The 46584-nt window shown below is 61.6% G+C and carries 31 protein-coding genes and 1 pseudogene; 5 read left to right on the top strand and 27 right to left on the bottom strand.

What is annotated here, in order from left to right; all coding sequences use genetic code 11:
* Positions 1 to 483: 483 nt before the first annotated feature.
* From AWB66_RS27865 to AWB66_RS27905, 9 genes are all read right to left on the bottom strand, one after another.
* Positions 484 to 1830, bottom strand: a complete 1347-nt coding sequence (locus tag AWB66_RS27865) for a glycosyltransferase WbuB (protein WP_087633319.1) — start codon at positions 1828 to 1830, stop codon at positions 484 to 486.
* A 138-nt stretch (positions 1831 to 1968) separates the two neighbouring features.
* A complete protein-coding gene (locus AWB66_RS27870; protein WP_087633320.1) occupies positions 1969 to 3111 on the bottom strand; it encodes a glycosyltransferase family 4 protein in 1143 nt (380 codons plus the stop codon).
* A gap of 53 nt (positions 3112 to 3164) precedes the next feature.
* The gene (locus AWB66_RS27875; RefSeq protein WP_087633298.1) at positions 3165 to 4121 is read right to left on the bottom strand and encodes a GDP-L-fucose synthase family protein; all 957 of its coding nucleotides are present in this window, start codon (positions 4119 to 4121) and stop codon (positions 3165 to 3167) included.
* Between the two features lie 6 nt (positions 4122 to 4127).
* Positions 4128 to 5246: a GDP-mannose 4,6-dehydratase gene (gene gmd, locus AWB66_RS27880; RefSeq protein ID WP_087633299.1), complete on the bottom strand. Its 1119-nt coding sequence runs from the start codon at positions 5244 to 5246 to the stop codon at positions 4128 to 4130.
* A gap of 75 nt (positions 5247 to 5321) precedes the next feature.
* The gene (locus tag AWB66_RS27885; protein ID WP_087633300.1) at positions 5322 to 7550 is read right to left on the bottom strand and encodes a polysaccharide biosynthesis tyrosine autokinase; all 2229 of its coding nucleotides are present in this window, start codon (positions 7548 to 7550) and stop codon (positions 5322 to 5324) included.
* Between the two features lie 72 nt (positions 7551 to 7622).
* Complete coding sequence (locus AWB66_RS27890) at positions 7623 to 8810, bottom strand: polysaccharide biosynthesis/export family protein (protein ID WP_200819084.1); 1188 nt, start codon at positions 8808 to 8810, stop codon at positions 7623 to 7625.
* A gap of 17 nt (positions 8811 to 8827) precedes the next feature.
* On the bottom strand, positions 8828 to 10207 hold the full coding sequence (locus AWB66_RS27895; protein WP_087633301.1) for an undecaprenyl-phosphate glucose phosphotransferase: 1380 nt from the start codon (positions 10205 to 10207) through the stop codon (positions 8828 to 8830).
* A 114-nt stretch (positions 10208 to 10321) separates the two neighbouring features.
* On the bottom strand, positions 10322 to 11857 hold the full coding sequence (locus AWB66_RS27900; protein WP_087633302.1) for a mannose-1-phosphate guanylyltransferase/mannose-6-phosphate isomerase: 1536 nt from the start codon (positions 11855 to 11857) through the stop codon (positions 10322 to 10324).
* A gap of 98 nt (positions 11858 to 11955) precedes the next feature.
* Entirely contained in the window at positions 11956 to 12957 is a 1002-nt protein-coding gene (locus AWB66_RS27905; protein WP_087633322.1) for a GlxA family transcriptional regulator, read from the bottom strand.
* A 1472-nt stretch (positions 12958 to 14429) separates the two neighbouring features.
* Here AWB66_RS27905 and AWB66_RS27910 point away from each other — a divergent pair.
* Both AWB66_RS27910 and AWB66_RS27915 read left to right on the top strand, forming a co-directional pair.
* Positions 14430 to 16589, top strand: a complete 2160-nt coding sequence (locus AWB66_RS27910; protein WP_200819085.1) for a hypothetical protein — start codon at positions 14430 to 14432, stop codon at positions 16587 to 16589.
* 268 nt (positions 16590 to 16857) lie between these two features.
* The gene (locus tag AWB66_RS27915; protein ID WP_087633303.1) at positions 16858 to 17310 is read left to right on the top strand and encodes a GDP-mannose mannosyl hydrolase; all 453 of its coding nucleotides are present in this window, start codon (positions 16858 to 16860) and stop codon (positions 17308 to 17310) included.
* Positions 17311 to 17354: 44 nt separating this feature from the next.
* On the opposite strand, the gene galU is transcribed toward AWB66_RS27915, so the two are convergent.
* Entirely contained in the window at positions 17355 to 18341 is a 987-nt protein-coding gene (gene galU / locus AWB66_RS27920; protein WP_087633304.1) for a UTP--glucose-1-phosphate uridylyltransferase GalU, read from the bottom strand.
* Between the two features lie 256 nt (positions 18342 to 18597).
* Between galU and AWB66_RS27925 the strand changes: the two genes are divergently transcribed.
* On the top strand, positions 18598 to 19638 hold the full coding sequence (locus AWB66_RS27925; RefSeq protein ID WP_235021270.1) for a GlxA family transcriptional regulator: 1041 nt from the start codon (positions 18598 to 18600) through the stop codon (positions 19636 to 19638).
* Between the two features lie 22 nt (positions 19639 to 19660).
* Positions 19661 to 20242: a phosphatase PAP2 family protein gene (locus tag AWB66_RS27930; protein WP_087633306.1), complete on the top strand. Its 582-nt coding sequence runs from the start codon at positions 19661 to 19663 to the stop codon at positions 20240 to 20242.
* A gap of 10 nt (positions 20243 to 20252) precedes the next feature.
* Here the strand turns inward: AWB66_RS27930 and AWB66_RS27935 are convergent, their stop codons facing one another.
* From AWB66_RS27935 to AWB66_RS27985, 12 genes are all read right to left on the bottom strand, one after another.
* A complete protein-coding gene (locus tag AWB66_RS27935; protein ID WP_087633307.1) occupies positions 20253 to 21179 on the bottom strand; it encodes a LysR family transcriptional regulator in 927 nt (308 codons plus the stop codon).
* Positions 21180 to 21268: 89 nt separating this feature from the next.
* Complete coding sequence (locus tag AWB66_RS27940; RefSeq protein ID WP_087633308.1) at positions 21269 to 22360, bottom strand: glycosyltransferase family 9 protein; 1092 nt, start codon at positions 22358 to 22360, stop codon at positions 21269 to 21271.
* Positions 22361 to 22414: 54 nt separating this feature from the next.
* Positions 22415 to 24307 carry a polysaccharide biosynthesis protein gene (locus AWB66_RS27945; RefSeq protein WP_087633309.1) on the bottom strand — a complete coding sequence of 631 codons (1893 nt, stop codon included), beginning with the start codon at positions 24305 to 24307 and terminating at the stop codon, positions 22415 to 22417.
* Positions 24308 to 24318: 11 nt separating this feature from the next.
* Positions 24319 to 25353, bottom strand: a complete 1035-nt coding sequence (locus tag AWB66_RS27950; protein ID WP_087633310.1) for an MraY family glycosyltransferase — start codon at positions 25351 to 25353, stop codon at positions 24319 to 24321.
* A gap of 98 nt (positions 25354 to 25451) precedes the next feature.
* Entirely contained in the window at positions 25452 to 26423 is a 972-nt protein-coding gene (locus tag AWB66_RS27955; protein ID WP_087633311.1) for a UDP-glucose 4-epimerase family protein, read from the bottom strand.
* On the bottom strand, positions 26420 to 27268 hold the full coding sequence (locus AWB66_RS27960) for a glycosyltransferase family 2 protein (RefSeq protein ID WP_087633312.1): 849 nt from the start codon (positions 27266 to 27268) through the stop codon (positions 26420 to 26422). Before AWB66_RS27960 ends, AWB66_RS27955 begins: the two co-directional genes overlap by 4 nt.
* Before the next feature lie 1355 nt (positions 27269 to 28623).
* Entirely contained in the window at positions 28624 to 29364 is a 741-nt protein-coding gene (locus AWB66_RS33180; protein ID WP_125469803.1) for a hypothetical protein, read from the bottom strand.
* Positions 29365 to 30435: 1071 nt separating this feature from the next.
* Positions 30436 to 30909: a hypothetical protein gene (locus tag AWB66_RS27965; protein ID WP_087633313.1), complete on the bottom strand. Its 474-nt coding sequence runs from the start codon at positions 30907 to 30909 to the stop codon at positions 30436 to 30438.
* A gap of 691 nt (positions 30910 to 31600) precedes the next feature.
* Entirely contained in the window at positions 31601 to 32260 is a 660-nt protein-coding gene (locus AWB66_RS27970) for a nuclease-related domain-containing protein (RefSeq protein ID WP_087633314.1), read from the bottom strand.
* Between the two features lie 1429 nt (positions 32261 to 33689).
* Entirely contained in the window at positions 33690 to 34691 is a 1002-nt protein-coding gene (locus tag AWB66_RS27975; protein WP_125469804.1) for a hypothetical protein, read from the bottom strand.
* 871 nt (positions 34692 to 35562) lie between these two features.
* Positions 35563 to 36219 (bottom strand): hypothetical protein, encoded by a 657-nt coding sequence (locus AWB66_RS27980; RefSeq protein WP_087633316.1) that lies wholly within the window; start codon positions 36217 to 36219, stop codon positions 35563 to 35565.
* Between the two features lie 2472 nt (positions 36220 to 38691).
* Entirely contained in the window at positions 38692 to 39972 is a 1281-nt protein-coding gene (locus tag AWB66_RS27985; RefSeq protein WP_087633323.1) for an integrase domain-containing protein, read from the bottom strand.
* Positions 39973 to 40722: 750 nt separating this feature from the next.
* Here AWB66_RS27985 and AWB66_RS27990 point away from each other — a divergent pair.
* Positions 40723 to 41706 (top strand): IS630 family transposase, encoded by a 984-nt coding sequence (locus tag AWB66_RS27990; RefSeq protein ID WP_200819086.1) that lies wholly within the window; start codon positions 40723 to 40725, stop codon positions 41704 to 41706.
* A 306-nt stretch (positions 41707 to 42012) separates the two neighbouring features.
* Here AWB66_RS27990 and AWB66_RS27995 read toward each other — a convergent pair whose 3' ends face one another.
* From AWB66_RS27995 to AWB66_RS33820, 5 genes and pseudogenes are all read right to left on the bottom strand, one after another.
* The gene (locus AWB66_RS27995) at positions 42013 to 42234 is read right to left on the bottom strand and encodes a hypothetical protein (protein WP_087633317.1); all 222 of its coding nucleotides are present in this window, start codon (positions 42232 to 42234) and stop codon (positions 42013 to 42015) included.
* Positions 42231 to 42998: an IS21-like element helper ATPase IstB gene (istB, locus tag AWB66_RS28000; protein WP_063500987.1), complete on the bottom strand. Its 768-nt coding sequence runs from the start codon at positions 42996 to 42998 to the stop codon at positions 42231 to 42233. The genes AWB66_RS27995 and istB overlap by 4 nt, the downstream gene beginning before the upstream one ends.
* On the bottom strand, positions 42985 to 44487 hold the full coding sequence (gene istA / locus AWB66_RS28005; protein WP_087633318.1) for an IS21 family transposase: 1503 nt from the start codon (positions 44485 to 44487) through the stop codon (positions 42985 to 42987). Before istA ends, istB begins: the two co-directional genes overlap by 14 nt.
* A gap of 1198 nt (positions 44488 to 45685) precedes the next feature.
* Positions 45686 to 46092 (bottom strand): annotated as a pseudogene (locus tag AWB66_RS28010) (transposase); the annotation flags it as partial.
* The gene (locus AWB66_RS33820; RefSeq protein WP_159462959.1) at positions 46093 to 46245 is read right to left on the bottom strand and encodes a hypothetical protein; all 153 of its coding nucleotides are present in this window, start codon (positions 46243 to 46245) and stop codon (positions 46093 to 46095) included.
* Positions 46246 to 46584: the final 339 nt, after the last annotated feature.

The raw sequence follows: 46584 nt of genomic DNA on the forward strand, positions 1-46584 counted from the left end.
CTCGCACAGCCAACTACTTGGTAAGGCATTCATCCATCCGTCCGCGCTTCGCGGACGACAGGCATAAACGAAAACCACCGGTCCGCAATCTCAACCGCAACCGCAACCGCGAACATCAATCACGCGACCAATGCACCTGACGTCTGAGCGAAGCGAAGACGGATGAATGACTGCTGTACCGTTTCGTTCGCTATGCGAAGACACAGTGGTTAATCGCACCAAAGCCCTTGGTCCTTTGAGGGCGACACTTAGGCGGTATGTCCACTCAGTACTTTTAGTGCGTTGCCGTGCTGTGACTGCTGCCTGAAAAAGCTGCTTTCTTTGCTTACTTTCTTTGCAGCAGCAAAGAAAGTAAGTCCCGCCCCGGACAGGGGCAGAGCCAATAGACCGACGCGAAAGCAAGTTCCACAACAGAGAAGCGCAGAAGCATCAGCCGGCAGGCGGAAAGCCAAACCCAAAACCCCAAGCGCCAGCGCCCCTGTCCTATTCAATCTTCTCGACCGAATGCAACATCACCGGCGAAGCCTCACTAACCCGTGCAAACGGCATTTCCGCTGCATCGACGCCGATCGCGTCGCCGACTTCGACATGCCGCCCGTCCAGAGGCCGGCCCCCGACGAGTGAAGCGAGCTTGTCCTCGAGACGCCCGAACACCGCAACCGGCGACAGCCGTTCCTGAGCAAACCGACGCCCCTGCGCGCCGAGATACGCGCGCAACGCGGGATCGTCGACGAGCATGTCGATCGCTTCGGCGAGCTTCGCGACATTCTCCGGCGGCACCACCACGCCGCGCGTGTTCACCGCCTCGAACAGCTCCATGCCGGGCTGCGCCATCGCAATGACCGCGCGCGCGCTCGCGAACATGCCAGTGAGCTTCGACGGCATCACGAGATCGGCAACGTCGCCTCGCTGCGGCAGCACGTGAATGTCCGCGAGATTCAGCAATTCGTTCAGGCGCTCGACCGGCTGCAGGCACATGAAGCGGCAGTTCGGCAGATCCGCGCAGCGTGCCTGCAACTTCGCCTTGGTCGCGCCGTTGCCGCAGAACACGAACACGATGTCCTCGCGATCGGCCATCGCGGCAGCCGTCTCGGCCAGCACTTCGAGACCCTGCTTCGCGCCCATGTTGCCCGAATAGAGCACGACCTTCGTATGTTCGGCGATGTTCAGCTCGCGACGGAATTCACTCGGACGATCGAGCGGAAAGATCGCTGTCGTATCGACCCAGTTCGGCAGCAGGAATGCGTTCGTATCGGTGACGCCCTTGCGCTTGGCGCGCTCCACCATCTTGTCGGAGATCGACGAGACGACCTTGAAGCGCTGCATGAGCCATCGCTCGATCGCAAGCGCCGCACGTCCCGCCCGTTCGCTCTTCAGCAAGCCGAGCTCGAACGCGGCATCGACTTCGAAGTCCTGGATATGCAGCCACGAATTCGCTCGCGTGACGAACGAGAGCGCGAGCGCGGCCGGTGCATTGAGAAGGCTCGGCGCGATCGTCATCACGACCTGCGGCCGCCAGCGCGCATGCGAGACGAGGGCGGGAAGCGAAGCCGCCGCGAACGATGCGAGATGCATCAGCCGCTTCACGCCACTCGGACGCTTAGGCACCCAGAGCGGCGCCCGCGCAACCTCAACGCCGCGCAACGTCTCACGGCGGCCGCGCCACCACGAGAAGCCGTCGGCGACTTTCCACTCCGGATAGTAAGGCGGCGCGCACACCACGCGCACGTCATGGCCGCGCGCTGCCAGCGCCTCGGCCATCTCCGCCGTGTACTTGCCCGCACCCGTCAACTCGGGCGCATAGTTGAGCCCGTAGATCAGAATTTTCATTTGGTCCCTCGCCCGACGGCCGCACCGTCGCCACGCATCGTGATGCGCGGCGATCGGCACCGGCCTGCGATCCGGCATCCCGTCTCGCAGGCCCTTTCTCGTTCTGTAATGCGGTGACGCTCGCTCTCCGTTATAAAATCAATCCATCAGCATCATTGCGCAGCCACGCGCGATGTTCGCCGCGGCCGACGGGGGATCGAACCGCTGAATCACGTCGACGCAACGCGTTGCAACGCCGGCCGTATCCGAGAACGCTTCGAGCGCCTTCAACAGCGTGCGTTGCAAGGCCGGAACGTCGCCCGCGGGAAACGAGTAGCCGGTCACGCCATCGATCACGAGTTCGGGCACGCAGCCGCAGCTCTCGCTGACGATCACAGGACAGCCGTGGCTCAGTGCTTCGTTGGTGACGAGGCCCCACGGTTCGCTCCGGCTCGGCAGCACCATGCTGGTGGCGCCAAAGTATTCGCGCGAGAGCGGCTCGTCCTGCAGGCTGCCGAGAAAATGCACCGAGCCGGTCAGGCCGATGTCGACGACCTTCTGCTTCAGCTGATCGCCCATCGGACCCGTGCCGACGATACGCAGCGAAGCGTCCGGAATCCGCTGCTTGATTCCGGCGAACGCATCGAGCAGCGTGCCGATGCCCTTCTCTTCCGACAGGCGCCCGACAAACAGGAACACCGGCGCATTGCCCTGGCGATAGTGAACGCGATCGGACACCGCCGTCTCTGGCGAGAACGAGCGCGGCAGCGCCGCGGCCTGACACGGAATGAAGATCTTTTCCTGCTTCGCGCCAAGCGACATCAGATACTCGCGGCTGCGCTGGCCGAAACCGAAGTAGCCGTCGCACAGCGAGAAGAACACGCGCTTCGGGATCGACGTCAGCATCCGGCGCGGCCGGTCGTTGCCCGTCGAATCGCAGAACACGGCGCGGCGCTTGCCGGTCAGGATGCAGGCGAGCATCATCGCCCAGTACTCGGGACGGTGATAGCCGGGCAGCACGACGAGATCGGATTTCGCCTTCAGCACTTCCCACGTGAGGCGCATCGTCAGGCGCCAGGTGGGCACGTCTTCGTAGCAGCCGCTGTAGAGCTTCTTCATCGGATAACGATGGAACGAATAGTCCACGTCCGAGAAGCCGATCCGGTCGTGCTCCGTGTCGGCGATCTGCACCATCGAGTAACGGATCGAACCGCTGCCCGAGATGTTGTGCAGCGCGGAGAGCACCGCCCCCTTGTGCCGCGACCACACCACGTTATGAAAGATCGTGACCGAGCCTGTCATTTTCTTTTCTTCCCTGGAAGTGGAACCGCGAATGCCCGCGTTCAGGTGAGTGCTCATTCCGCTACCGCCATCGGTGTCGATGCCGCGTGATGTTCCAGGAAGTCCGCATACGTCGCGCGGATGCCGTCCTCGAGGGCGATCGTCGCCTTCCAGCCCATTCGTTCGAGCTTCGACACATCGAGCAGCTTGCGCGGCGTGCCATCGGGCTTCGTCGCATCGAAGACGAGCTCGCCCTCGAAGCCGACCACGCGGCACACGGTGCGTGCGAGATCGCGGATCGTCAGATCGTCGCCCATGCCGACGTTGAACACGCCATCGGCGACATCGCCTTCCATCAGGAAAGTAGCGGCATCGGCGAGGTCGTCGACGTGCAGGAATTCGCGCCGCGGCGTGCCCGAGCCCCAGACTTCGAGAGAACTCGCGCCACGCACCTTCGCTTCATGCGCCTTCCTGATCAGCGCGGGCAGCACGTGGCTGCTCTTCAGGTCGTAGTTGTCATTCGGACCGTACAGGTTGGTCGGCATCAGCGAGACAAACTTCGTGCCGTACTGCGCGTTGTAGGCCTCGCACATCTTCAGGCCCGCGATCTTCGCGATCGCGTAGGCCTCGTTGGTCGGCTCGAGCGCGGAGGTCAGCAGATACTCCTCCTTGATCGGCTGCGGGCAGGCCTTCGGATAGATACACGAAGAACCGAAGAACACGAGCTTCGACACGTTCCAGCGGCATGCCGCGTGGATCACGTTGGTCTCGATCGCCAGGTTCTCGTAGATGAACGAGGCCGGCATCGTCGAATTCGCGTAGATGCCGCCGACGCGCGCCGCCGCCAGCAACACCACGTCGATCTGCTGCTCCTCGAAGAAAAGGTTGACGCCGCCCTGGTCGGTCAGATCGAGATGCGCACGCGTGCGCGTCACGATGTTGCGGTAGCCTGCCTTCGCAAGCCGGCGCACGAGCGCCGACCCGACCATCCCACGATGCCCCGCCACGAAGATGCGTGCGTTCTTGTCCATGGTTCTTTACTCGTGATGTTCGAGAGCCTTGAAACCCGCCAGCGTGACGAGCGCGTCGCGACGCGCGATCTGGAAGTCCGAGCGCACCATTTCCTTCACGAGCGACGAGAACGAGGTCTGCGGCTTCCAGCCGAGCTTCGTATGCGCCTTCGTCGGATCGCCGAGCAGCGTCTCGACTTCGGTCGGGCGGAAGTAGCGCGGGTCGACGCGCACGATCACCTGTCCCGGCGCGAGCTTCGTTTCGCGGCTCTCGACGCGATCGACGATGCCCACTTCGTTCACGCCCTCGCCCTCGAAGCGCACATGCACGCCGAGTTCGGCGGCCGCCTGCTGCACGAAGTCGCGCACGCTGTATTGCACGCCCGTCGCGATCACGAAGTCTTCCGGCTGTTCCTGCTGCAACATCATCCACTGCATCTCGACGTAGTCGCGCGCATGACCCCAGTCGCGCAACGCGGAGAGGTTGCCGAGGTACAGGTCGTCCTGCAGGCCGACCGCGATGCGGGCGATGGCGCGCGTGATCTTGCGCGTGACGAAGGTCTCGCCGCGCACCGGCGACTCGTGGTTGAACAGGATGCCGTTGCACGCGTACATGCCATACGCTTCGCGATAGTTCACCGTGATCCAGTAGGCATAGAGCTTCGCGACCGCATAGGGGCTACGCGGATAGAACGGCGTGGTTTCCTTCTGCGGAATCTCTTGCACGAGGCCGTACAGTTCGGACGTCGAAGCCTGGTAGAAGCGCGTCTTCTTTTCGAGCCCGAGAATGCGGATCGCTTCCAGGATGCGCAGCGTGCCGATGCCGTCGGCATTGGCCGTGTATTCCGGCTCTTCGAACGAGACCGCGACGTGGCTTTGCGCCGCGAGATTGTAGATTTCGTCGGGCATCACGCGCTGCACGATGCGCAGGAGGCTCGTCGAATCGGTCAGGTCGCCGTGATGCAGGAAGAGACGCTGGTCCGGATCGTGCGGATCGCGATACAGGTGGTCGATGCGGTCCGTGTTGAAGAGCGAGCTGCGGCGCTTCACGCCGTGCACCTCGTAGCCCTTCTCGAGCAGCAACTCCGCCAGATACGAACCATCCTGCCCCGTGATGCCCGTGATCAATGCGACTTTACGATTCATTCTCAACCTCGCCTATTAGCCTGTTCGATTCGGCGCGCTCGGTGGCGCGCCGTGTGTTTGTGTCCACGATCTTTTTTATTCGGAGATGCTCTCGTAGCCGTAATAGCCTGCGTAGGTGCTGCCCATCAGCATCTTCGACTGCGGTACGTCCGTCAGCAAAACGCCCTTCATGTTCACGCCGCCGTGGTGCAGGCGCTTCATCGTTTCGCCGATCTCCTGCACCTGGTTCTTGCCGTGGCGCACGACGAGCAGGCTCGTGCCCGCATGCTTGCCGATGACGGTGGCATCGGTGACCGCGAGAACCGGCGGCGTGTCGACGATGACGAGGTCGTAGCGGTGCTTCAGCTCTTCGAGCACTTCGCCGAGGCGATCGCTCATCAGCAGCTCGGACGGATGCGACGGCAGCGATCCCTTCGTGATCAGGTCGACGCCCGGCAGCACGTCGTGCAGGATCGCGCCCGACACGTCGGCACCCATCAGCACATCGGACAGACCCGGCGAATGACGCACGCCGAAGTGCGAGTGGATGTCGCCGCGGCGCATGTCGCCGTCGATCAGCAGGACGCGCTTTCTCGTCGATGCGACGAGCGTCGCGAGGTTGACCGAGAGGAACGACTTGCCGGCTTCCGGACGCGAGCCCGTCAGCATCACGACGTTGTTGCGTGCTTCGGCCATCTGCAGTTGCAGCGACGTGCGCAGCCCGCGGATGCCTTCCACCGCGGCGTCTTCCGGCGCTTGCGCGGCGAGCACGTGCAGTCCTTCGTGACGCTGGCCGACCTTGCGTTGCAGACGCAGTTGCGTGTTGCTGCGCGGGACGATGGCGAACACACGCACGCCCAGTTGACGCTCGATGTCTTCCGGACGCTCCACGCCGCCATACAGCGCCTTGCGAACGAACGCGACGATGATGCCGAGCAGGAGGCCCACGCCCGCGCTGATCAGGATCACGATCAGGCGCTTCGGACGAACGGGATCGTCGGCGGCTTGCGCGAAGTCCACGACCCGCACGTTGCCGATCTGGCCGGCCTTCGCGACGCGCAGTTGCTGCGCCGTGTTCAGGAGGTTCGTGTACAGCTCGGTGTTCACCCGCACGTCACGCAACAGGCGCAGCGCGGTCTGCTCGGTATCCGGCAGCACGGACACGCTCTTGCCGAGTCGGGTCTGTGCGCTCGACAGCGCGCCGATCTGCGCGTCGAGTGCCTGCACCGACGGATGGTTCGCCGTGAAGCGTTGCGACATCTCGGCACGTTGCTGTTGCAGATCGGTGAGCTTGGTCTTGTTGTCGACGATCTGTTGCAGCAGCAGGCGGCTTTCCTCGGAGAGGTCGACCGTGCCCTGACGATTGCGGAACGTGTTGTAGCGCTGTTCCGCTGCGTCGAGCTGCTTGCGCAGTTCGGGCAGTTGTTCATCGAGGAACGCGAGCGTGTGCTCGGCTTCGAGCGAACGCTTCTCGACATCCTGCTGCACGAAGCGGCGGGCGATGTTGTTGACGATCATCGAGGCCTGCTTGCTGTCGCCGCCTTCCAGGCTCACGCCGATGATGCCGGATTGCAGCGCGGTCTCGGCCACCGTCAGGCGCTTTTGCAGCAGGTCGATGGTGCCGAGCGTCGAGGCGCGTTGCAGTTCGAACTGCGATCCCGCCGGGCCGACCAGCTTGTCGACCTTCAGCTTGACCGGACCGAGCGTGCTCGAACCCGCCACGACTTCGCCGACACGGCCGGTGAGGATCGCGACGCCGTCCGGATCGTTCAGCACGTAGCTGCCGTTTTCGCCTGCGACGAGCGTGAAGGTCTTCTCGTACTGCTCCTTCGGCGTGTCGAAGAGCGGCACTTCGATCTGCTCGTTGCCCCATGCGAAGCGCTGCATGTAGCCCTTCGGCATCGGGATGTTGAACGTCGACAGCGCGCTCGAGATGAGTCCGCCGACGAACGGGAAGTAGCGCGGCGCCGCCGTGATGTCGAGATGCATGCGATGGACCGCGTCTTCCACCACGAGGCGCGAGCGCAGCAACTCGATTTGCGCGGCAGTCGTCGACTTGGAGTCGAACATCTGCGACACGGTCTGCATCGCGTTCTGGTTGTTGTTATTGTTGTTCGCGTTGTTGCTTTCTTCTACCTGGATCAGCGCATCCGCCCGGTACGTGGGCGGTGCGAGGAACGCGTACGCCGCCCCCAATGCGATCACCGCGATCATGACGGAGGTAACTAACTTCCAGTTGCCGAGAACGGCCGCCAGATAGTCCGATAATCGCAGCTCGTCCCCCGTCGAAACGTCCGAGTATCGTGTGTCAAAGTTCATCGCCATGGTCTCGCTCACTCTTTCTGACTTGCGCATTGGGCGGCGCGCGACCCCCGCGCGCCTACTCGCTTACTTCGCTTACTTGGTTACGATTGCTGCGGTCAAGCCTGCGTTGATGGCCGGCAGCAGCAGGTTCAGCACGCGGCTAAAGCGTACGAGACCGCTGTTGTCGATGTACACGACGTCCTTCGGTTGCAGCTCGAAGTTGTTCGCGAGCAGCATCGATACCGGCGAACGCGCATCCAGCTTGTAGATCTCCGGCTTGTCGCTCTGTCCGTTGCGGATCACGTACGTCTCTTTCGGATTCGACGTTTCCTGGTTCAGGCTGCCTGCTTGCGAAATCGCGTCGGACAGCGTGAGCTTGCCGTTCTTCATCGGCAGCACGGTGGCGGGCTTGTTCACTTCACCCATCACGTAGATGCCGTTCTCGTCGCGCGAGTCGACGCGCAGCGAATCGCCCGGCTTGAGCACGATGTCCGAAGGCGTGCGGCCCTTCTTCGTCATGCCGGCCATGTTGATGTGATAAGTCGTACCGTCACGCATCAGTGTGACGCGGCTTTGATCCGCGCTCGGTGCGAAACCGCCCGCACGACCGATGGCTTCCGTCAGCGTCATCGGAATGTCGTTGAAGGTCTGCGTGCCAGGTGCGCGCACTTCGCCGTCGATATACACCTGCGACGAACGGAACGACGACACGCGCACCGTGAGCTGCGGCTTCACGAACACCTTCGAGAGTTCCTTGTACAGCTCGCGCTGAACCTGCTCGGCCGTCTTGCCCGCGACGTGCAGCGGCTTCGTCACATACGGGAACTGCAGGTTGCCGTCCGCATCGACGACGAAACCGGGCGCCGCATCCGACGGACGCGTGTTCGGATTCGGCTGGCCGAGCGCCGCGACGAGTTCCGGGTGATCCCAGACCGTGATCTGCAGCACGTCGCCCACGCCGAGCGTGTAGGCGCTCGTCGTGCCGAAGAGGCCGGCGAGCGGATCGGGTCCCGTCGAGGCCGGCTGCTCGGCGCGCATCTTGCGCACGAGCGACAGGTCGATCGGGGTGATCGGGATGTTCACTTCGGATGCCGGATCGCCGGCATCGTTGCTCGTTTCGACGAGCGTCGCGGGCGTCTGCATGCGCATGCCCGGAGCCAGACCGCAACCGGCAAAGAGTGCGCACAGCGTGGCAGCCGCGGCGAGCGTGCCGAGCCGGAAACCCGACACGCCGCGTTTGGCGGCCAGCGACGTGGTGCTTGTTTGTTGTTGGATGAGCATATTGGTCGTCCCCTGCGTCAGTAAGCGTTGGTGTGCCGTAGTCCTTTGAAGATCGTTGCGGCGATGATTCTCATGTCGAGGCCGAACGACCAGTTTCCGAGGTAATACAAATCGTGTGCGACGCGTCCCTCCATTTTTTCGATGCGGTCCGTTTCGCCGCGAAAACCATTGATCTGCGCCCAGCCCGTGATGCCAGGCTTGATGCGATAGCGATGGATGTATCCAGAGACGACCTTCTGGTAGAGGTCGTCGTGCTCCAGCGCGTGCGGGCGCGGACCGACGACGGACATGTCGCCACGCAGCACGTTGAAGAATTGCGGCAGTTCGTCGAGGCTCGTGCGGCGCAGGAACGCGCCCACGCGTGTCACTCGCGGATCGTTGCGGGTCGCCTGGCGGACCACGCCTGCCTGCTCGGTATGCACGCGCATCGAGCGGAACTTGTAGATCAGGAAGACGCGGCCGTCCGCGCCCTTTCTGCGCTGCTTGAAGAAGACCGGGCCGCGCGAGGTGAGCTTGATCGCGAGCGCGATCATGATCAGAAGCGGCGACACCGCGAAGAGCGCCGCAGCCGCGAACGCGCGATCGAAGAGTTCCTTCTGGAGCATCGCGCTCGGCGAGAGCGGCGACGCCACGAGGTTGATCGCCGTCTCGCCCAGGAGGTCCGTCACGCCGGATTCGAAGAGCGCGAGGCTCCTCACGTCGGGAATGAAGCGCACGTTCACCAGGTCATCGCGGAACTCGTTGACGAACTTGAGGATCGTGCGTTCATGCGTGAGCGGCAGCGCGAGCCACACTTCCTGGACGCCCTGCGTGCGCACGTAGTTGACGAACGCGACGTGGTCCTCGAACACCGGCACGCGGGTGTTGATGCGCCCGCTTTCGGGCGTCGCGTTACAGACCGCCGTCGCACGGAAACCGGACGCCGGCAGACGGTCGATCTTGCGCACGATCGATTCGCAATGCCTGCCGCACCCGACCACCGCCACCGTGTGCAGGTTCATGCCGGCGTTGCGCATCCGCCCGAGCACCGCATGCGTGACGAGCCGCCCGGCGATCAGCAGGCCGCCGGACATCGCGGTCCAGTAGGCGAACCACAGGCGCGACACGTAGTCGAGCCGGTGCAGCGAGAACATCAGCACGAGCGCGCACGCCTGCACGATCAGCCACGCGAGCGACACCTGGCTCGCGAGGACGATCTTCGAGCGGCCGCGCCACGACTGATACACGCCGAAGCCCGGAAAGAGGGCCAGCGAAAACGCTGCCGCGAACGCCACGAAGGCGACGTAGAAGCGATGTGCTTCGATGTTGTCGAAACGAATCTGCGAGGCCACGGCAGCGCCGCAGACAATCATTGCGACGTCGAACAACCGCGCCAGTAATCCCTGTAAATCGCGCATCCTCTTTCTCCCCGTACTTCAAACCGATGACGTGCTGCTACCCGCCGCTCCTCCTCTTCGTCAGCCCTGACGCCATGCCGTGTCCCGTCGTTCTTGTAGGCTGCCTGTGCTGCTTCAGCTGCGGCCGTAGGTATCGTCGAAGCGAACGATGTCGTCTTCGCCGAGGTACGAGCCCGACTGCACTTCGATGATTTCGAGCGGCACCTTGCCCGGGTTCTCGAGCCGGTGCGTCACCCCGAGCGGGATGTACGTCGACTCGTTCTCCGAGAGCAGGAACTGCTCTTCGCCGCGCGTGACGAGCGCCGTGCCGCAGACGACCGTCCAGTGTTCGGCGCGGTGGTGATGCATCTGCAGCGAAAGGCGCGCGCCCGGGCTCACGACGATGCGCTTCACCTGGAAGCGGTCGCCGTGGTCGATCGAGTCGTAAAAGCCCCACGGGCGGCGCACCTTGCGATGCGCTTCTGCTTCAGGCGCATGCTCCTCGCGGATGCGCGAGACGAGCCCCTTGATGTCCTGCACGCGCGAGCGGTCGCACACGAGCACGGCGTCGTCCGTCTCCACCACGATGATGTTGGTCGTGCCGACACACGCGACGAGCCGTCCGCCTTCCGAGCGCGCGTAGCTCGACGTCGCGCCTTCGAACACCACGCGGCCGCTCGCAACGTTGCCCGATTCGTCCTTCTCCATCGCGTCCCAGACGGCGTCCCACGAACCGAGGTCCGACCAGCCTGCGACGAGCGGCACGACCACGCCCGCACACGGCGCGCTCGGCGTGCCGACGTGCTCCATCACCGCGTAGTCGATCGAATCGGACGGGGTGCGGCCGAATGCGGCGGCGTCGGGGCGCAGGTACGCGCCGTCGATGTGTCCTTCCTTCACTGCCGCGACGCATGCCGCGTGCATCTCCGGCTGCAGCTTTTCGAGCGCCGCGAGCCACACGCTCGCGCGCACCACGAAAATGCCGCTGTTCCACCAGTACGTGCCGGCCGCGACGTATTGCGCCGCGAGTTCGGCTGCCGGCTTCTCGACGAAGCGGTCGATCTGGTGTGCGCCATCGTTGAGCGCGCCGCCGAGGCGGATATAGCCGAAGCCGGTGTCGGGCCGCGTCGGCGGAATGCCGAGCGTCGCGATCGAGCCGGCCTGTGCGTGTTTCGCGGCGATGTCGATCGCACGATGCAGCGCGGGGATGTCGGCGATCGAGTGATCGGCCGGCATCGCGACGATGATCGCGTCTTCGCCGTCCGCGCACGCCAGCGCCGCGGCGAGCGTCAGCGCGGGCGCCGTGTCGCGCCGCGCGGGCTCGACGACGATCCTCGCCGCCACGCCGCTCGCGCGGACCTGCTCTTCGGTCGTGAAGCGATGTTCCTCGCCGCACACGATGATCGGCTCGGCCGCGACGTTCCAGTCGCCGGAAAAGCCCTTCATGCGTGCGACCGTCGCCTGAAGCAGCGAGTCGGGACCGACCACGCCGATCAGCTGTTTCGGAAATTGCTCGCGGGACATCGGCCACAGGCGCGTGCCGGACCCTCCGGCGAGAATGACCGGGACGAGCGAGCGGCACGGCCCGGCGACTTTCGCCGGGCCTGCCTCCGCCCCCACCCCACTCTCGTAACCTGCCTGATCCGTTGCCTGCGTTTCGCTTCTCGTCATCGTGGACTCCTGCTCCCAAATAGTGCGTTCCGCTTTAAACAATGCCTTCGCGCACCGGGCACCTGACCGGCGCGTGTCGTGTCGATGTGCCGTGCGGCTCAGCCGCTCGGGTCGCGCCTGCTCTGCATCCGGTATTCGGTCGGAGAGATCAGCAGGCGCTTTCTGAAAATCTTGGCGAGACGGTCGCCGTTGCCCATGCCGCTCCTGCGCGCGATCTTGTCGACGGGCAGCTCCGAATCCGTCAGCAACGCACAGGTCACGGCGAGCCGTGCCTGGAGCAGATAGTCGGACGGCGTGATGCCCATCTCGATCTTGAAGCGGCGCAGGAAGTTGCGTTCGCTCATGGCCGCGACCTGCGCGGCGTCGACGACCGAAATCGGCCGTTCGCAGTTGTCCTGCAGCCAGCGCGCCGCCGCGCGGATCTTGTCGCCGGCGGTCGCGGCGCCGCTGTCGCCGAGCAGCGACACGAGCTTCGCGGCCGAACCCGGCATCAGTCGTTCGGCGACGCCGCGCGAAACGTCGAGTCCCAGGTCGCGCTTGACGATCAGGAGCGCGCCCTTCATTGATTCGTAGCGGTCGCCCGCTTCGCTGCCGTCCGAGTCGCGCACCGCGTGGATCATCGACGAGCCGTAGCGCGCATGCGTTTCGTGCGCGTTGCCGATACCGGCGGCGTCGAGCACCTTGCGGCCCTCGGAGATCGACTTGACCACCGTCGTCTTCGAATGGACGCGGCGCACCCATTCGATGATGCGTTCGTCGCCTGCGGCGTCGTCGGCGCCACGGCCGCCCGCGACGAAGAGCGCGTCGAAGCCGCCGTAGTGGCGCGCATCGAGTCCGTCGGTCCAGACGCGAACCGAGGACGAGCACGCCACGTTGCCGCCTTCGACGGAGAGAAAGCGCACGTCATAGGTGCACTCGGTCCGTCCCTTCGCCGACGACAGCTCGTTCGCCATATGGAAGACCTCGGCGACGATGCCGGCGCCTAGGAGCGAAAAGCCGTCGAATAACAGGATTGCGATGCGTCTCACCTCGGACTGCGAGCTTCTGGTCGAGGTGGGAATCCACCCCATGACCGCGGGTTCGAGATTGGCGTAAGGCATGGTCATCCTCTGCAACATGCGTAATCCACAACTCTGTGGAAGCTCGCCGCCATTGCGGTGCATCATGGCGATCGCCGAATTGGCTCAGGCTCTTCGTGACCGATGGAAGCGAGATGTTGGCGGAATTGGTCCGCTGGCTTGAATCATAAACAGCCAAACTTTTTTATGCTCGCGATTTTCGCGCTGAAAGCCGGAAACTTGTTCTGATATGAGGCGGAACGCACATTGATATCCGTCTTCAGATTCAGTCCGAGCGTTAGTTCAGACTTTCGTCAAACTGACGCGGCATTCGGAGCACGAGCCTATAGAGCAGTTTCCGGTCCGGTTCGATTCGCAGCCGCCAGATCGGACAGCCAGCCTTGCTGCACAAGGCTGCGCGAGCACAGTCGAGGATTCGGGCAGACGCCGGCGCGACCCTCAGACGTTTGAAACTGATTCATCCGTGAAACATTGAAATATCCAATCAATTCGGCTGCACTCTTTCGAGTCAACAGTTTTGCTACCTTTGTTACCGATTTGAATCAACTTTTAAGAAATAATGAATATTCTCAGATATGCCGCCGTTACATTAATTATTAATGCGCAGGCATTTTAAAATTCACCCGTAATATGCGAGCATTTTAATCATCCGGTAAAAGCGGCCGGTTTTATCGAAGCGGTTATTGAAGCGCATTGGTATGAGTAGTGATATTGCACTGCAACAGAAGGCTCGCCCTTCCGCTTTCCCCGTGTACGCTGCGATCCACCGCCCAGCCGTATCCGCCAGGTTTTCGTCGATTGCGGCGCCGCATTCAAGGCGCATGCTGTTTGTCTGGTAATTGCAAGTTGGGGAACGTCGGAAAAATGAACCGACGAATCCGTGATTAATCCCCCGACGAAACACAGCGCCCGGCATGCGACGAGCGCCGCTTTCCAGTAGCGATGACCGGGTTCGCAGGCGTCATGCCGGAGCACGCCTGCGCTGTTCCGGGCGTGTTTCACTCCTGATACTCAGCCCGTTGGAGGCGTTCGCTGCGCAGCGTGCGCCCCCGCACGCATCGCGCGCCGTGCGGCGCGATGCTGTCCCTGTCCGCCAACCTTCAGCGCAATGGCTATCCCGTTCGATAGGGCTGACTTATGCTGGATTTGCCTTGTCGCGCGGGTCGCACGGGTTTCGCGCAGGCGCGGGGCCGGGCTTCCGGCGTGGTGGTCCGTCCCGCCGGTCCGAACCGGAACCGATTGTGTTCGATCGGCCACACGCAAATGCGGGCTGGGGCGCTATCCGGCGACCGGGCCCCAAAAACGTTTCATTTTCGTAGCATGACGCCGGCGGCGAGCAGTTCGAGTCGTCGCCGGCCGCGATCGATCGTGCGGAAACCCACACTTCGGAACCCATGAACCCAGACGCCGTTCCGCCCCGCTCCAGCGATTGCCGGCGACATCCTCGCGTCGCACGGAAACAACAGCGTCGCGCGCTGCTGCTTGGCATCGCCGTGTTTCTGTTGCAGGCCTGCGACCGGGCCGCGCCGGTGGAAACCGGCACGGCCGCGCCGCAACCCGCGTCGGGGGCGCTCGTGATCGACGGCACGGCGTGGCTGCCATGTGCCGCAGAAAACGCCACCTGTGCCTTTCCGGGCACGGCCCGCGTGCTGTACGGCACGCCGGCCCAGCATGTGATCAAGGAATTCACAGACCACACGCCCTGCGACAACACCGCTTTCGACGACCCCGCACCCGGCGCCGACAAGCGCTGCTGGTACGCGGGCGGCGCGGCGGCGAAAGGCCGGCCGGGCGCGAGCCCGGCGCAAGTGGCATCGGCGGCTCAGGCCGACGCCGCGCCCGTCGAGCCGCTCTTGCAATGCAAGGGACCGGGCGCGCCCGGTCCCGCCGCGCCGTCGGGCGATCCGATCGAAGCGGACACCCCCGGCAGCGACGGCACGCGCATGTTCGCGCGCGGCACGCCGATAAAAATCGCGTTCACGGCGCGCGCGCAATCCGCCGATGCGCTCGCCTGGCAGATCCGCGATGCGTGGAACGTCGTGCGCGCGAGCGGCCGCTTCTCCGTGGCGGCGGGTGCGGGCAGCTACACGCTCACCTGCACGACGCAGACGGCCGGCTACTTCGCGATTGCAGCGACACTCGCCTCGCAGAAAGGCACGCTTGGCAGCCGCGGCACGCGGCCGTCGGGCATCGCGACCTTCGGCGTGCTGCCCGACGTGTCGGCGGTGCTGCCCGCCGTCGCCTACGCGCATCCCGACCAGCACCGTTTCGGCGGACAGGGCGCCGCGTATCTGAAGCCGGGCGAATCGTGCTGTTCCGGCGACGGCTATCGCCCGCTCTATCCGAACCTCGGCCTTACGTGGGTGAACGACAACCGGAACTGGTACATGACGGAGCCGAAGGCCCCAAACACCTTCAGCGCCGCCGCCGACAACCTCACGCCCTTCTTCCGTCCGGGCGACCTGCTGCGGCTGATCCAGCTCGACGGCATCCCCGGCTGGGCAAGCCCGACGCACACCGACACGCACAGCTACGCGCCCGCGTCGCTCGACGCGTACCGTGCGTACATGAAGCGCGTCGGCGAGGAATCGAACGCGGTGAGAAAGCGCTATTTCCCGCTCCAGTCGAACAATTACTATCAGGTCACCTGGGAACCCGACTACGAAGGCGGCCTGCCCTGGCGCGACACCGACGCGAACCTCGTCGCGATGTTCAAGGCGACTCACGACGCGATCCACGCCGGCGATCCGAACGCCGTCGTGATGGGCCTGACGCTGTCGGCGCTCTCGAAGAACACGGAGTGGCTGAGGCGCCTCGCGCCGCTTGGCATCGGCAAGTATCTCGACGGCGTCAGCGCGCACGGCTACTACGACATCGGCACGTCGCCGTCGCATCCGCCGGAGCGCTTCTCGGGCAGCAGCAACCCGTCGACGGCGGCCAAGGCGCTGCCCGCCGCGATGCGCGAGCTGCGCCGGGCGATGACTGAAATCGTGAAACCGGGCGCGAAGCTCTTCGTCACCGAGACGGGCGTCAGCTACGACATCGGCAGCAAGTACGGCCCGACCTATCCGAACGCGAACATTCTCTACGCGCAGGGCGCGGTGGTCGCGCGCACGCACCTGATCCTCCTCGGCGAAGGCGCCGACGTGAGCTTCGTGTTCTATTCGGCCGATCCGCCGGAAGTCGGCTACGGCGTCTTCTTCGACCTCGTGCATCCGCAGGGCGGCTTCGGCCAGAAGGAGATCAGCCCGAAGCCGGCGGCGATGGGCGTCGCCGCGATGACGCGTCTCGTCGACGGCACGACGACGCTCGGGCCGCTCAGCGGCACGCCGAAAAACATCCATGCGTATGCGTTCCAGCGCCTGAACGGCGGTAAGGTCGTCACCGCGCTCTGGACGCACGACAACAAGGAATGGCCCGGCGCCGAGGGCTTCAGCTCCACTTACGCGCAGAACTACAGCCTCGTCGTCGACGCACCGGGGAAGTCGGGCAACGTGACCGTCGTCGACATGATGGGCAACGCGTCGACGATGCCGTACAGGAACGGACGCGTCGCGCTCGCGCTGACCGAAGCGCCCGTCTACGTGGTCTCCGACAACGCCGAAGTCGCCCGCGCGAACGTGACGGCGCCGGCGGGCTATGTCGGCCAGTGAGCGCGCGGGGGTTCCAAAACGGCACGCGCAGCAGACTCGCGCGCTTGGCTCGCCTAGACGGCCTTTCGGCGTTTTTCGCCAGTGTCTGAGAGCGATGTGACATTTTGTCGAGCGCTACACTCGATGCAACTGGCTGGTCCGCCGCGCGAGCACGGCTCCAGTCCTGTTCGACGAGCGGTTCCCAGCAGAAAGATGCGGCACGGCCAAGCACTCTCCGGGGGAGGGCCGGCGCCCGGACACACATAAACATAATTACAGCGGAGCAAAGATGCTTAGCGAGGCGGATTTCCTGGACGTCGTCCGGCTCACGCCACTTGTGTCGATCGACCTGATCGTCACCGACGGCAACCGGCGAGTACTCGTGGGACAACGGCGCAATCGCCCGGCGCAGGGCACATGGTTCGTGCCGGGCGGGCGCATCAAGAAGGATGAATCGATCGACGTGGCGTTCACGCGCATCGTCAACGACGAACTCGGCGTGGCGAGCGTCGAGCGCTCGTCGTCACGGCTTTACGGTGTGTTCGAACACCGATACTCGGACAATTTCGCGGGCGCGCCCGGCATCACGACGCATTACATCGTGATCGCCTACGCGATGAACCTGACCGGCACGGTGCCGATCGGCCGCTTCGACCAGCACAGCAACTATGCGTGGTTGCTGCCCGACGAACTGCTCGGGCGCGAAGACGTCCACGACAACACCAAGGCGTACTTCAGGTAGCGATACACGGCTTCGCGCGCGCCGCGCGCGAAGCCGTGTGCGTTTCAGGCGAGCGCGGCGGACAGGTCGTCCGAACTGGCGTCGGTGGCTTCGCTCGCGTCGTTCAAGTCGCTTGCGTCGTTTGCGGCGGGAATGGCCGCCGCTTTGGCCGCCTCGTTGCGGGCATCGAAATGCGCGCGCAGATACGTCTCGAACTGCGCGGCCACTTCGGGATGGCGCAGCGCGAATTCAACCGTCGCCTTCAAGTAACCGAGCTTGCTGCCGCAATCGAAACGCGTGCCCTTGTAGCGGTACGCGAGCACTTGTTCTTGCGCGAGCAGCGCCTGAATTGCGTCGGTCAGCTGGATCTCGCCGCCCGCGCCGGGCTTCTGTTTCTTCAGGTATTCGAAGATGCGCGGCATCAGCACGTAGCGGCCGACCACGCCGAGATTCGACGGCGCCGCCGCCGGCTCCGGCTTCTCGACCACGCGCGAAAGCTTGAAGAGACCGTCGTCCCACTGCCGGCCGTCGATCACGCCATACGAGCGCGAATCGCGCCGGTCGATCTCCTCGACCCCGATCACCGACGAATGATAGTGATCGAACACGTCCACCATCTGGGACAGCACGGGCGGCTCGCCGTCGATGAGATCGTCGGCGAGCATCACCGCGAACGGCTCGTTGCCGATCAGCTTCTCCGCGCACAGCACCGCGTGCCCGAGACCGAGCGGCTCGGCCTGGCGCACGTAGAAGCAGTCGATGTGACTCGGCTTGATGCTGCGCACGAGATCGAGCAGCGCCTGCTTGCCGCGCGCCTGCAACTCGGCTTCGACTTCATAGGACTTGTCGAAGTGATCCTCGATCGCGCGCTTGCCGCGCCCCGTCACGAAGATCATCTCCGTGATGCCGGCGGCCGCGGCTTCCTCGACGGCATACTGGATGAGCGGCTTGTCGACGACGGGCAGCATCTCCTTCGGGCTGGCCTTGGTCGCGGGAAGGAACCGGGTGCCGAGACCCGCGACTGGAAATACCGCCTTTTTCACCTTTAGCATCGCTTCATCCCTGGAGTTATGTAGTGGGTCTTCCTGCACGGGTTGCCTTCGGGTGCGCGATTCGCGATGCGCGCCTCGCGGCAACCTGCTTGATTTGTCTGACTACCGGAAGTGCCAGCTTATTACCGCGATACCGAAACGATCTGCCAACACCTCGTCATTTTCCGACTAGCGTCACGGCGCCACACCCCGCCCGCGTATAGTGCGACGCATATGCAATGACTTCCCGCTAAGCGGTTCGCGCTGGAGACTGTCGATGGGATACGGGAACGGTATGGGGCGGCTGTCGGTCGTGCGCTCGCCCGAACCCGATGCACTGCCGCGTGACACGGCAAAACGCATCGGGATTCTGATTTTCGAAGATTTCTCGCTGGTCGAGGTGAGCTCGATCTCGGAAGTGTTTTTCCTCGCCAACCAGATACGCAGGCCGGCGGCGGGTGCGTCCGCGTCGGCCGAAACACCGAACTATTCGCTGCTCTTTCTTTCGAGCGAGGGCGGCAGCGTCGCGAGCAGTTGCTCGATGCGCATCTGGACCGAAAGTCTCGACAACCGCTGGATGAACGACTGCGACGCGCTGTTCATCGCCGGCGGCCAGGGCGCGCAGCGCGCGCGGCACGACAGCGCATTGCGCAAGCGGCTCGGGCGCGTCGCGCCGAAGATCCCGTTCGTCAAGGCGATCGGCGAAGGCACGCAGATTCTCGCGGCCGCCAATCTCACGCTGCAGAACCGCTCGCTCGATTTCGCCGAGGAGCCGGCCGCCGCTTCCGCGATCGCGAACTCGCGCTTTATCGCCGAGCAGACGCTCACGCTCGACGACCCGAAGGGCCCGATCGCCGCGGCGCTCTCGATCATCAAGCGCGACTACGGCGCGGCGGTCGCGCGCGAAGTGTCGGAGCGCTCGATTCCGGGCGCGTGGCAAAAGCTCTCGACCGTGCTCGACGACACCGATAGCGGCGGCGTGCGCCAGAAGATCGACGCGGCCGCGCGCTGGATTCGCGAGAACTACGTGCGGCAAATTTCGATCGCGGACGCGGCGCGCGTCGCGGCGATGAGCGAGCGCAATTTCCTGCGCCGCTTCAAGGCGCAGATCGGGCTCACGCCGTCGGAATACCTGTTGCGCGCGCGGCTCGATGCGAGCTGCATGTTGCTCGCCGCGACCGACCTGCCGATCGACAAGATCGCGCGTCGCTGCGGCGCGGGCAGCGGCGACGGCCTCGCGAAAATCTTCCGCAAGCGCCTGTCGATTTCGCCGACCGAATATCGCATGGCAGGCAGGCGCAAGCTGGATACGCAATAAGAAGAACATTTCGACGGACCGCATGTTCCATACGACCTGGATTTCCAACCTCGGCGATGCCGGCCTGCTGTTACCGCTCGCCTTCGCCTGCGCCATCTGGCTGCGCGTGACGGGCAAGCACCTCGCGCTGCGCTGGCTCGTGTCTCTCGCGGCGGGCATGGCGCTCGTCGGCGTGAGCAAGATTCTGTACGCGGGGTGCGGCATCCAGATCGAGGCCGTGCAGTTCCGCGTGATCAGCGGACATACGATGCTCGCCGCCGCGGTCTGGCCCGTGTCGTTCTCGCTGCTCGCAGCCGGCGCGCGGCCCGCGTGGCATCGCGCGGGCGCGTTGGGCGGGCTCGTGCTGGCGGCGGTGATCGGCATGTGCCGGATCGTCGAGGACGCGCACACGCCGGCCGAAGTGGTCGCCGGCTGGCTGCTCGGCGGCTTCATCGCGATGCTGTTTCTCCAACGCGTCTTCAGCGAGCCGCGCCGCATTCCGCGCGTGCTGGCCGCGGGGCTCGGGCTGCTGGCGGTCTCGTCGATCGCTTATGGGCATCGCGCGCCGTTCCAAGCGATGATCGTCCACTACTCGCCGTGGATTTGTCAGGGGCTCGGGCTTTGAGCCGTCGAGATCAGCGCGACTCGCTGCACGTCTTCGCCTGCAACGCGGGCAGACTGGCGTAAAGCGCCGCGAGCCAGTCAATGAAAAGCCGCACGCGCCGGGGCTGATGCCGGTTGGCCGCATAAAGGATCGACACCACGCGCGGATACGACGGATACGCCTTCAGCACTTCCCTGAGCGCGCCGCTCGCGATGTACGGATCGAGCGAATAGCTCGACCCCTGGATCAATCCGAGGCCTGCCAGCCCGCAGGCGAAGTACGAATCCGCATCGTTGACGGCGACGAGATTGCGCATCGCGATCACGCGCGTCTTGCCTTCCGACACGAACTCCCAGTTGCGCACCCGCATGTTGTTGAGCACGTAGCCGACGGACAAGTGCTTGTCGAGGTCGTCGAGCGTGGTCGGCTCGCCGTATTTTTGGAGGTATTCCGGCGACGCGCAGGTGATCTGCGAATAGCAGCCGATGCGCTTCGCGACCAGCGTTTCGTCGACGACGGCGCCCACGCGCACCACGCAGTCGAGGCCTTCTTCCACGATATCGACCTGCCGGTCGGTGAGACTCAGCTCGACGTTGATGTCGGGATAGGACGCGAGGAATGCCGGCAACGCCGGAATGAGCGTGCTCTTCGCCATCAGCGCGGGCAGGCTCACGCGCACCTTGCCCTTCGGCGTCGTCTTCGATTGCGACAGCGCCGACTCCATGTCGTCGACTTCGCCCAGCACGCGCACGCAGCGCTCGTAGTACGTCTCGCCGTCCTCGGTGATGCTGATGCTGCGCGTCGTGCGGTTGATGAGTCGCGCGCCCAGATGCGCTTCGAGCGCCTGGACGGTACGCGAGACGCTGGCGGGCGGCAGGCTCAGCGCGTCGGCGGCGCGGGAAAAACTGCCCGCCTCGACGACGCGGGAAAAGACTTTCATCGCGAGAAACCGGTCCATGCGTGCGTTCCGATGTCGGCGCCTGCGCGCCTGTTGGTTGAGCAATCCACAAGGATACTACGAAGGATCGCTTCGGCTCGAGGGTCGCGCTAAAGGCGATCGTCTTCGCGAAAGAGACGGGTCTTGTCGGCGAGCAGGCGTTCGTAGGCGCGCTCGAGCGCCGCGAGATCGGCCGTGCGCGCGCTCGCGTGGATGCCCTGCAGACCGGGAAGCGCGACGTTCAACGCATGGCAATGCACGTAGTCGCGGGCGCGCAGGTCCGCAGCGATGGTCGTGAAGAACGCGGTTGCCGGTACATCGAAGCCCGCCGCGATGTGCAGCGCGGCCGTGTCGGAAGTCATCAGATAGCGCGCGTGCTTGACCCAGGCGAGGAAGTCGGCGGTATCGGGCGAGAGCGGCGTGACATCGGTGTAGCGCGGGTGATCGACCGGGCCAAAGCCCTTGACCGGCAGAGCGAAGCGCTCCCACAGGCGTTCGACGAGACGCGCACGCATCGGCGCCGGGATGCTGCGCACGGGCGTGCTCGCGCTCGGGCAAAACAGCACGTAGTCGTCGTGAGTCTCCGGCCGGCGTGGCAGCGGCAAGCCGGCGAGCCAGGCGTTGCGCTTCTCGGCGGCGGGGATATCGGCGGCGGACATGCCGAGCGCCCATAGGAAGAAGTCGATCATCGGCCACGCGGCGAACGCCGGCCAGAACAGATGATTGCCCATATCGATCTTCGGATCGTCGTGCGCGAGCGAGTCGAGCGTGGCCGGAAGATCGCGCACCGTGCCGATCATCGGCGCGGCGAGTTCGTAGAGACGCTGCACGTAACGCGGCGCGCGCGCGGGACGATAAAGCGTGATGTCGATCGACGGATGCCGCTTCCTGATCGCGAAAAGCGCGGTCAGCCCGATGATCGAATCGCCGAGCGTGACGCCCATGCCGTTGATGACGTGGACGGTGCGATGCGCGGCGTAGTCGGCGGCGAATGCGGCGGTGTTGGCGTGAAGGATGCCCGGTGCCGTCGACAACGGCCGGAAGCCCGAGGCTGGCGCGCCGGTCACTTCAAGGTCATACGGCGCAACGATTTCACCAGTCGGCGACAACAGCGAACCCGGATGACTCAGCGCGGCCAGTTCATCGAGCGCGCCGTCGGGCGAATTCTTGTCGGGCGAGTTCTTGTCGGAATCAACCGGCATCGCGCGCTTCCGTTATCGCGCCGCTCCAGCTTGCAGATACTGCCCGCGCAGGCCTCACGCCTCGCGCTTGAGCGGGACGTCGCGCTTCGCCGGCACGCTCTGCAGCACGGGCGCCACGGACGTCTGATATTCCGGCACCCAGCGGCGCAGATCGCGGCGCACTTCCTCATCCGGCAAGACGCGATGCTGCATCAGCCACGGCAGCAATTCGTCGAGGAAGTGATCCGGCACACCGCGCGCGCGGGCGATCCGCAGTTTCGGATGCGGCGTGCGCGTGGTCGTTTCGTCGTCGGCGAGGAGTTCTTCATACAGTTTCTCGCCGGGGCGCAGGCCCGTGAACACGATACGGACCTGTTCCTCCGAAAAACCGTAGAGCCGGATCAGGTCGCGCGCCAGATCGACGATCTTCACCGGCTGCCCCATGTCGAGAATGAAGATTTCGCCGCCCCGCCCCATGCTCGACGCCTGCAGCACGAGTTGCGCCGCCTCGGGAATCGTCATGAAAAAGCGCGTGATCTCCGGATGCGTGACCGTCACCGGGCCGCCCTTCGCGATCTGCTGCTGGAACTTCGGGATCACGCTGCCCGCGCTGCCGAGCACGTTGCCAAAGCGCACCGTCTCGAACTGCGTGCGCGGCGCCGATTGCTGGAGCGCCTGACAGGCCATCTCCGCGAGCCGCTTGCTCGCGCCCATCACGTTGGTCGGATTGACGGCCTTGTCGGTGGAGATCAGCACGAAGTGACGCACGTCGTGACGGATGGCCGCGCGCGCGACGCGCAGCGTGCCGAGCACGTTGTTGCGCACCGCCTGCCACGCGTTCTGCTCTTCCATCAGCGGCACGTGCTTGTAGGCGGCCGCATGGAAGACGATATGCGGCGCGAAGCGGCTCATGGTTTCATCGAGCAGGAGCGAATCCTTCGCGTCGCCGACGACCGGAACCACCGCTAGCTCCGGAAACTTTTCGCGCAGCTCCTCGGTGAGGCGGTACATCGCGTACTCGCTGAGGTCGTAGGCGATCAGTTGCGCCGGCGAGAATCGCAGGATCTGGCGGCAGAGTTCGGAGCCGATCGAGCCGCCCGCGCCCGTCACCATCACGACGCGCCCGTGCAGCAAAGCCTCGACGTGCGGCATGTCGATCCGCACGGGCTCGCGGCCGAGCAGGTCTTCGAGATCGATCTGACGCACGCGCGAGAGGAAACCCTGGCCTTGCGCCAACGGTTCGAGCGACGGCAGCACCATCGCCTTCACGCCGGCGCGCACGCAGAGCGTAGCCACGCGCCGTTGCGTTTCGACGGAAGCGGAGGGAATGGCGATGATCGCGTAATCGGTCTTGAGCTCTTCCGCGATGCGAGGCAGGTCGCCGAAGGCGCCCAGCACCTTGTGCCCCATGACTTCGCGGCCCTGCTTGCCCGTGTCGTCGTCGAGAATGCCGACCAGGCGCCATTCGCTCGAACGCGACAGCTCGCGTGCGAGCATCGCGCCCGCCGTGCCCGCGCCCAGCACGATGACAGGCTTGCCTTGCCCGACGAGGCCGCCGTACAGATAGAACTCCTTGGCCGCGCGATAGAGCGCGCGGGCACCGCCCATTGCCAGAAACAGCAGGAGCGGCGCGACGATCAGCACCGAACGGGGGATGACGGGCGTGGGCTGCGCCATGACCGCGCCGATCATGACGATCAGTGCGCCAGCGCCGACCGACTTCGAGATGCGCATCAGGTCCGGCAGGCTCGCGAACACCCACATGCCGCGATAGAGGCCGAAGAGCCGGAACAGGATGCCGTAGACGGGGAGAACCCAGAGCAGCGCGTGCAGCGCTCCGACCTGGAAGTCGTGCGGCACGGCGCCGTTGAAGCGGATCAGGTAGGCCGCGAGCCAGGTGCCGGCTACCGCGACGAGATCGAACGCGAAGGCGCCGGCCGACAGCCATGGTGCTTTGAATCGATTCATCCGCGTGGACCTCAAGGTTGTTCGGAAATACGGGATTGCTGACGCCGCCAGCACACATCGACGACGGCCCCCGCTGCCGTGACCACAATTGCCCACCCTGCCACTGCGCACCATTGTCCGAGCGGCGTGAACCCCAGCGCCCGGTTTGCAAGCATTATGCCCGCGAGCATCAGCAAATACCACGCGAGCGCGGTGCGCGCGTGGCCTGCTCCCAGGCGCACCATCCGCTGATAGTAGTGCTCGCGATGAGCCTGCCAGAATCTTTCGCCGCGCGCGAGACGGCGCAGCAACGTCACGGAGGCGTCGCCGATGAACGGCGCGAAGACGAGCGCAGGGAACCAGACGGGCCACGTGCCCTTGAGCCAGCCCCAGTACCCGAGCGCGCCGGCGAGAAAACCTAAGGGAATTGACCCCGAATCCCCGAGAAAAATCCGCGCCGGATGAAAATTGAAGAGCAGGAAGCCGCCGGACGCGCCCGCGATTGCCGCGCTGGCGACGCCGAGATCGAGTTGCGGCGTCGGACCGGAAAGCGCCGCTATGGCATAGCCGCCGAATCCGAACAGCGCCATCCCGCCAGCGAGGCCGTCCGAGCCGTCCATGAAGTTATAGAGATTGACGAGCCACAGCATCAGGAAGCCGACCCCGGCCAGCGCCCACCAGGGCACCGGCGCGGGATTCAGCACGATCAGCGCGGCTACCGTCAGCAAGTGCGCCGCGAAGCGAACGCGCGCTGGAAGGCCGCGACGATCGTCGATCTGCGAGACGGCGGCGAGGAAAGCGGCGCCGACGGCCGCGAGCCAGATCGACGGCGCGACGATCAGCATCGCGACGACGCCGACCGGCACGATTCCCCAGCCGCCGATGCGCGGTGTCGGGCGCGTGTGTAGCGAACGGTCGTTCGGGATATCGGTCGCGAGTCGCCAGGCGAGACCGGTTTTCAGCAGAAAGCCGAGAATCGCCGCGCAAGCGACGAGCGCGAGTGCCGCGATGCAAGCGGCGGAGGTCCACGGATGGTCGATGAGGATTGGATACAGCGGGCGGGTCATTTCCCTACGAGGCGTGGTTGTCGTTGTGGTCTGTCTGTCGGCTGTGCCGATCTTGCTTGATTACGCTGTTCTTGCGTGTAACCGCCGCTTTTCCGTTGTTACCGGACGTTAGCCGGCGCCGGCCGCTGCGTGGCCCGGAACCATGCGGCCGTCGCCGCGAGGCCCGCATCTAGCGAAACGGGAGGGCGCCAGCCTAACATATCTCGAATATGCGTCGAATCGACACGCAGGCTGCCCGTCAGCCGGTCGATCTGCGCGGACTTGCCAGTTACGCGCCCCGCCGCTTTCAGCATGCCGACGGGCACCGGCAACAGCCGCGCGGACCGCCCCAGATGGCGTCCGAGAAGGCGAGCGAGATCCGCGACGCTCGGATCTTCGCCATCGGTGACGTGGAAAATCTGGCCCGCGGCGCGCATATGTGTCGCGCATTCGATCAGCGCGCTTGCGAGGTTGTCGACGTAGCACAGGCTCCGGCGGGCCTCCACTGCGCCAATCGGTAACGGAACGCCTTTCGCGATGGCGCTCATCAGGTTCAGGAAATTCGCGCGCACCTCTGGTCCGTAGACGAGTGGCGGCCGCACGATCACGATCTCCAGTCCGGTGCGGGCGCCGAGTTCCATCAGTTTTACTTCGGCCTCGGCTTTCGAGATTCCGTAGGGGTCGGGAGGACGTCGCTCGTCGGTTTCCTTGAGCGGCCGGCCATTGTCGAGTTCCGCCAGCGCCTTGATGCTGCTGACGTAGACAAAACGCGTCGCGCCTGCACGGGCGGCGGATTCGGCGGCTCTCAGCGTGCCTTCGACGTTGGTGGCGCGAAAAGCCGCGAGCGGATCGGCGGATGCGTCGTTCATGACGTGCACGCGCGCGGCAAGGTGAATCACCGCTTGCGCTTGCGCGAAGGCTTCCGGCGAGACGGATTCGATCGACGCGATGGAATACGTGTCGACGCCCGGATAGCAAGCCGCGTCGCCGCGCACGACGCCCGTGACCGCGCGGCCCTGCGCGAGCAGCATGTGGGCGAGCGCCCGGCCGACGAATCCATTCGCGCCGGTGATGGCGACACGCGCGCTCATAGCCACTTCCAGCCGAAACGGTTGAAGAACCTGAACGCGGACGTGATGAACAGCCTGATGTGCGTCCAGCCTTTCTTCGCGGCGTCGCCGCCGTGATGCAGCACGCGCACGGACGGCACATAGGCGACGCGGGCGACGTCGTGCGTGCGCAGGCTCAAGTCGTAGTCCTCGAAGTACAGGAAATACCGCGGGTCGAAGCCGTTGAGTTTTTTCAACACTTCGGTGCGGAACAGCATGAAACAGCCGCTGACGATAGGTGGGTCCCAGAGGACGTTTGTATCGTCGATGACGTCGCGCATTTCGTATCTTGCCAGACGCGCTTTGAATGGCGTTCTCAGGCTTCGCGGGAGGAAGCCGCGGACGAAGAGATCGAAAACGGTCGGATAGCGGCGGCAGAGGAATTGCTGGCTGCCGTCGTCTTCGAGAATCAGCGGGGAAAGGACACCGACTTCGGGGTGCGCGTCCATGAAGGCGATTGCTTGAACGAGCGCGTCGCTTTCCAGTTCGATGTCCGGGTTTAGGATCAGGTGGTAGCGGCTCGATGTGCGATCGATGGCGAGATTGTGGCCTCGGCCGTAGCCGACGTTGCCCTGGCCTTCGATGACGTTCGTTTGCAGCCGGGCTTCGTTAGTGAGCTGCGACCAGTCGATGCGTTCATCGGTTCCGTTGTTGATGAGGTACAGCGGCGCGGACGTGCCTTGATTCGACTTTAGGAAGCGATCCAGCGCAGTGTCGAGCGTACGCAACGTACGCTCCAGCATCGCACGATGCGGCCGGTAGACGACGAGAGATACGCTTATCAATCGAGTTGAGCTTGCGTTGACGGATTGGGGGTTCAACTGCATCCTTGAAGACGGAATCTCTGGGCTTGCCGCGGTCGTTGCTTGGACCACGAAAGCCAACATTTTCGCTGAAATGAACCGCTCGTAGCAAACAATTAGAGGGTTCATGCCGACGCGATAAGTGGTCGTCGCAAAAGACGGCGTGAGAATCCGCGTGATATTCCATTTCGCGCTTGCCTCCAGGCGTTGCTCGAGATCGCCCAGCCCTACCTCAGACGAGCGCTTAGAATCGTGACAAGCCGCGATTGCCCTGTTGAGACATCAGACTAACGCATGGACTTCCGCTCGACGGTCAGAAGCGATTGCCGCGGCTGGGACATCATGTGAAACTAAGAACGTGCGTCTAGCGGCTCGGATGAAGAAAAGCAGGAAGTTTCGGAAAATGCACTCATCCGACGGTTCGACTGGCGCGGAGAGCAGCTTTCCGCAGAAGCAACGTCTCAACGAGCTTACCGCCCCCCTATATCTAATTTTCGAGCGCATCAGGCATCGATTGCACAGAGAAGCAGATAATGACTTAGTCCGACCTCATTATTCCGGTGGAAGAACTGACTGTTTCTGTTCCACGCGATTAACTAGGGCTGTTTTGCTATCTATGTGGGGCCGTTTCCTCAATGCCCAATAACCTCTGCATTATGTCACCGTTTGAACGCTTGGCTTAAAGCAAGAAAAGAATAGCGGGGAATCTACCGACCTGGCTACAGTCCAGCGCCTAATGACGCAAGATCAGCGAGATCCGCTCCGCTACACCTGCAAATAGTGCAATACATCAATGCACACGTGCAATCGTAGAAGCACGAGCAAACAGCTTCCCCAACTTTGCATACTGCACCCCGCACACAAATTCACCGTTTAGAAAAAGGGTACAGCGCCGATCTATTGATGCGCTTGGGGCGAGGCCGCTACCGTCCTCGACGCCAGCGGAGCCTGAGTGCTACCGAACACGCGCCTGTTATGGCTGCGAGCCTTCAACGAAAACAAGCAGTGACTGAGGATACGTCCGTGCGGACGCTTGTCACATATCCCCTCGGATTCGTCTCAGCCAAAAGATATTGCTCACGTCACGGGTAATAGCAGATGCCACAATTCCAGCGCTGCATTCCTATGAGGTGCGGTTTCACCGCCAGCCAATTAATCAATAAGACCTCGTCGACGCGCGACGGATCCGGTCGGTAGTCAATCGCAGTTTAACGAATAACGCACTTCAGCGCGGATTTGGTGCCGGCGTGATTGGAATGCGCTACAAGAGCGGATCGGCAAATGTCACGGCTACGAGCCGCAAAAAGGTTATATCAAACCATCTTATAGCCAAGATCCGCCGATAGCATCCAAATGTCTAGCGGCAACTTCATTGCGCACTACCTCGCTACCCGCGAGATCTGCGACTTGACGTGCAACCATATCGACAACCGACGATCGAGATACTTTCGAAACTTCGTCTCGTCGTTTCGTACACGGCGAGTAAAAGTATGCGCATTTGCATGCCGCCAATGGCCGAAAACAAGCACCGTATCGTTTCGCTTTAGCGGACACAACCAATTAGGTTGACTGGTCCATACCGTGGGGCAGGCGCGCTCTCCTACCGTCGAGTCAAGAGCATACGACTGCGCCGATGACGGCTCAAAGTTCAAAACATACAGCAAGCGCCCATGAGTTTCTATGGTCTCAACGTTAGACACTCGGCCTACTAGGGCGATGGGGAAAGAGGGCGCAGTCTCGCCTAGCCAACGATAAGCCGCAAGGAACCGCTCTTCTTCGTAGTAGAAGCCTGCCCAATTCACCGACATCCCATTGAAGACGAATTCTAGACGGTCTCGAAGAAATAGATTGCTCGTGCACAACGCGCGCAATTGAATAACACGTTTAGCGGCATTGATGTATGCCGACAGGAAACTGCGAGAGTCGCTTGAAAAAAACGCGTCACCGCTTCCTACCGTTCCGACTTCGCGAGAAATTGCTGAACGAGTTAGACGAAGGTCGAATTTGCGCATATCATCGATCGCAAGAAGGCGAAAACGATATTGGCCTCGTTCGAGGGCCTGCAATAGACCAAGCGAACGACGAGCGATGATTTTGAGTTGCTCCTCGACGTTGAACATGCAGCGCTCGTTATGCGCCGCGTTCGGAAGCAAGCGGAAATATGCCTTGACTAGGTAGGTCCTTCCTCTACTTTCGCGTGCGTGCTGCGGAACGTAGCTCACAGGCGTACCGCAATACATACATCTCAACGACGGAGCCTCTGGAAAAGATTCGATCGTCTCGGCAGAGACTTCTTGTCCGTCCATCGTTGCGGCTACCCACATCTTCGCAGCCATCTCCTTCCCTCCTTCTTTGTTTGCGCGGCTTTGACTTCGGGACCACTTGACCAAACCCTCAATCTCTTACCCAAATTGTGCTTGCTCCGGCGGGAAGCAATTGGGTCTCAAAACCCATGCGCGCCACGAGGTGCGTTCATCTGAATGACTTTCAAACTAGCAGGAGTCGCCGACGAGGCCCGCGAGGGGCGAGATCTGGCTATCAACCTTGAAAAGCTTGGCGACAAGCCCTGCAATTTCCTTTTCCGCGCGATATTGACTGTCACGATAGTCGTCGGGTCACGCTGCGCGGCTCCGATATCTGTACTGTCGTAAGGGTCGCAGTTACACACTCGCAACACGCGCATGCCGCTTTTGCAGCAACGACGATATGATGTCTTGGGCACTGGGCATGCACCCGCTTTCGGAAGTCGAGGTGCATGGGGTCTTCTATCGTTCCTTCTCGTCGGCCACACCAGCGCAAGTGACTGCGGCGTTGAGTGCCCGCGTCGCCGACGCGCCATCAACGAAGTAATGGCACCATCACGAGGCGTCGCGTCGGCCGATTGCCCACGGCGCGGCAGCGTCACAAAGGTCGAGGTGTCGACAGACTATCCGCTTGAGGAGGACCCTTCTGCCTACGCGGGCCAGGACGCGAATACGCCGTGCGCGCAGTGAGCGGATATGAGCGAGTGCCCAGATGAGTGAACCCGCTAGTTGGCCACAGCCGCTCGTCAATTGATGTTTTGTGCAAACCACGCCAGCCGGCGTGGTTTGCACGATCAACGTCTTTCAGCGGACACTGGTTTGGCATCGACCAGATGGCCGGATTCAACGCAGAACCGAGCCAATGGAGGCAACCGTCTCGATGCGCAATCATGTCGATTCGTGGTCACCTGCAAAGCACAGGTGTCCGGTGACAAACAGAGCGACAGATGCGGCGCAGAGCAACACTGTTTCGACGATCGCGCGTGTGTCCCAATTCTTGGTCGACTGAACGAGGTAGCACGCGCCGATCAACGAGAAGGCGCTCAGCATGTGGGCAAAGCGCCGGTTCAGGCGCCGTTGAGCGGCATTGGGTGATGCGACAGACTGCAGCCCCCTGACCAAACGGCCCGCAAAGCGAAGCCTGGAGCCCAGGACAAGCTCGGCTTCCAGCGTGCCTTCCACACGATAGCTAGCGCCGTCTACCGTAACAATTGTCGATGTGCGGCGCTCGCTCCGCTCGAGCTCGACGAGCAACGCCGTCAAGCGCGGCGGCAGAATAAGCCGGGATGATGCCCGGACGACAACGCGGTCAGTCAAGATCAACCCGCATGCATAGCGAACTTCCAGTACGGCAATTTTCATAAAGCCTCCTTGGCTGAGAAAGTAGCGGCTTTCGGCGATGTGCCGAAGCCAGACTACGGTGGTGAAATAGAACAGCGGTGAATACGGCGCGACACATCGCTGATCACGCAGTGGATTTCAGGGTGTCGCCGAGACGCTGAAAACGGATCGACGCGCAACGTGCGGTGAACACGCGTGCGCAGGCATCGTCGCCTCACAGACATCGGTGTCCATGCGAGGAGACGCGTTTGTTCATGTCGAAGTCGCGCTTGTCTTGCACGAGAACACGAAGGACGACGCGGCACGGGGACCAGCGCTCGGATACAACGATGGGAAACGGTGGCCGGTCGCTCAACGAGCTCGCGTGCGAACCGGGACAGCGATTTCGCCGAGAGGCCAGGTATAAAAGAAGTGGCAAGCGGGCGTCAGCCGTGCGCTTGGCTAAGGTCGATGCGTGAATACGCGGTGGGTCCAACGAATATAGCGTGCCCATTCGAGGGTTTTCGCTGGAAAGCTTCGAAAAAACGGCGTCTTTTCAGTCTGGTGGCGGATATCGATGTCACAGAGCAGGCGGTGCGAGCGGCAGTTGGCGTTCGAGGGCGATAGAGCTGGGTTGGCCCGACGCCGCGCCACGGACAACTTTCGAAGGCTGGCTCGGGTTTGACGTGGCGGCCGCAGCGTTGCGATACAACGAAACAGCGATTGCGGGTGGTCACGGGCACGAACGCATGCGAGAGCAAGACCAGTCGATATGGGAAGCGAGGTTGTCCGCATCTAAATAGCGCCGATGCGTGGCGCGAAAGCGGTTCAACCTCGTGCGCACGAAGTAGTGCAAGTCTGGTAACGTCAAGACGCCATCCGGCACGGTCGGATGCAGGCTGCAGCCCGCTTCGCCTAAGACGGCGACACTCTCGACCGGACAGTCGTGTTGAGACAGCACCAAACGCAAGTTCCGCACGGCGGGCTTTGCTCGACGCAGCGGCGAGGTATGAATCGTCACGTCGCCGCGGTCATCGACGACGGCCAGCTCATCTTCGTTGGTCCACGGTTTGACCAGCCCTGTCCAGTTGAAGTGGTTCACGACGAAGACGCCAAACGGTGTGATCGCGAGGCAATCAACCTGTGTTGTCGGGTTTTTGGTGCCCGGTGCATGTTCCAGTTCGACTGAATGGCGCACTTGCGCCCGGCCATCGCACGCATGCTGAAAGATCGGCGCAATGCGCATCAGCAACGCGCGGCTCACTCCTTGACGGTTGGCTGCCCCGTTGGTCGCCTCTGTCCGGCAGGAATGGCTGAAGATATCGTCAGCGGCGGCGGCCGTCTCATTCAACGGGTCGTGGGTCGACATTCCGTCTTGGTTGTGCTTTCTCATTGGTCCCTCGGCTTTCGTTAACTGGATAGACTTTCAAGGAAAGTCATCGCTTGCCGCTTGCAAGCTCATCTACAAGTCAGGCCGCCTACCGCCGGACCATGTCTGCCGGCGCATCTCGAGCTGCCATCATTCAGTGACGCGAGCGGTAATAAGCGAATATGAATAGGTGGGTTGCGCTTGGAACCACTGCCGGGCGAACCTACGCGCACTGACACTCACGCGGCTCACTCTCCAGCAGCAACCTTCGCAATGCCTTGATGCGTTGCTGCTGAGCTGGAATGAGGCATGTGTTCCGCTCGATTCGCGCTAGCCGTATAAGCCAATAGGACTGAGGCAGGTACGCAGGTGTAGACGGGCCATGAGCACCAGCGACGTGACGGATCACCGCTTCAAGATGCCGGATTTCCGCGTCCGCGCACCGAGCGGGCAGACGCACCGTCGGTGACGGTACGTTGAGGGCAGAGAGACTTTTCGATCGCGCTAGGTCTTGCCGAAGGGAATGCCTGGGCGCCGCACGCACTGGCGTGCGAGTGCGTTCGCGCTCGGACGTGTGTTCGATCGAACCGTGAATATGGGTAGGTCTCGCTCGTTGGATGGAATGCGCGTGGCACAAACGTTTTTGTATTGGCATGTCTGCAATGATTTGGTTGGGACAAATCCAGCATGCCTGCTACATCAAGAAGTCAAGGCGACGACTTGGCTAGGCGACAGCCGGTCGCAGAAGTCGAAGTGACGTGTGCCAAGCGCGGGTGCACACAGCAGAAAGCTCTCGCCTTATGGATCGATCGTCGAAATGACGCGAAATAAGGAGGCCGCGCCATGCCAAGGGTCCCTTAAGCCTACGAGGAAAGTCGGCCGCGCTTAGCGGTTCGCCGGCGTGGACGATGTTGCTTCGAAAAACTGCTCAACGCATTTCTCGCTTGCCGAATGTTCCAAAGAATTTGATACGCAATAACTTGCTCGGAAGGTATGTATCCTTCCTTCCATCGTCCCCAGACATGATAGGCTGCGATAGACAATCGCCACGCCATCACTACGTCGTTAGGATCACTACATGCTTAGACTGCGCACGGACAGTTCGGCACCGTGATAGGCGCCCGAAGGATGATGACGTAGCGCGCAATATCAGAGGGTGGTTGTCGAGTCTCATGAATCCTCGCGCCTTCGCCTGCCGATATCGAGCTACAACGGTAGGCAGTGAGCGGGGGATGCGACGAATTTGTCGGGCAACACACGGACCTCGCGAACGATCCGAACGCAAGCGAAGATGGACGCACATTCGTCAACCGCAATATCGAGGGCGAATACGGCCGTGACCGCCCTTGCGTCTTTGCGACAGCGACGGCGCGCGAGGTCCCCTAGGCCCCTAGGCCAGTTGACGTGAGTTCGGGCCAGGGAAAGAGTCTAGCGTCGGGGCACGGCGGATGGATCAGGATAGACGCGGCCTGAATGTACCGGGCAGGCGGTCCAGACGCGGCATAATGGGGCGCGGCGTGCCGAATATTTCGCGCATCAACTCGACGTACTCCACGTCTGTAACGCGCTTCTTCAGAACCTTGCTGATTGCCTGCTCGATCTCACGGCGGTATCTGAGAAGCAATTTTGGATCTTTACATTCGATAACAAGCCGATTCGGACCTCGTCCCTTCTTTATCCGGATACGCCTGAAGGAGCTCGCCGGCCGAATATTTTCGTCTTTTAGTTCCGACAAGATGTTCTCGGCAGTGCGCCCGCCAACATCGTACATAGAGTCCTTATATCGCGCCCGTGAAAGTAGTTCGTCGAGGCCGAGTTCGCGCTTGAGCGCGAGCAGTTTTCGCCCGACGGAAAACGTGAACTCCTTCTCACGAAATAGATGGCGGATCGAATCTGGCAGCTGCCGGATGGCAACGGCGTCGCTGACATTTCGTCGCGATATACTCAGTGCCTTCGCGCATGCACTGAAACTGTTCCATTCTCCTTGGGTCACACCCAAGTGATATCGATCAGAAACGTTGTTGGGAAGATCTAGCGCGCGGGACACGATCTTCTCTGGATCTTGTCCAGACAATCGCAGCATTTTCTTTGACTCCAGCGCTTGACCTTTGACGATACTTAACACTGTCTTTTTCGAGTGTTTTGCGCCGGAAGCCCCACTTCGCTCGATGCGGCTTAGTACCGTGCTAAGGCCATCGCGACGGATCGTGTGGCGAATAACGCGGACTGTATGGCTGCTGATGTCGATGTGATCTTCGAACAAGTCAAGAATCTTCTCAGGTAGTTCGTGGAGCTGCATCGCCAATGACAAGTCACCTTGACTGACGCCCAGTGCATTCAATGCATCCAGCTGGGTAGTCCATTTTCCTTCAGCGAGTCCTTGGTGATAGAGCTGCGAGAGTCGCCAGCAACTACGACGGCTGATCAATCGATAAGGCCTTTTGGAATTTCTCATTATGGTCTCCTTCAAATCGAGCGACCGGATCATTGCATACTGGCAGCATGAATGGGCAACTATTTTTTCCAATTACAGTTGGAATCTCATAATCAAACACGAAAGGCGTATAAAAACATGCGTCTTTCGCTTTGGCACGGTGTAAAGAGGTATAAAAAAACCCCTCTTTTCACTTATGTCAGTCACTGCACTGCCAGTAGCCCCACGCGGATCGACCGGACGGCAAGCGATCGTATTAGCTTGCGGGTGCGACTGATTGGCATGACGCATGCTGGGCGGCGACAATGGTTTTTGTCCGGTCGGCTAAGATGAATGCCGGTAAACCGGACGTCCTGCTAGACGCTGTCCGGCATCCCGCTTGCGCTCGCCTACGAGGCGCGTTACACTCGCTCATCTGCAGTTTTCTCAAGGCACGCTTGCATCCCAGCGTCGCCGTCACAGCTCCCCTGCTTTCCTCGTTGCACCCCCACTCTTCGTGTTGTACCGTTAGACCGGGCCGAAGGACTTCATCCTGATAACTCCACTTCGTCCGCGCGCCCACGGAACCCGAGTCCTTGATTCTAAACGGATAGCAACCAAATATTGCGAAATCAGCTCGGTGCGGCCAGTTGCTCAAAAATCGCATCGGCGACTTACAAAATGCTTTCTCACACGCATGTTGCCACGTAACGTTCTTAGGCGGAATGCCATGACGAGCCACCAACTGCGCCATGTCGTGACGGACGACATCGTCAGCGGCGAGACCTAGCGAATCTCCGAGTTCATGCAATGGTCAGAGAGTCGGCCGGCGCTCGAGACTGCGCCGATGTAAGCACCGACTCGGCCAACCATTGCCCGCGCGGCGCTCGTCAGGCGCGAAGCCGTTACATGCCTACGCCTCAGCCACTTCCTCGTCCCAATCACGACACCCCTGCCGGATGCGCGCACTGATTTGGTTGACATCGAAGAAGGACCACTGCACTCCAACGAACGGGGCATACCTTTGTCGCAGGAACTGATCGAGTTCGTGCAGTTTCATAATTGAAGGGGGAAGGTCGAAATCGATTTTGCAAGCGTCGTCGGTTGTGATGGCGATGGCCTCGACAGGGCATTTAAGGTCCGCCAAAAGCGCGGATAGAAAATGCACGACTGGCGCGGCTTGCCAAAGAGGACATCGAATCGCGTGCGCCGTGTCGGACTCGGTGACAAGCAGCTCATTTGCCTTTGTTGTCAAGCTTAGGGTACCAACCGACTGAATGTGCGTGATGACGAAGACGCCGAAGCGAGTAACAGCCAGGCAGTCCGCGCCTGCCGCCCCGCCGGAGAATCCCAGACTGGTCTGAACCATCATGTGTTCGTGCAACGCATAGTGATTCAATAGCAACGGAGCGAAAATTGCGCGAAGCTTGCGCGAGAACTCGGCGTATTCGCGCCGGCGTTGCCTAAGCGAAGACTCTTTTTGGTAACCCTTGGGGTACCCGAGGTACGCCTGCGTGGGAAAAAAGGCGGTAGGCTGCGTTTGAGCGTGCGAGCGGGATCGTCTTGACATTGCAAAGCTCCAGGTCTGCGGTGATCACTAGCTTTCGATTTATCGTTTCGGGTGCTGCAGAAACAATCTTAGGTTCGACGCCGCGCATCCGAAGTTCGAAAAGGTCACGATTTCGATAGCTCTTTCAATAAAATGGAAGAAACATCGCTCGTCAGGCATTGCGTGGCGCTTGAAACGCCGCGACGCTGTATGTAGGTGCAGTGCGAAACGGGTTTGCAAAGGGCAAACATGACGTCGAACGCGTAGCAAATAATCGGCGAAGCGAGTGAATTGCTGGCGTCAACCAAATGGGTTCGCCCCATCCGATTAAGCCAGGCTACGTTTTGTCACGTAGGCTGGCTCACGCGTGTATAGCCGTATGCCGTTGCTGCTTACGCTGCTGAACTTGCGGGGACCCGGACCCGCTCATTGGATCGCCGCGGTGTGTTCCGGTCGAAACGCTGCTCGAGAAGCGCTATTGAGACCTGCGAGGGCATCGGCTGCAAGTGGCTGCCGCATACGTTCGCGCGTGGGGAACCTGCAAGGCGACTGACGAAAAGCTATACGTTTTCGTGCGTCATTCCCCGAAAGGGCCGCTATCCGGATAGCGTTGACCGAGAGATCACGCGCGGGTTCGTGCGTTTGCAAGCGCTGTCTTCGGTCGAGTCGACGCCCAAATTGCGCGGCACACTGCATCTCGCCGGGGCTCGGGCGAAGGCGAGATAGTTACCGGCGCGCTTAGCGTGCCTTTCGCGCGGACGCAAAACTTCTGGTGAGACTCGCTTGCTAGATGGAGGCAATACGCGAGCGGTCCAGCGAGCCACGGACCAGAGAATAATCGGCCGCTCGGAAAAACGAACAATGCCCAGGCGCGTATATCGGTCGACAAGGAAGGGAAACAGTCCGGTGACGAATTACTGGAAGCGCCGAAATTGGTCCCGAGTCGGCGGAGGCGTCTATCGCAGGCTTTCTGATGAAAGCGGTGAAGACCGAAGTAGTGCGTGCTAGGAACGCCGGCCCGCGTCTAGCACGACCCGGTTGTCAGCCAAGCTCTCGGTTAAGAGACAACGAAGCATGCGTCACCCGCGGTGACGTGACGAACAGGCGGCGTGGTGATGTATCGGAGAAGCGCGCACGCGCTCGGGACACACCCGTGGAATTATCATGATAATTCCCTTTTCATAGAAAGAGCGCGAAAAAGGTATCGCTTTCTGCCTGATACATTTACACAAACCTTTCGAACGAAGCGGAAAAGCCGCACACAGTCCGGACACCAACAGCGCATAGGTAGCACCGACCGCTCTTCGCAATGATCGGCGACGGCGACGTACGCCGGCCTAGTGCGACAACTTCTGATTAGTTAGTTCGGTGTTGTCATAGGCGGACTCGGGCCGAACTTCACAGAAAACAGCTACATGACCTCGTGCCGTACTCTACGCAGCTTTCATCACGTCAATTCCACCGCCGATTGGCGCTACCAACACGTGATAAGCCAAGTCCGGAAAAGAGTTGATCATTGCCTATAGGTGGAATGACGGCGAGTGGGAACGCTGTCGGGAGTTTCGGGTTCGAAACGGATGGCGTTTCGGGCGACCCGCGGGATTTGAGGAGGCCTCGCTCTTTCCGCGAAGTCGCTGGTGCGGCCGGACTACTCATGTAACATTCCTTAGCAATACGACGGCCGAGTAGTGGACGGCTTGGCCGGGAGTCGTCCTCGTGCACGTTCCCCAGTTCACGAACTCGCGTCGGTTCGTCCAATTGCGGACAAACGCGGTGGCTGGATACAAGCATCGATGAGGTCACGCTTTGCGCTGCCGAAGTCGCGGTATCTCAAAGCATCGCGACTGCGCTTGTCTAGGTCTGGTACCGAGGAATTTTCTTGGCCAGGATAGCGCAAGGTAGACATACCTTCGCGGCCGGTGCGTTTTGTTTTTAGCCGGCCTCCTAGCGTGGCGCGGGGCGAGCAGCGCGGGCCTGCAGTTGTTTGGCCGCGAGCAACGCTATCCGGATAGCGTCCCTCGACGTTCCGAGACCAAGACAACCGCTTGATTCTTCTGGTAAATTAGCCTGTTACAAAACGTGCCGAATATTCACACCCCCTTATTCGGCACGCTTCTCACATCGTGGAATGATTCAATCGATGCGGAATGGTCGGTTGCGAGTCAAAAGAACAGTGCACGCCAACTACGACCGGCGCAAACGGCACGCTGTAAGAGACTCACTTGCACTGCGTCGTCCGAGACGAGCATGACCATGCGATCGCTTGAGCCCGGAGCTCGAAATCCGCGACGAGTGCGGTGGTGCCACTTCCTGCGACTACCGCCGCAAGACGACGCGTGACGCGGGGTGACCCAAGGGTGCGGCTTCTTGCTTGCTTGCGCAGAGGACTGTGATGTCCGTTCATCGTGATCATCGTCGACCATCAACAGCATCTTAGGCCCGGAAGCCGTCGCCATCCGACGACTGCAACGTCGTCGGATAACGACGGCAAACCTATTCGGCAAGCAGTGAAAGCTGGTCCGGTGCGGCGTTGTTGATCGTCTGGGCCAACGGTGGACCTTTGAGGACCTCGTTAGGCGCGGACGTTGGTGATGCTTCGGTCTCGGCGGGGTTTGCAGGCGTTACAGTTGGCAACGGGCCGCCTTTTGCAAGTATCCGATAAAGCGCTTGCCTTGAGATTTTTAGGCTCTTTGCCGCCTCTGATTTGACGCCGTTCGCCGCATCAAGAGCCGCGATCGCCTGCTCGAAGGTCACCACAGGTCGAGACAGGCGCTCGGCCGTGGCGAAGGTCGAGATGTAGGCCGTCGCCTTCGCCGCCAAGCTATGTCCAGCAGCTTCGACCAACTGTTGCATCGCCCTTTGATGGAGTTCCGGGTCGGGCCGATGATCGGGCAGTTTTATCGGCGCGGGCACACCGGTTATATCCTCGTACATCTTCTGGAGGTAAGCGTGGCGCAGTCCGTGCACCGTGACGCCCAACCCGCCACGCGTGATGCCCTCTTTCTGTAGGACGTGATAGAAATGCCGGTACCACCTTTTGAGCGACCATGGCTCCGGAATCATTGAGCCGGTGCGCGGGTTCGCGAGCCGGGCTGCGCGGATGAGGACTTCGTATTGCCACTCAGCATCGATCGGCACGAGCCGGGGCCTGCCGCCCTTCGTACCATCGATCACGTGCAGGTGGCCCGAGACGCGCAGGCATTGCAGTGGACGCAGGAGCATGCTTTCTTGGGCGCGCAACCCGAACGTCGCTTGCAATTCGACTTGAATGGCGACCCACCGATCCTGCACGCAAAGCCGGGAGATCACTTGGTTGACGTCAACGTTAGCCGCTTCCCAGGACTTATCTTCCTGCGCCACATAATAGCGGCGATAACCGTCGGGCCGCTTGATGTAGTCATCGACGGTGCCCACGAGCTGGTGCTTTTTCATCCATGCAGCGAGCGTGCGCCAGTAGGTCAGCTTGTTCTCGACTGTGCCGGGCGCCTGGTCATTTTCCTCGACCCAAAGCTTAACGAGGTAGGCGATGTGTTTCTCGGAGAGGTTCCAGGGCGACTGCAGCGCGAAGCCGCCCTTTCGTAGTTCGCGAAAGCCGGCAATGAGATGCCGCACGCGATAGCTCTGTGTCTTGATGGAGATTGCGTTCGACGTCACGCGCGTCGTGCTATGGGGTTTCGATAGGTGGCGGTTAAAAAGTTCGGCGAGCTCTTTGGTGAGCCGCTGAGGAAGCCCCGCGTTGTCCAACAGGGTTGAGAAGTTGAATTGGATCTTCATGGCCGTCGCATCAAAGGCGACGTTCTCACCTATCAGAAGAACGTCCCGGGTTGTTGGAATACTGCACGCTTTGCTTTCCGGGATCTTAGAGATCATATTTTCGATTCACCCGGCGCAGGGAAGCACTGACGCCTGATGATCCATGCGCCGGATGAATCCGATGCACGGCTACCTGACCGCAGGCGTTAGCCTGTCGAGCCAAGCAATTCCTTTTGCGCTTTTTGGTATCGGCAGCGCGAGCCGACAGAATGGGATATAGAAATCCGCACGCAGGGTGCAAGTGATTTCCCGTCTTGCGAGCTTGTTCATCACGGTCGCCCCGATTTGGAACCGCGCGAGTCAGGCTTGGCGAGAGTCGCCTTCGACGAAAGGCATAGATGACGTTCGCACTGTCCGTGCGAAGTTGTTCTCAGACGATGCGAAACTGCGTTTCGCTTGAAAAGCCAGTGCCGATGCGGTTTTTGGGGAACTCAGTTTCCCGCATAGTGCACAGCGCTGAATCGCAGGGTCACTGCGGATGAAGATCGTGGCGTCCGTCGGACACACGGCAAGAGAAAGATGGAGCGCACTGCACTCGGGTCGATGCGTTGGAACGCGGATAGGTAACTAGCATGATGCGCTTTATCGCGATCGAATGTGGGCGGAAAGCTCGCGATTTTCATACCTCTTTCGAGACTTACTAATCCGTGCATAAATAAGCGAACATAAATCGACACCACGACCTAAGCTTTAAGGAGCTTGGGGAGAGGCATGATGCGAGAAAACGATGGTCGGCAGCTTTCACACGCGACGCTTGAAGAGATCCGCATTCGCGCGGTCAGGCGGGTTGAAGCCGGTGAGTCGCCGGAAGACGTAATCCGCACCCTGGGATTCTCAAGGGCGCGTATTTACGAATGGTTGGCGGCCTGGCGCGAAGGAGGAATCGAAGCATTGCGCGCCAAGGCCATCCCGGGCCGGCCAATGAAACTGTCGTCCGACGCTATCCGGTTTGTCTATCAGACGGTCACAACGAAGAATCCAATGCAGATGAAGTTCGAGTTTGCGTTGTGGACGCGAGATATGGTGCGGGAGTTGATTCGTGAACATTTCGACGTCAGGCTTTCCGAGGTATCGGTTGGCCGGCTGCTCAGGAAGCTCGGGCTTTCGCCTCAGCGGCCGCTGGCGCGCGCTTACCAGCGCGACCCTGAACTGGTCGAGTCATGGATGAGAGAAGAATATCCGGCGATTGTCAGGCAGGCCAAATGCTGCGGGGCACACATATTTTTCGTCGACGAATCGACGGTGCGATCGGACTATCACAGCGGCACGACCTGGGCGCCGGTTGGTAAAACACCGGTAGTCGAGGTTACGGGCGCTCGCTTCAAGGTGAACCTGATCTCGGCAGTCAGCCCACGCGGCCAACTTCGTTTCATGTGCTTTGAAGGCAGCTTCAAGATCGCGGTGTACGTCGACTTCGTACGGCGATTGATGCTCAATGCCGATACCCCCATCTTCCTGATTGCTGATGGCCATCCGGTTCATCGTTGCAAAGCGATCCGCCAGCTTGCTGCAGAATCGGATGGGCGCCTTTTCCTGTTCTTCCTGCCCGCTTACTCGCCGGATCTGAATCCGGATGAACTCGTATGGGGCTACCTCAAACACCACAAGATCGGCAAGCTTGCTATCAAAGTCCAGGACATCTTAAGCAGCGCGTTCGGGCAGTTCTGCGCTCGTTGCAGAAAATCCCGGCTTTGATCCGATCGATGTTTCAACATCCGTCAGTCCGTTACGCAGCATGAACTATGTCCGGCTACTTTTTTTCGACTTAGTAAGTTCAACGTTTACGCCTTCGTTACGGATGACCGCTACATGAGCTATTTCAACGGCCTGTTAAAGCTCAGGTCGTGCTGTCGATTTATGTTCGCTTATTTATGCACGGGTTAGTAAGTCAATCACCCGACTCTTGTTAGCGGCGGTGCAAATCCGGCCCTAAACGGCGGCACAAGGTTAAGGAGCGTCAACGAGTAGGGGCCGTTACCGGCGCCGACTGTAGAGTGATGCTCATGAGAATGGATCGTCGACGTCGTTCAGGTGAGCGTTCACGGGAGGGCCGCGTTGTTCGTGCAGCTGTTCATGCAATTGGACCTGATAGTGCATGCAGATTCGCTCGCGTAGATCGTCGATGAGTTCGACGACAGCGAGCGCCTGATCGGCGGACCAGTCGTCCGGAATCAGGAAGTCGAGCCCACAAGTAATTCCGGAAGGCAGGTGAAGGCGCGTCATGATGTCTTCTTCTCGGCCTTGGCCGCAGTACGTTTCTTCGTGCGCTGCTCGGCGCGTTCACGCGCCTCCTTCACACGATAGGACTCGCCCTCGATCACAACGACTTCCGCACGATGCACCAGTCGGTCAACAAGGGAGACGACGCAAGCCGCGTTCGGAAACACCTCATGCCATTCTCCGAACGGTCGATTTGTCGTAACCACTGTCGACGCGACACCGTACCGCCGGCTGACGAGTTCGAACAGCAGATCGGCGTGGCGGTTCGAGTACGAGAGGTAGCCGACTTCATCGACCACAAGGACGTCGGGTGAGGCATAGCGGTTCAGCCGGCGGCGCAAGGCCGAATCGCTATCGAGCGCGGCCAGTTCTCCGAGCATCTGGCCGGCGGTGGTGAACAAGGCAGTGTGGCCATGCACGATTGCCTGATAGGCGAGATTGAGCGCCAGTGTCGATTTGCCGACGCCGTTCGGGCCGATCAGCACGACGTTCGCGGTGTCCTTGACGAACTCGAGCGCCATCAACTCTTCGACGACAGCGCGATCGCACCGTTTGGGCCAGGCCCAGTCGAAGTCGCACAACGGTTTGAAGCTGCCCAGATGGGCATCGCGGATGCGTCGCTCCAGAGAACGGCGTCCGCGCTCGTCCTCTTCCCAGCGCAGCAATGGCGCGACCCACGGCTCGGCCACCACATCGGGCCAGTGTGCTATCAGTCCATACAGGCGCAAGGCGTGCGCGCGGTTTTGCAGATCATCAGGCGCGTTCATCGGTGCCTCGGGTGATCTGGTCGTAAATGTCGAGCCGATGGGGTGTCACCAGCGTGTCCTTCCTGCGCACGTGTTCCGGCATCGGGACGGCCACTGGCGGAGGCAGCTTGCGTGCCTCGCGCCGGCGCTCCAGCGCCAGACGAACCGGATTCGGGTGAGGTGCAGCACCACTGGCGAGAGTCTCCTCAATGGCCGCCTGCAGTTCGGAGGCGCCATAGCGGTCAAGCAGGCGCAGCAGATTGGCGGTGATGTTGCCCAGGTTGCCGCCCCGTTCAGCGGCGCGCAGCATCAGCGTCTGGCTGGCCGGTGCCGCCTGGGCCAGATGGTCAAGGCCGCGATGATGGCGGGCCTCGCGTTTGCGTGCAACGAGGGCGTCGATATGTGTGGCAATTTCGATCTGCGCGCCGCGATCGTAACTTCGCACATGGGTGGCGAGCAGATCGGCGCCGTCGAGAATGCGTACCTGGTGCGGATCGGCCCGTACCGTGAGCGTGCGCCGCACGTGCGTATGTGGGATCGTGTAGTCGTTCAGGTCGAAACGTACGTAAGGCGTCTTGTTGACCTTCACGGCCAGTTGTAGCTCGCACGGATACGGATTCGCCGGCAAGGCGAGCAGGCTGGGCTGTTCGCGGGCGAAGGCCTCACGCACGGTGATTGTGGGCTCTTCCCGGCACGGTCGATCAGCCGCAGGTCCAGCGCACCAGAGGGCGGTCTGGGCATTGAGGTCGTCGAGGTCGACGAATTTGCGCGCGGCAAAGAAATTCTCGCGTACAAACCGTATAGCCCTTTCGACGCGACCCTTCTCATTTCCTCGGCACACGGCCACTGGACGGGGCTCGTAGCGATGATGCGCGGCGAACGCGAGCAGCGTCGGGTTGAAGCGGATGGCGTCGCCCCGACGTTCAAGCACGGCACTTTTAAGATTGTCGTACAAGACGACACGTGGCAATCCGGACCATGCCGCCCAGGCACCGGCGTGGCCGCCCAGGAAGCTGTCCATGCGTGCATCGAGGAAGAAGTGCAGATAGATCTGTCGCGACCACGACAGCACCATCACGAAGGCCATCAGGGGTCGGCGCGCACGTCCGATCTGCAGATGGCCGAAGCTCCCCCAGTCGCATTGAGCTTGCTCCCCAGGCAAGGTGCGAAGCCGAAGGTACGCCTCGGCCACCGGGCGCGGACGATGAAGCGAAACCAGGTGTCTGAAGTGGTGCTGACCGCCGCGGTAGCCGCGCTCATAGACCATCGCATACAGGCGGCTGGCCGTGAGTGATGGAAACTTCTTGAGCGTCTCATGGATGAACGGCAGGTAGGCATCGATCAGCGAGGGCCGCAGCATCGGGCCAATCCGGGGCAGTCCGGCCTGAGCCAGCACGCGCTGGACGGTGCCGCGGTTTACGTGTAACTGGCGCGCGATGGTGCCACAGCGCCACTTCTCGACATGGTAGTAGCGCAGGATCTGCGCTTCGAGTTCAACTCCGATGGTCATGGGCCCCTTCCTGTGCAGTGAGTAGCAGTACGAACGTCACGGAAGACCTGACGGCGCAGTGGCCCGAGGCGTAAGAAGCCCGGACGGACGCAGTGGCAGAAGTGGCAATGCTCAGGCACAGGTGTGGCGCTGGTGGGTACCGCTGCTCTGGCCGCCGACGTCGTCGAAGTCGGTGCCAGTAGAGCATCGGCGGCAGGCACGGCGGAACCGTGATGCGTCACTTTATTCTGGCGGCTGCGATAGCGGCGCATCCGTTCAGCGTGTGCAAACCGGCCGTGGCGACTGCGCTGATAGCGCTGAGCAGCCTCGCGTAAGCTGGCCTGGCGTGAGGCTCGAGAGCAGTCGCCTTTGCAGTAAATCTGTCCGCGGTCACAACGGCGGCAAACAATGACCTGGGCCCGGCAGCGGGCGCAAACGAAGAGGCGGCCTGAGGCCGGCATCGGCAATCCCCGTCAATGCCGATGCGATATCGACAGGGCTGACGGGGCGTGCAATACTTTGTTGGCACCGTGCCCCGTCGTGCGCGTGCTGGGCTCGACACCGGATTGGACCTGGCAGTTTAGGCCGGTGTCGGGCCTGTTTCTTCGGCGGTAGGCCTTCTTCTACCGCATCCTGACTCCTGCGTCACCCCTTCCTGAAACGAGCCGCGTCGGGTGCGTCTGCACTCGCCCTTCGGGCTCCTTCCGACGCATCCGATACCGCCCATCGATGCCATCAACAACAAGCACCGGACTGCCCTGCAGAACAGGAATCGTTTCGCATTTCTGATCGACGCCGCCATCTGGTGTCGGATTCTGACCGCCGTCCACAACTCTCAAAGGACGGGTCCTGAGCGTTTCTGTCGTTTCCGAAATCGCCGTGCTGGTGGTATTGAGCGTGTTTCGCAAGCTCCTTTCTTCTGCAATGCAACGGCGCAATGTTCTTGCCTTACTTACGACAGCGGCGGCAAGTCGGCTCGGGTACGAGCTACCGAGCCTGTTTGCTTCAGCGAATAGTATTGCAAGATCTGAACAACCCGTTCTCTGCATTTGATATCTGACTGGCACGCTCGAAATCGAGCTCGCAGCGTGATCTTCACCGCGTTGGACTGCTATCGCTCGCGTCTTGGCGTGCAGCGCTCCGCTCTCATGGTACGCCATCGCTCTTCACAGCATCTTGCGCACTATCCACACTAGCCCAGCGCGAACTGCGTTTCGATCTAAGCTGTGTTCTTCGCCCATATCCGATACCGCGCCTTCACGTATACAAACTAGCACTTCAGCACTCGAAATGGATGCTCTTCACCTTCGCTCTCACACTCGCTATCAGACGATCGATCTTCTCGTAGGTCCCGTGGAACCGTTTGCTGTTGTCCAGCGTTCTCCGCTTGCTGGCCTCATCGCGACATGCCACTGAAACGCACCCGTTTCACCTCGCTTCTCGATGCCTTGATAGCCCGCATCCGCAAATGCAATCTACTCCTCGCTACAGCGAATGCGCCACCGTGATGTCATGAACGTTTGCCGCCGTGCGCGTCACACTGTGCGCCAGGCCCGACTTTGCATCGACTCCTATGTGCTCCTTCATGCCGGAGTGCCAGCTGCCTCCTTTTTGCGTCTGTTGCATCTACTTGCCGGCAACAAAGCCCACGGCAATCGTGAGTTGCCGTTTGGCGGTATCAAAGTCGACACCTTGCACATACCACGGGGCCTTGATTCCCAAGGCGGCTTCAAAGAGTTGATTCGTCATCGCTTCGTCCCGCATGGCTTGTTGCAGCATTCTGCCGCAACAAGCCATGCCCAGCTTACCGATTCAAGGCGCCTCAAGGGTTCGCTGCGCCGGGCTCACGCCCGCCCTTGACTCGCTAATCCACCCACTCGGAATTCAAAAGAGGCCCATTTCCCAGCAAGGCGCGGGCTCTGGTGAATCGAATCCTGTCGCCGCTTTCGCAATGATATAGTCAGCGCCAAGCCTCATCAAAAAATTCGGCTGCAAGGAAGTGCTGAAGAGACAAACAATGAGGCTCTTTTAAAAATGCAGCGGGTAACGGGCTCATGAGGCATGGGGGTTGAAGGCGGACAAGTCGAGCTTGCCAGCAACGAGAAAGAGGACCGTGCG

The sequence above is a fragment of the Caballeronia telluris genome (assembly GCF_001544495.1).
Classification (GTDB): domain Bacteria; phylum Pseudomonadota; class Gammaproteobacteria; order Burkholderiales; family Burkholderiaceae; genus Caballeronia; species Caballeronia telluris.

Excerpts from the sequence above, each read along its gene's own strand:
- galU (WP_087633304.1), bottom strand. The coding sequence starts at position 18,341 with ATGCTAAAGGTGAAAAAGGCGGTATTTCCAGTCGCGGGTCTCGGCACC.
- AWB66_RS27990 (WP_200819086.1), top strand. The coding sequence starts at position 40,723 with ATGATGCGAGAAAACGATGGTCGGCAGCTTTCACACGCGACGCTTGAA.
- AWB66_RS33820 (WP_159462959.1), bottom strand. The coding sequence starts at position 46,245 with ATGCTGCAACAAGCCATGCGGGACGAAGCGATGACGAATCAACTCTTT.
- AWB66_RS27965 (WP_087633313.1), bottom strand. The coding sequence starts at position 30,909 with ATGAAAATTGCCGTACTGGAAGTTCGCTATGCATGCGGGTTGATCTTG.
- AWB66_RS27950 (WP_087633310.1), bottom strand. The coding sequence starts at position 25,353 with ATGACCCGCCCGCTGTATCCAATCCTCATCGACCATCCGTGGACCTCC.
- AWB66_RS27925 (WP_235021270.1), top strand. The coding sequence starts at position 18,598 with ATGGGATACGGGAACGGTATGGGGCGGCTGTCGGTCGTGCGCTCGCCC.
- AWB66_RS27970 (WP_087633314.1), bottom strand. The coding sequence starts at position 32,260 with ATGAGAAAGCACAACCAAGACGGAATGTCGACCCACGACCCGTTGAAT.
- AWB66_RS27960 (WP_087633312.1), bottom strand. The coding sequence starts at position 27,268 with ATGCAGTTGAACCCCCAATCCGTCAACGCAAGCTCAACTCGATTGATA.
- AWB66_RS27870 (WP_087633320.1), bottom strand. The coding sequence starts at position 3,111 with ATGACAGGCTCGGTCACGATCTTTCATAACGTGGTGTGGTCGCGGCAC.
- AWB66_RS27935 (WP_087633307.1), bottom strand. The coding sequence starts at position 21,179 with ATGGACCGGTTTCTCGCGATGAAAGTCTTTTCCCGCGTCGTCGAGGCG.
- AWB66_RS27940 (WP_087633308.1), bottom strand. The coding sequence starts at position 22,360 with ATGCCGGTTGATTCCGACAAGAACTCGCCCGACAAGAATTCGCCCGAC.
- AWB66_RS27930 (WP_087633306.1), top strand. The coding sequence starts at position 19,661 with ATGTTCCATACGACCTGGATTTCCAACCTCGGCGATGCCGGCCTGCTG.
- AWB66_RS27980 (WP_087633316.1), bottom strand. The coding sequence starts at position 36,219 with ATGTCAAGACGATCCCGCTCGCACGCTCAAACGCAGCCTACCGCCTTT.
- AWB66_RS27890 (WP_200819084.1), bottom strand. The coding sequence starts at position 8,810 with ATGCTCATCCAACAACAAACAAGCACCACGTCGCTGGCCGCCAAACGC.
- AWB66_RS27885 (WP_087633300.1), bottom strand. The coding sequence starts at position 7,550 with ATGGCGATGAACTTTGACACACGATACTCGGACGTTTCGACGGGGGAC.
- AWB66_RS27905 (WP_087633322.1), bottom strand. The coding sequence starts at position 12,957 with ATGCCTTACGCCAATCTCGAACCCGCGGTCATGGGGTGGATTCCCACC.
- AWB66_RS27955 (WP_087633311.1), bottom strand. The coding sequence starts at position 26,423 with ATGAGCGCGCGTGTCGCCATCACCGGCGCGAATGGATTCGTCGGCCGG.
- AWB66_RS27865 (WP_087633319.1), bottom strand. The coding sequence starts at position 1,830 with ATGAAAATTCTGATCTACGGGCTCAACTATGCGCCCGAGTTGACGGGT.
- AWB66_RS27900 (WP_087633302.1), bottom strand. The coding sequence starts at position 11,857 with ATGACGAGAAGCGAAACGCAGGCAACGGATCAGGCAGGTTACGAGAGT.
- AWB66_RS27995 (WP_087633317.1), bottom strand. The coding sequence starts at position 42,234 with ATGACGCGCCTTCACCTGCCTTCCGGAATTACTTGTGGGCTCGACTTC.
- istA (WP_087633318.1), bottom strand. The coding sequence starts at position 44,487 with ATGACCATCGGAGTTGAACTCGAAGCGCAGATCCTGCGCTACTACCAT.
- AWB66_RS27895 (WP_087633301.1), bottom strand. The coding sequence starts at position 10,207 with ATGCGCGATTTACAGGGATTACTGGCGCGGTTGTTCGACGTCGCAATG.
- AWB66_RS27985 (WP_087633323.1), bottom strand. The coding sequence starts at position 39,972 with ATGAAGATCCAATTCAACTTCTCAACCCTGTTGGACAACGCGGGGCTT.
- AWB66_RS27975 (WP_125469804.1), bottom strand. The coding sequence starts at position 34,691 with ATGAGAAATTCCAAAAGGCCTTATCGATTGATCAGCCGTCGTAGTTGC.
- AWB66_RS27945 (WP_087633309.1), bottom strand. The coding sequence starts at position 24,307 with ATGAATCGATTCAAAGCACCATGGCTGTCGGCCGGCGCCTTCGCGTTC.
- AWB66_RS33180 (WP_125469803.1), bottom strand. The coding sequence starts at position 29,364 with ATGTTCAACGTCGAGGAGCAACTCAAAATCATCGCTCGTCGTTCGCTT.
- gmd (WP_087633299.1), bottom strand. The coding sequence starts at position 5,246 with ATGAATCGTAAAGTCGCATTGATCACGGGCATCACGGGGCAGGATGGT.
- AWB66_RS27915 (WP_087633303.1), top strand. The coding sequence starts at position 16,858 with ATGCTTAGCGAGGCGGATTTCCTGGACGTCGTCCGGCTCACGCCACTT.
- AWB66_RS27875 (WP_087633298.1), bottom strand. The coding sequence starts at position 4,121 with ATGGACAAGAACGCACGCATCTTCGTGGCGGGGCATCGTGGGATGGTC.
- istB (WP_063500987.1), bottom strand. The coding sequence starts at position 42,998 with ATGAACGCGCCTGATGATCTGCAAAACCGCGCGCACGCCTTGCGCCTG.